This window comes from Bartonella sp. AP20NXHL, from assembly GCF_042196165.1.
Taxonomy (GTDB): Bacteria; Pseudomonadota; Alphaproteobacteria; order Rhizobiales; family Rhizobiaceae; genus Bartonella.
Map to the genome: position 1 here is coordinate 1 of NZ_JBHIPV010000007.1, position 57,671 is coordinate 57,671.

At 36.1% G+C, this 57,671-nt stretch carries 43 protein-coding genes, 2 tRNA genes and 1 pseudogene (1 of these 46 running past the window's edge); 37 read left to right on the top strand and 9 right to left on the bottom strand.

Annotated elements, in window-relative coordinates:
• Positions 1 to 181: 181 nt before the first annotated feature.
• Positions 182 to 257 (bottom strand) — tRNA-Val (locus ACFILL_RS05205).
• A 173-nt stretch (positions 258 to 430) separates the two neighbouring features.
• Here ACFILL_RS05205 and ACFILL_RS05210 point away from each other — a divergent pair.
• From ACFILL_RS05210 to ACFILL_RS05325, 24 genes and pseudogenes are all read left to right on the top strand, one after another.
• Positions 431 to 507, top strand: a tRNA-Asp gene (locus ACFILL_RS05210).
• 299 nt (positions 508 to 806) lie between these two features.
• A complete protein-coding gene (locus ACFILL_RS05215) occupies positions 807 to 1,172 on the top strand; it encodes an NADH-quinone oxidoreductase subunit A (RefSeq protein WP_005773599.1) in 366 nt (121 codons plus the stop codon).
• The gene (locus ACFILL_RS05220; RefSeq protein ID WP_273791282.1) at positions 1,163 to 1,744 is read left to right on the top strand and encodes an NADH-quinone oxidoreductase subunit B family protein; all 582 of its coding nucleotides are present in this window, start codon (positions 1,163 to 1,165) and stop codon (positions 1,742 to 1,744) included. The genes ACFILL_RS05215 and ACFILL_RS05220 overlap by 10 nt, the downstream gene beginning before the upstream one ends.
• Positions 1,745 to 1,758: 14 nt before the next feature.
• Positions 1,759 to 2,370: an NADH-quinone oxidoreductase subunit C gene (locus tag ACFILL_RS05225; RefSeq protein WP_273791281.1), complete on the top strand. Its 612-nt coding sequence runs from the start codon at positions 1,759 to 1,761 to the stop codon at positions 2,368 to 2,370.
• A gap of 121 nt (positions 2,371 to 2,491) precedes the next feature.
• On the top strand, positions 2,492 to 3,682 hold the full coding sequence (locus ACFILL_RS05230; protein WP_375643441.1) for an NADH-quinone oxidoreductase subunit D: 1,191 nt from the start codon (positions 2,492 to 2,494) through the stop codon (positions 3,680 to 3,682).
• Positions 3,682 to 4,354 (top strand): annotated as a pseudogene (gene nuoE / locus ACFILL_RS05235) (NADH-quinone oxidoreductase subunit NuoE). Before ACFILL_RS05230 ends, nuoE begins: the two are co-directional and overlap by 1 nt.
• A gap of 145 nt (positions 4,355 to 4,499) precedes the next feature.
• Positions 4,500 to 5,804, top strand: a complete 1,305-nt coding sequence (gene nuoF, locus ACFILL_RS05240; protein WP_273791278.1) for an NADH-quinone oxidoreductase subunit NuoF — start codon at positions 4,500 to 4,502, stop codon at positions 5,802 to 5,804.
• Positions 5,805 to 5,872: 68 nt separating this feature from the next.
• Positions 5,873 to 7,942, top strand: a complete 2,070-nt coding sequence (gene nuoG, locus ACFILL_RS05245; protein WP_273791277.1) for an NADH-quinone oxidoreductase subunit NuoG — start codon at positions 5,873 to 5,875, stop codon at positions 7,940 to 7,942.
• Positions 7,943 to 7,969: 27 nt separating this feature from the next.
• Positions 7,970 to 9,016: an NADH-quinone oxidoreductase subunit NuoH gene (gene nuoH, locus ACFILL_RS05250; RefSeq protein ID WP_375643443.1), complete on the top strand. Its 1,047-nt coding sequence runs from the start codon at positions 7,970 to 7,972 to the stop codon at positions 9,014 to 9,016.
• Between the two features lie 14 nt (positions 9,017 to 9,030).
• On the top strand, positions 9,031 to 9,522 hold the full coding sequence (nuoI, locus tag ACFILL_RS05255) for an NADH-quinone oxidoreductase subunit NuoI (RefSeq protein ID WP_273723184.1): 492 nt from the start codon (positions 9,031 to 9,033) through the stop codon (positions 9,520 to 9,522).
• Positions 9,523 to 9,616: 94 nt separating this feature from the next.
• Entirely contained in the window at positions 9,617 to 10,237 is a 621-nt protein-coding gene (locus ACFILL_RS05260) for an NADH-quinone oxidoreductase subunit J (RefSeq protein WP_273791276.1), read from the top strand.
• A 13-nt stretch (positions 10,238 to 10,250) separates the two neighbouring features.
• Complete coding sequence (nuoK, locus tag ACFILL_RS05265; protein WP_273791275.1) at positions 10,251 to 10,559, top strand: NADH-quinone oxidoreductase subunit NuoK; 309 nt, start codon at positions 10,251 to 10,253, stop codon at positions 10,557 to 10,559.
• Between the two features lie 6 nt (positions 10,560 to 10,565).
• Positions 10,566 to 12,530, top strand: a complete 1,965-nt coding sequence (gene nuoL, locus ACFILL_RS05270) for an NADH-quinone oxidoreductase subunit L (RefSeq protein ID WP_375643442.1) — start codon at positions 10,566 to 10,568, stop codon at positions 12,528 to 12,530.
• Positions 12,530 to 13,999, top strand: coding sequence for an NADH-quinone oxidoreductase subunit M (locus tag ACFILL_RS05275; protein ID WP_273791287.1), 1,470 nt, complete (start codon positions 12,530 to 12,532; stop codon positions 13,997 to 13,999). The genes nuoL and ACFILL_RS05275 overlap by 1 nt, the downstream gene beginning before the upstream one ends.
• Before the next feature lie 17 nt (positions 14,000 to 14,016).
• A complete protein-coding gene (nuoN, locus tag ACFILL_RS05280; RefSeq protein ID WP_375637640.1) occupies positions 14,017 to 15,471 on the top strand; it encodes an NADH-quinone oxidoreductase subunit NuoN in 1,455 nt (484 codons plus the stop codon).
• Positions 15,471 to 16,280 carry a biotin--[acetyl-CoA-carboxylase] ligase gene (locus ACFILL_RS05285; protein WP_375631153.1) on the top strand — a complete coding sequence of 270 codons (810 nt, stop codon included), beginning with the start codon at positions 15,471 to 15,473 and terminating at the stop codon, positions 16,278 to 16,280. The genes nuoN and ACFILL_RS05285 overlap by 1 nt, the downstream gene beginning before the upstream one ends.
• Before the next feature lie 45 nt (positions 16,281 to 16,325).
• Entirely contained in the window at positions 16,326 to 18,002 is a 1,677-nt protein-coding gene (locus ACFILL_RS05290) for a ribonuclease J (RefSeq protein ID WP_273791272.1), read from the top strand.
• Between the two features lie 202 nt (positions 18,003 to 18,204).
• Positions 18,205 to 19,530, top strand: coding sequence for a proline--tRNA ligase (proS, locus tag ACFILL_RS05295; protein ID WP_375643439.1), 1,326 nt, complete (start codon positions 18,205 to 18,207; stop codon positions 19,528 to 19,530).
• 11 nt (positions 19,531 to 19,541) lie between these two features.
• Positions 19,542 to 20,810 carry a lipoprotein-releasing ABC transporter permease subunit gene (locus ACFILL_RS05300; protein WP_273791270.1) on the top strand — a complete coding sequence of 423 codons (1,269 nt, stop codon included), beginning with the start codon at positions 19,542 to 19,544 and terminating at the stop codon, positions 20,808 to 20,810.
• Entirely contained in the window at positions 20,810 to 21,490 is a 681-nt protein-coding gene (locus tag ACFILL_RS05305) for an ABC transporter ATP-binding protein (RefSeq protein ID WP_273791269.1), read from the top strand. Before ACFILL_RS05300 ends, ACFILL_RS05305 begins: the two co-directional genes overlap by 1 nt.
• 65 nt (positions 21,491 to 21,555) lie before the next feature.
• Positions 21,556 to 21,843, top strand: a complete 288-nt coding sequence (locus ACFILL_RS05310; RefSeq protein ID WP_273791268.1) for a succinate dehydrogenase assembly factor 2 — start codon at positions 21,556 to 21,558, stop codon at positions 21,841 to 21,843.
• 5 nt (positions 21,844 to 21,848) lie between these two features.
• The gene (mfd, locus tag ACFILL_RS05315; protein WP_375643438.1) at positions 21,849 to 25,349 is read left to right on the top strand and encodes a transcription-repair coupling factor; all 3,501 of its coding nucleotides are present in this window, start codon (positions 21,849 to 21,851) and stop codon (positions 25,347 to 25,349) included.
• A 265-nt stretch (positions 25,350 to 25,614) separates the two neighbouring features.
• Positions 25,615 to 26,454, top strand: coding sequence for a hypothetical protein (locus tag ACFILL_RS05320; protein ID WP_375643437.1), 840 nt, complete (start codon positions 25,615 to 25,617; stop codon positions 26,452 to 26,454).
• Between the two features lie 1,653 nt (positions 26,455 to 28,107).
• Positions 28,108 to 28,719 (top strand): invasion associated locus B family protein, encoded by a 612-nt coding sequence (locus ACFILL_RS05325; RefSeq protein WP_273791265.1) that lies wholly within the window; start codon positions 28,108 to 28,110, stop codon positions 28,717 to 28,719.
• Positions 28,720 to 28,805: 86 nt separating this feature from the next.
• Here the strand turns inward: ACFILL_RS05325 and ACFILL_RS05330 are convergent, their stop codons facing one another.
• Positions 28,806 to 31,433 carry an Rne/Rng family ribonuclease gene (locus ACFILL_RS05330; protein WP_375643435.1) on the bottom strand — a complete coding sequence of 876 codons (2,628 nt, stop codon included), beginning with the start codon at positions 31,431 to 31,433 and terminating at the stop codon, positions 28,806 to 28,808.
• A 586-nt stretch (positions 31,434 to 32,019) separates the two neighbouring features.
• On the opposite strand from ACFILL_RS05330, the gene ACFILL_RS05335 reads away from it, so the two are divergent.
• From ACFILL_RS05335 to prfB, 3 genes are all read left to right on the top strand, one after another.
• Entirely contained in the window at positions 32,020 to 33,249 is a 1,230-nt protein-coding gene (locus ACFILL_RS05335; RefSeq protein ID WP_273791263.1) for an N-acetylmuramoyl-L-alanine amidase, read from the top strand.
• Between the two features lie 168 nt (positions 33,250 to 33,417).
• Entirely contained in the window at positions 33,418 to 35,883 is a 2,466-nt protein-coding gene (locus tag ACFILL_RS05340; RefSeq protein WP_375631148.1) for a penicillin-binding protein 1A, read from the top strand.
• A 170-nt stretch (positions 35,884 to 36,053) separates the two neighbouring features.
• A protein-coding gene (gene prfB / locus ACFILL_RS05345; RefSeq protein ID WP_375637636.1) for a peptide chain release factor 2 occupies positions 36,054 to 37,182 on the top strand; the annotation gives its coding sequence in 2 pieces (ribosomal slippage) (positions 36,054 to 36,122 and positions 36,124 to 37,182; 1,128 coding nt in all).
• A gap of 340 nt (positions 37,183 to 37,522) precedes the next feature.
• Here prfB and ACFILL_RS05350 read toward each other — a convergent pair.
• From ACFILL_RS05350 to ACFILL_RS05360, 3 genes are all read right to left on the bottom strand, one after another.
• A complete protein-coding gene (locus tag ACFILL_RS05350) occupies positions 37,523 to 38,008 on the bottom strand; it encodes a peroxiredoxin (RefSeq protein ID WP_273791260.1) in 486 nt (161 codons plus the stop codon).
• A gap of 183 nt (positions 38,009 to 38,191) precedes the next feature.
• On the bottom strand, positions 38,192 to 39,445 hold the full coding sequence (gene tyrS / locus ACFILL_RS05355) for a tyrosine--tRNA ligase (RefSeq protein ID WP_375631146.1): 1,254 nt from the start codon (positions 39,443 to 39,445) through the stop codon (positions 38,192 to 38,194).
• Between the two features lie 310 nt (positions 39,446 to 39,755).
• Positions 39,756 to 40,436 (bottom strand): alpha/beta hydrolase, encoded by a 681-nt coding sequence (locus ACFILL_RS05360; protein WP_273791258.1) that lies wholly within the window; start codon positions 40,434 to 40,436, stop codon positions 39,756 to 39,758.
• Between the two features lie 161 nt (positions 40,437 to 40,597).
• Between ACFILL_RS05360 and ACFILL_RS05365 the strand changes: the two genes are divergently transcribed.
• From ACFILL_RS05365 to ACFILL_RS05405, 9 genes are all read left to right on the top strand, one after another.
• Positions 40,598 to 41,773 carry a cysteine desulfurase family protein gene (locus ACFILL_RS05365; RefSeq protein ID WP_375637635.1) on the top strand — a complete coding sequence of 392 codons (1,176 nt, stop codon included), beginning with the start codon at positions 40,598 to 40,600 and terminating at the stop codon, positions 41,771 to 41,773.
• A gap of 138 nt (positions 41,774 to 41,911) precedes the next feature.
• Positions 41,912 to 43,423, top strand: a complete 1,512-nt coding sequence (sufB, locus tag ACFILL_RS05370; RefSeq protein WP_375637634.1) for a Fe-S cluster assembly protein SufB — start codon at positions 41,912 to 41,914, stop codon at positions 43,421 to 43,423.
• 160 nt (positions 43,424 to 43,583) lie between these two features.
• On the top strand, positions 43,584 to 44,339 hold the full coding sequence (gene sufC, locus ACFILL_RS05375) for a Fe-S cluster assembly ATPase SufC (protein ID WP_273791255.1): 756 nt from the start codon (positions 43,584 to 43,586) through the stop codon (positions 44,337 to 44,339).
• Between the two features lie 11 nt (positions 44,340 to 44,350).
• Positions 44,351 to 45,613 carry a Fe-S cluster assembly protein SufD gene (sufD, locus tag ACFILL_RS05380; RefSeq protein ID WP_375637632.1) on the top strand — a complete coding sequence of 421 codons (1,263 nt, stop codon included), beginning with the start codon at positions 44,351 to 44,353 and terminating at the stop codon, positions 45,611 to 45,613.
• Between the two features lie 10 nt (positions 45,614 to 45,623).
• Positions 45,624 to 46,868, top strand: coding sequence for a cysteine desulfurase (locus ACFILL_RS05385; RefSeq protein ID WP_273791254.1), 1,245 nt, complete (start codon positions 45,624 to 45,626; stop codon positions 46,866 to 46,868).
• Positions 46,861 to 47,262 carry an SUF system Fe-S cluster assembly protein gene (locus ACFILL_RS05390; protein ID WP_273791253.1) on the top strand — a complete coding sequence of 134 codons (402 nt, stop codon included), beginning with the start codon at positions 46,861 to 46,863 and terminating at the stop codon, positions 47,260 to 47,262. Before ACFILL_RS05385 ends, ACFILL_RS05390 begins: the two co-directional genes overlap by 8 nt.
• A gap of 83 nt (positions 47,263 to 47,345) precedes the next feature.
• Complete coding sequence (locus ACFILL_RS05395; RefSeq protein ID WP_375643434.1) at positions 47,346 to 48,986, top strand: site-specific DNA-methyltransferase; 1,641 nt, start codon at positions 47,346 to 47,348, stop codon at positions 48,984 to 48,986.
• A gap of 22 nt (positions 48,987 to 49,008) precedes the next feature.
• The gene (locus ACFILL_RS05400; protein ID WP_375643433.1) at positions 49,009 to 51,762 is read left to right on the top strand and encodes a DEAD/DEAH box helicase; all 2,754 of its coding nucleotides are present in this window, start codon (positions 49,009 to 49,011) and stop codon (positions 51,760 to 51,762) included.
• A 376-nt stretch (positions 51,763 to 52,138) separates the two neighbouring features.
• Entirely contained in the window at positions 52,139 to 53,077 is a 939-nt protein-coding gene (locus ACFILL_RS05405; protein WP_375643431.1) for a COG2958 family protein, read from the top strand.
• Positions 53,078 to 53,619: 542 nt separating this feature from the next.
• Here the strand turns inward: ACFILL_RS05405 and sodC are convergent.
• The 4 genes from sodC to ACFILL_RS05425 all read right to left on the bottom strand — a co-directional run bounded on the left by sodC (position 53,620) and on the right by ACFILL_RS05425 (position 56,904).
• Positions 53,620 to 54,147, bottom strand: coding sequence for a superoxide dismutase [Cu-Zn] SodC (sodC, locus tag ACFILL_RS05410; RefSeq protein WP_273791249.1), 528 nt, complete (start codon positions 54,145 to 54,147; stop codon positions 53,620 to 53,622).
• 424 nt (positions 54,148 to 54,571) lie between these two features.
• Positions 54,572 to 54,928, bottom strand: a complete 357-nt coding sequence (locus tag ACFILL_RS05415; RefSeq protein WP_375631138.1) for a hypothetical protein — start codon at positions 54,926 to 54,928, stop codon at positions 54,572 to 54,574.
• Complete coding sequence (locus tag ACFILL_RS05420; protein ID WP_273791056.1) at positions 54,906 to 55,250, bottom strand: hypothetical protein; 345 nt, start codon at positions 55,248 to 55,250, stop codon at positions 54,906 to 54,908. The genes ACFILL_RS05415 and ACFILL_RS05420 overlap by 23 nt, the downstream gene beginning before the upstream one ends.
• 427 nt (positions 55,251 to 55,677) lie before the next feature.
• Positions 55,678 to 56,904 carry a UbiH/UbiF family hydroxylase gene (locus ACFILL_RS05425; RefSeq protein ID WP_375643430.1) on the bottom strand — a complete coding sequence of 409 codons (1,227 nt, stop codon included), beginning with the start codon at positions 56,902 to 56,904 and terminating at the stop codon, positions 55,678 to 55,680.
• Between the two features lie 182 nt (positions 56,905 to 57,086).
• On the opposite strand from ACFILL_RS05425, the gene pcsA reads away from it, so the two are divergent.
• A protein-coding gene (pcsA, locus tag ACFILL_RS05430) for a phosphatidylcholine synthase (protein WP_375637627.1) crosses the window boundary here: on the top strand, positions 57,087 to 57,671 show its 5' portion. The gene runs 228 nt beyond the window's last position; the window shows 585 of its 813 coding nt (coding positions 1–585); its start codon is at positions 57,087 to 57,089; its stop codon lies beyond the right edge, outside the window.

A 57,671-nucleotide genomic window follows, 5' to 3' on the forward strand; every position in this document is an offset into this window, starting at 1 on the left:
TTTAGAATTAGAGACCCTTTGGACCTCTGGTTTTGCTAAAAAACCACCCCGAAAAGAACTCTTGATTCGTAATAATTAGAGAGACGTGTTGCAAAATCCTATTCCCTAACTTTTATTTACGCGTCCCTCACTTAAAAAAACATATGAAGAATCAACAGCTTAATAGGAATATAAAGCTATATGGTGGGCGATGAGAGACTCGAACTCCCGACATCCTCGGTGTAAACGAGGCGCTCTACCAGCTGAGCTAATCGCCCAATGCAATGATCAGCAATTGAATGGAGACTCTTTAAGGAAAAATTTTTCTAAACGCAAGAATAAAGATGGTATTTGATAATTTTTTTTAAAAATGCATAATCCTTCTTGACATAAACGCGTGAACCCCTTACACGACCGCTTGTACCAAATTAAATTGGTTCGAAAAAAATGCGCGGGTGTAGCTCAGTTGGTTAGAGTGCTGGCCTGTCACGCCGGAGGTCGCGGGTTCGAGCCCCGTCACTCGCGCCATTTCTTGATTCCTTATGAAATTTCCTTTTTTTAAGTATCCATATGCTATAAGTGAGGTGGTGGAGTATTTGATTGGGGGATAAATATGTTTTTTCTTTCTTTTTATATGGTTTATAAGAATAGGGCTTGCGTCTTTCTTTGCTCTGCGTTACCTATGCCGATAAGAAAAGTATCGCTCTGTATGCCTTTGAAGCAGTATGAATAGAGTTAATAGAGCGATTGTTAAATTTGTCTGTTTGGTCTCGCAATATTGAATCATTGTGTTAAACTCAGGCATTTCGTTACGATGGAAGAGGGTTATGGCTTATTTATTGAGCTCTTACTTACCAGTCTTGATTTTCATTATTGTGTCAGCGGTTATTGCTGGAGTTTTGTTGATTACACCTTACATTGTAGCATATCGTTCCCCCGATCCTGAAAAGTTATCGGCTTATGAATGTGGGTTTAATTCATTTAGTGATGCACGCATGAAGTTTGATATTCGTTTCTATTTGGTATCAATTTTATTTATTATTTTTGATCTTGAAGTTGCTTTTCTTTTTCCTTGGGCTGTTTCATTCGAATCAATAGGTATGTTTGGCTTTTGGTCGATGATTGTGTTTTTAGCGATTTTGACTATTGGATTTATATATGAATGGAAAAAAGGAGCCCTTGAATGGAATTAAGATCTAATAATTCAACGATTACAGCTCCAAAACCAAAAGGAATCATTGATCCAAATACTGGTGGGCTGATAGGATCTGATGATAAGTTTTTTCGTGATATCAATGCTGAATTATCAGATAAGGGTTTTTTAGTTACCTCGGCAGATGCTTTGATTACTTGGGCACGTACCGGTTCTTTAATGTGGATGAGTTTTGGTTTGGCTTGTTGTGCTATCGAAATGATGCAATGCTCAATGCCTCATTATGATAATGAGCGTTTTGGATATGCACCACGAGCTTCACCCCGCCAGTCCGATGTGATGGTGGTTGCTGGTACGCTCACAAATAAGATGGCGCCTGCTTTAAGGAAGGTTTATGATCAGATGCCTGAGCCACGTTATGTGATTTCTATGGGGTCATGTGCAAACGGTGGGGGATATTATCATTATTCCTATTCAGTAGTGCGGGGATGTGATCGTATCGTGCCTGTCGATATATATGTTCCAGGGTGTCCACCTACAGCAGAGGCATTATTATACGGCATATTGTTGTTACAGAAAAAAATCCGTCGTACCGGATCCATAGAGCGATAGAGAGTTTTCTTGTCATGGTGGATGAAACATTGGTTGAACTTGCTGCTTATTTGGAAAACAAGTTAAAAAATAAGCTTGAAGAGACTGTTCTTGCTTTTGGTGAATTGACCATTGTGGCACGTCTTGATGCAATTATCGATGTCTTAATGTTTGTTCGAGATGATTCTCGCTGTCAATTTATTAATCTTACAGACATTAGTGGTGTGGATTATCCTTCTCGCGATAAGCGCTTTGATGTTTCTTACCAATTGTTATCTCCTCGTGAGAATTTACGCTTACGTGTAAAGGTTCGTACTGATGAAAATACTCCTGTTGCTTCAGCTTGTACGGTTTATCCTGGTGCAGAGTGGTATGAACGAGAAACGTATGATATGTATGGGATTTTATTTTCAGGACATCCGGATTTGAGACGGATTTTAACAGATTATGGGTTTGAAGGATATCCTTTACGCAAAGACTTTCCTGTGACAGGATTTGTTGAATGCCGTTATGATAATGAAGCAAAGAGGGTGATTTATGAGCCTGTTGTTTTGCGCCAAGAGATGCGTAATTTTGATTTTCTGTCTCCTTGGGAAGGAGGACAGTATACTTTGCCACGTGATGGAAAAGCAGATGAAAAAAAATAATATTGGTTTTGATAAGGCATTATATTAGAGTACTGTATTTCTTAAATAATTAAATATTTTTTAGCGTGATAGATTTTTTTGATATTTGATATGAAGTTTTTTAAAAAGCAAGGGGTTGATTGTGGCTGAGGTCAATGTTCGAAACTTTAATATCAATTTTGGTCCGCAGCATCCTGCCGCGCATGGGGTTTTGCGCATGGTTCTGGAGTTGGACGGTGAAGTTGTTGAGCGTGTAGATCCACATATTGGGTTGTTGCATCGCGGTACTGAAAAATTAATGGAAACAAAGACTTATCTTCAAGCGGGTCCTTATCTGGATCGTTTGGATTATGTTGCTCCTATGAATCAGGAACATGCCTTTGTTCTTGCTATTGAAAAGTTATTAGATATTAAAGTTCCTAAAAGAGGGCAATTAATACGTGTTTTGTTTTCTGAAATTGGGCGTATTCTTAATCATTTGCTTAATGTAACGACACAGGCAATGGATGTTGGCGCTTTAACACCACCGCTTTGGGGGTTTGAGCAACGTGAAAGGTTGATGATTTTTTATGAGCGTGCCTGTGGTGCTCGTCTTCATGCAAATTATTTTCGTCCCGGTGGCGTGCATCAAGATTTACCAGAATCTTTAGTTGAAGATATTGGTGATTTTATTGATCCATTTCTTGTTTCTCTCGGAAAACTTGATGCGCTTGTGACCCCAAATCGGATTTTTAAGCAGCGTAATGTGGATATTGGCGTTGTAAGTATTGATGAAGCTTGGGCACGCGGTTTTTCTGGGGTTATGATTCGTGGAGCTGGTGTTCCATGGGATTTGCGTAAAAGTCAGCCTTATGAATGTTACGATGAAATGGAATTCGATATTCCTGTAGGTAAAAATAGCGATTGTTATGATCGCTATCTTATTCGTATGGAAGAAATGCGTCAATCAGCTAAAATCATGCGCCAATGTGTGGAGCGTTTACTGAGTACTGAAAAAAATGGACCGGTTTCGAGCTTGGATCGCAAAATCGTACCACCGACGCGGAGTGAAATAAAAAGCTCGATGGAAGCACTGATTCATCACTTTAAACTCTATACGGAAGGTTTTCATACACCTCCTGGAGAAGTATATGTTGCTGTGGAAGCTCCGAAGGGTGAGTTTGGTGTTTATCTTGTTTCTGATGGGACCAATAAGCCTTATCGTGTCAAGTTGCGTGCTCCTGGGTTTGCTCATCTCCAAGCTATGGATTTTTTAACCAGAGGTCATATGTTGGCAGATGCTACAGCTATTTTGGGTTCGATTGATATTGTTTTTGGGGAGGTTGATCGCTAATGTCCGTACGCCGTCTTGCAGATGATGTTTATCAGCCGGCTGAGTTTTCTTTTACAAAAGAAAATCAGATATGGGTACAAAATACCATAAAAAAATATCCTGTAGGGCGTCAGCAGTCTGCTGTAATTCCATTATTAATGCGCGCTCAAGAGCAAGATGGTTGGGTGACACGTGCTGCGATTGAGCATATTGCTCAGATTCTTTCCATGGCTTATATCCGTGTCTTAGAAGTTGCTACTTTTTATACTCAGTTTCAGCTTAAGCCTGTTGGAACAAAAGCGCATATTCAAGTTTGTGGTACAACGCCTTGTATGTTACGTGGTTCTGATGAATTGATTAAAGTTTGTCAGAAAAAAATTCATCATGAACCTTTTGCGACCAATCAGGATGGAACCTTATCATGGGAAGAGGTAGAGTGTCTTGGTGCTTGTGTTAATGCTCCGATGGTTATGATTTTTAAAGATACTTATGAAGATCTTACAGCTGAACGCCTTGAAGAAATTATTGATGCATTTGAAGCAGGTGAAAGTTCTGAGATAGCGGTTGGTCCACAAAATAGTCGTAAATCGTCGGAACCGATTAGTGGTTTAACTTCTCTTATTGATGATGAGAAAGAAAAAAAGATCTCTCAAGTCTTCACCAAAAAAGGATAAGGAAAGAATGGGAACATAATTAAGTATTTTTCTTGAAAAAATATTTTATTATTCTACCCATGATGGCAACATTTAACGAAAAGTAAGAAGTCTTGAAAAGATATTTAAAAATTGCATTTGAGGAAAAGCGGAAAATGCTATGGGTAATAGAAAAAAGGTGAGGTATGCTAGCTGATAAAGATCGTATCTTCACCAATATTTATGGCTTAAAAGACAAATCATTAAAGGCTGCGATGTTGCGTGGGCATTGGAATGGTCTGAAAGAGATGATTGACAAAGGTCGTGATTGGATCATTGACGAAGTGAAGGCATCGGGTTTACGCGGTCGTGGTGGTGCTGGTTTTCCTACTGGAATGAAGTGGTCCTTTATGCCAAAGCAGAATGATGGGCGTCCTCATTATTTGGTTGTCAATGCCGATGAATCTGAACCTGGAACTTGTAAAGACCGTGATATTTTACGTCATGACCCCCATACTTTGATTGAAGGATGTGTAATCGCTACTTTTGCTATGGGAGCCAATGTTGCTTTTATTTATATTCGTGGTGAATATATTCGTGAACGTGAAGCGCTTCAAGCTGCCGTTGATGAGTGCTATGATGCGGGTTTACTTGGCAAAAAAACGAAATATGGGCATGCTTGTGATATTGTTATTCATCATGGAGCTGGTGCTTATATTTGTGGTGAAGAAACGGCTCTTCTTGAAAGTCTTGAAGGAAAAAAGGGGCAACCTCGGCTTAAGCCACCATTTCCTGCCAATATGGGGGTTTATGGCTGTCCAACAACAGTAAATAATGTAGAGTCTATTGCCGTTGTTCCAACGATTTTGCGGCGGGGTGCTTCGTGGTTTTCATCAATTGGACGAGCAAATAATGTTGGAACGAAATTATTTATGGTTTCAGGGCATGTTAATGCACCTTGTACCTTTGAAGACGCTCTTGGTGTTTCATTCCGTGAATTAATTGAAAAACATACGGGTGGTGTTCGTGGTGGATGGAATAATCTTTTAGCGGTTATTCCAGGGGGGGCTTCTTGTCCAGTCGTTCGTGGTGAGGATATGATCGATGCGATCATGGATTTTGATGGGATGAGAGATGTCGGGTCTTCTTTTGGCACAGGGGGAATGATTGTTATGGATAAATCAACCGATATTATCAAGGCAATTTGGCGTATAGCTGCTTTTTTCAAGCACGAGAGTTGTGGTCAGTGTACACCGTGTCGTGAGGGGACGGGGTGGATGATGCGTCTTTTAGGGCGTATGGTTGAAGGAAGAGCGCAAAAACGCGAGATTGATCTTTTGTTTGAAGTGTCTAAACAGGTTGAAGGACACACTATTTGTGCGCTTGGTGATGCTGCCGCATGGCCTGTACAGGGGTTGATACGTAATTTTCGTCCGGAAATCGAGCGTAGAATTGATGAATACACGCGAAATGTAGTCCAAAGCAAAAATATTGCTTTAGAAGCGGTTTAATAACGGATTTTGTTCTAAGAGCAACCGAATGCAAATTTTAAGTGGGTTATCCGCAGGTTGGATGGGTGATGATAAATATCAAAGTTGATGGCAAAGAGATTGAAGTTCCTGATTACTACACGTTGCTTCAGGCTGCTGAGGCGGCGGGTGTTGAAGTGCCACGTTTTTGTTTTCATGAATCTTTATCAATTGCTGGAAATTGTCGTATGTGTTTAGTTGAGGTTAAGGGTGGTCCTCCAAAACCTCAGGCTTCTTGTGCTATGGGGGTTCGTGATTTACGAGTAGGGCCTAACGGTGAAGCACCTGAAATTTTTACCAATACGGCGATGGTAAAAAAAGCACGTGAAGGTGTTATGGAATTTCTTCTCATTAATCATCCTTTGGATTGTCCAGTGTGTGATCAAGGGGGAGAGTGTGATCTTCAAGATCAAGCAATGCTTTATGGACGAGATTGTTCTCGTTATACAGAAAATAAACGTGCTGTAGAAGATAAATATATTGGACCTCTTGTCAAAACTGTTATGACACGATGTATTCATTGTACACGGTGTGTTCGTTTTACAACGGAAGTTGCAGGTATTTCTGAGCTTGGTTTGATCGGTCGTGGTGAAGATGCTGAAATTACGACGTATCTTGAAAAAGCTATGACATCTGAGTTACAGGGAAATGTTATTGATCTTTGTCCAGTGGGAGCTTTAACTTCAAAACCTTATGCGTTTCATGCCCGTCCGTGGGAATTGGTAAAAACGGAATCGATTGATGTGATGGATGCGCTTGGTAGTGCTATCCGTATTGATAGCCGCGGCCGTGAAGTTATGCGGATTATGCCGCGTACGAATGAAGATGTAAATGAGGAATGGATCTCTGATAAAACGCGTTTTATTTGGGATGGATTACGGACTCAGCGGCTTGATAAGCCATATGTACGCAAAGATGGAAAGCTTCAACCTGTCAGTTGGACAGAAGCTTTTGCAAAAATTAAAATGGTGATCTCTAAAATTTTTCCAGAAAAAATTGGAGCCATTGCTGGAGATCTTGCTTCTGTTGAAGAAATGTATGCCCTTAAAACATTATTGAGCTCTTTGGGCTCAACGCTTTTTGATTGTCGTCAAAGAGGGGGGGCTTTATCGCCAGAGTTTGGACGCTCGAGTTATATTTTTAATCCTACAATTGTAGGTATTGAACAGGCTGATGCACTGCTTATTGTGGGATCTAATCCACGTCATGAAGCAGCTGTTTTAAATGCGCGTATTTTAAAGCGCCAACGGATGGGCAATTTTCCTATTGCATTAATTGGAGAGAAAGTCGATTTACGTTATCCTTATTCTTACCTTGGATCTGGGAGTGATACATTAACGACACTTATTCGTGGAGAGGATGTTTTTTTTAATGTCTTAAAAGAAGCGAAGAGGCCCCTTATTCTTATCGGAGAGGGGGCTGTTTCAGGAAATGAAGGTTTATCTGTTTTAAAAAGTCTTGCTAAATTAGCTGATAATATTGGTGCTCTGAGTGAGACATGGAATGGGTTTGGGGTTCTTCATAATGCAGCATCGATTGTTGGAGGGTTAGACATAGGCTTTACTTCTAAGCTTGGGGTTGCAAATATACTTAAAACCTGTGAAGTTCTATTTTTGCTTGGTGCTGATGAAGTAGAATTAGCCAATACAAAAGCTTTTACAGTTTATATTGGGAGCCATGGTGATAATGGTGCACATGCTGCTGATGTTATTTTGCCTGCATCTGCTTACACTGAAAAATCAGGGCTTTATGTGAATACAGAAGGACGTGTTCAAATGACAAATCGGGCTGGTTTTGCTCCAGGTGAAGCAAAAGAAGATTGGGCTATTTTGCGTGCTTTATCGGATATTTTAGGACAAAAACTCCCTTTTGATTCTCTTCCTCAATTAAGGCAATGCTTGTTTAATGATTATCCACACCTTTGTGCTGTTGATGATATAGTGCCTTCTGATATAAGTGGTCTTAAGGCGCTTGGTTCAAAAATGGTTTCTCTCGAGAGTCAAACATTTACTTCTATGGTTAAAGACTTTTATTTAACAAATCCGATAGCACGTGCTTCTGCTGTTATGGCTAAATGTTCATCTCTTGCAAAAAATCGTTCTACGCAAACTGTACTGTAAAGTAAGGGCAAAGGAAAAAGAATAATGATGTATGATTTCTTTATGACTTGGCTGTTGCCATTACTCATTATAATCGGAAAAACACTTCTTCTTTTGGTCGTTCTTTTGGTCTTAGTTGCTTACCTTCTTTACGCAGATAGAAAAATTTGGGCTGCGGTACAATTGCGTCGTGGACCAAACGTTGTTGGTCCATGGGGATTGTTACAGTCTTTTGCAGATTTAATTAAATTTGTTGTGAAAGAACCTATTATCCCAGCAGGTGCAAATAAGGGGGTTTTTCTTTTGGCTCCTTTTGTTTCAGCGACACTTGCTTTATCAACTTGGGCTGTTATTCCTGTCAATGAGGGTTGGGAGGTTGCGAAGATTAATGTTGGCTTGCTTTATATTTTAGCCATTTCATCTCTTGAAGTTTATGGTGTTATTATGGGGGGATGGGCATCAAATTCAAAATATCCTTTCTTAGGAGCTCTTCGTTCGGCGGCACAAATGGTTTCTTATGAAGTTTCCATTGGTTTTGTGCTTGTGACCGTTATTTTAGTGAGTGGTTCGTTGGATCTTACAACAATTGTTCTTAAACAAAGTCATGGTTTTGGTACAACTCTTGGTCTTCCTTTTAACAGTTTTCTCGATTGGAATTGGTTGGTCCTTTTTCCAATGTTTATTATATTTTTTATTTCTGCGCTTGCAGAGACAAACCGTCCTCCATTCGATTTGGTGGAAGCAGAATCTGAACTTGTTGCTGGTCATATGGTAGAATATTCTTCAACGCCTTACATGCTATTCTTTTTAGGTGAATATGTTGCGATTGTTTTAATGTGCGCATTAACAACCATTCTATTTTTAGGCGGTTGGCTGCCTCCTTTAGATGTTTGGTGGCTTAATTGGGTTCCTGGTATCATTTGGTTTGTTTTAAAAGTCTGTTTTGTATTTTTTTGGTTTGCTATAGTTAAAGCATTTGTTCCACGTTATCGCTATGATCAGCTCATGCGGCTTGGTTGGAAGGTTTTTCTTCCTCTCTCACTAGCAATGGTTGTGATAACTGCTGCTTTTTTAAAGTTTACGGATTTCGTTTAAGAGGAGATTTTACGATGTCAGGTTTCATTCAGGCGGCAAAGTCACTTCTTCTATTGGAATTTGTGAGTGCTTTTTTCTTAGCTATGCGCCAATTTTTTTCACCAAAGCCCACGATTAATTATCCTTATGAAAAAGGTTTTGTATCTCAGCGTTTTCGCGGTGAGCATGCATTGCGTCGCTATCCAAATGGTGAAGAACGGTGTATTGCTTGTAAATTATGTGAAGCGATTTGTCCTGCTCAAGCGATTACAATTGAAGCTGGGCCACGGCGCAATGATGGTACACGTAGAACTGTCCGTTATGATATCGATATGGTTAAATGTATTTACTGTGGTTTTTGTCAAGAAGCTTGTCCGGTTGAGGCTATTGTCGAAGGTCCAAATTTTGAGTTTGCGACGGAAACACGTGAAGAACTTTATTATGATAAAGAAAAGCTTTTATTGAATGGAGATCGCTGGGAGCGAGAAATTGCTCGAAATATATTGATGGATGCGCCTTATCGTTAAGTGTATCGTTAAATGAGGTGTCGGATATTTTTCCGATAAATTGTAATCTGGTATGAAGTTTATACCAATTGTTTGAATAATTAAGGAGAAGCCTATGCTAACAGATCTAGCGGCGGCATTTTTCTATTTGTTTGCTTTTATTATGCTAACAAGTGCAGTTATTGTTATTACAGCACGCAATCCAGTGCATTCTGTTTTGTTTTTAATCCTCGCATTTTTTAATGCAGCAGCTTTGTTTTTACTTGCAGGGGCAGAGTTTTTAGGGCTTATTCTGCTTGTTGTGTATGTTGGAGCTGTCGCTGTTTTATTTTTATTTGTCGTTATGATGCTTGACGTTGATTTTGCTGAGTTAAAGAGTGGAACTCTTCGGTATGCTCCTATTGGAGCTCTTATTGGTGTTATTATCGCTGTAGAATTGATTGTTGTTTTTATGAGTAGCTATTTTTCTCCAATCTTGAGAACGCATGTTACGCAACCAATGCCAGATTTAGCCCAGCGAACAAATACACAAGCATTAGGTGATATTCTCTATACGGATTATGTTTTCTATTTTCAAATTGCTGGAATGATTTTATTGGTTGCAATGATTGGAGCTATTGTTCTAACACTTCGTCATAAATTAGGAGTAAAGCGGCAATCTATTGCGGAGCAAGTTTCTAGAACGGTAGAAAGTGCTATTGAAATCAAACAAGTTGAATCAGGCAAAGGTATATAAGGGGGCTATGTAGATGTATATTGATATTACACATTATCTCACTGTTTCTGCTTTGATGTTTACAATTGGTATTGCTGGAATTTTTCTCAACAGAAAAAACGTGATTATTATCTTGATGTCCATTGAGCTTATATTGCTTTCAGTTAATCTCAATTTTGTTGCATTTTCAGCATTTCTTCATGATCTCGTTGGTCAGGTATTTGCTTTATTTGTCTTAACCGTAGCAGCTGCTGAAGCTGCCATTGGTTTAGCAATTCTGGTCGTTTTTTTCCGTAATCGTGGTTCCATTGCGGTTGAAGATGTTAATGTAATGAAAGGCTAACCAGTGATGTATTATACGATTGTCTTTCTTCCGCTTTTGGGTTTTTTAATTGCTGCACTAGGTGGAAAAACGATAGGAGATCGTGCGAGTGAATTGATAACATGTAGCTTTATGGTTGTTGTTGCCATATTATCGTGGATAGCATTTTTCAGTACTGCACTTGGTCATATTCCAGCGATTGATGTATCGGTATTACATTGGATGACTGTTGGTGACTTAAGCTTTAATTGGGCTTTACATGTTGATGCATTAACAGCTGTCATGCTTATTGTTGTAAACAGTGTTTCGGCATTGGTGCATATTTATTCAATTGGTTATATGCATCATGATCCTTCAAGGTCTCGTTTTTTTTCTTATCTTTCTTTATTTACATTTATGATGCTTATGTTGGTCACATCCAATAATTTGATTCAGATGTTTTTTGGATGGGAAGGTGTCGGACTTGCTTCTTATTTACTCATTGGTTTTTGGTTTCAGCGCGATTCTGCTAATAAGGCCGCAATGAAAGCTTTTGTAGTTAACCGTGTTGGAGACTTTGGTTTTCTCTTAGGAATCTTTAGTGTTTTTGTTTTGTTCCAATCGGTTGATTTTGCCTCTATTTTTGCAAAAGCTGCCGACAAGAGCTTTATACAAAATATGACATTTTTAGATTGGCAATTTGATGGGCAGACGGCAATTACCATTACATGTCTTTTATTATTTATTGGTGCGATGGGAAAATCCGCACAATTTCTTTTACATACTTGGCTGCCTGATGCAATGGAAGGACCAACCCCTGTATCAGCGCTTATTCATGCTGCTACAATGGTAACGGCTGGTGTTTTTATGGTTGCGCGTATGTCGCCAATTTTTGAACTTTCTTCGACTGCTTTGACCGTGATTATTATTGTTGGTGCAACAACAGCGTTTTTTGCAGCAACTGTGGGGTTGGTGCAGAATGATATTAAGCGTGTTATTGCTTATTCTACATGCTCTCAACTTGGTTATATGTTTGTGGCATTAGGTGTTGGAGCTTATGGCGCTGCTGTCTTTCATCTTTTTACGCATGCTTTTTTTAAAGCCTTATTGTTTCTTGGTGCAGGTTCTGTGATTCATGCTGTATCTGATGAACAAGATATGCGAAAAATGGGTGGGTTACGCAAACATATAAAGGTCACCTATTGGATGATGATGGTCGGGACCATTGCCTTGACCGGTGTTGGAATTCCAGGAACACTTTTCGGGACTGCAGGTTTTTTCTCAAAAGATGCGATTATAGAGTCTGCTTTTGCATCTCATAATATTGCTTCAGGATATGCTTTTTATCTTCTTGTTTTTGCTGCCTTTTTAACAAGTTTCTATTCATGGCGGCTTATCTTTATGACATTCCATGGTAAACCACGGGCAACAGTTGATGTGATGCATCATGTTCATGAATCGTCTCCAGTTATGTTGATTCCACTCTTTCTTTTATCTATTGGAGCAATATTTTCTGGTGTCGTTTTCCAACCTTACTTTTTTGGTGAGTTGTATAATGCTTTTTGGAAGGGAGCATTATTTACAAGCAGCCATAATCACATTCTTCATGATGCCCACCATGTCTTTAATTGGGTAAAATGGTCGCCATTTATAGCGATGCTTCTTGGGTTTATCTTAGCTTATTTATTTTATGTTTCTATTCCATCTCTTCCTAAGAAAATGGTTCGTATTATGCCAAGAACATATAACTTTCTTTACCAAAAATGGTATTTCGATCAATTATATAACTTTTTGTTTGTTCGTCCTACCTTTAGAATTGGTTCTTTTCTTTGGAAAGTGGGAGACGGTAAGATTATTGATGGTCTAGGCCCTAATGGTATTGCAGCGCGTGTTGTTGATATTACAAATAGAGTTGTTCGAATGCAAACAGGCTATCTTTACCACTATGCATTTGCAATGCTTATCGGCGTTGCATTGCTCATTACATGGATGATGATCGGGGGCGTAAACTAATGACCGATTGGCCTATTCTTTCTACGGTTACATTTTTGCCGCTTGTTGGTGTGCTTCTGATTTTGTTTATCAAAGATGATAGTGAAGTAGCACGCCATAATATACGTAATGTCGCATTTTTTACGACTCTATTTGTTTTTATTATTTCTTTAATTATTTGGATAGGATTTGATTCTAGCAACCAAAATTTTCAAATGGTTGAAAAATCCAGTTGGTTAGGGGGGGGTATTAGCTATCATATGGGGGTTGATGGTATTTCTATTCTTTTTGTTGTTCTCTCGGCTTTTCTTTTGCCTTTCTGTATTTTAGCAAGTTGGGAGAATGTTAAAGAGAGATTAAAGGCTTATATGATTGCGTTTCTTCTTCTAGAAGTTGCGATTATTGGCGTTTTTTGTGCTCTTGATGCAATGCTATTCTATGTTTTTTTTGAAGGCAGCCTTATTCCAATGTTTATCATTATAGGTGTATGGGGAGGAGCACGTCGTGTTTATGCAAGTATAAAGTTTTTCTTATATACTTTACTTGGTTCAGTGCTTATGCTGGTTGCTCTTATGGTTATGTATTGGGAGGCTGGGACACTTGATATACCAACTTTACTCAATTATCAGTTTCCTGCTCATATGCAAATATGGCTATGGCTTGCATTTTTTGCTTCTTTCGCAGTTAAAATGCCAATGTGGCCAGTTCATACATGGCTCCCTGATGCTCACGTAGAAGCACCGACAGCGGGTTCCGTTATTTTAGCTGGTGTCTTACTCAAATTAGGTGGGTATGGTTTTCTTCGTTTTTCTTTGCCTATGTTTCCTATCGCTTCAGCAGATTTTGCGCCTTTTGTTTTCACATTATCGCTTATCGCTATTATTTATACATCACTGGTTGCACTTGTTCAAAGTGACATCAAAAAACTTATTGCTTATTCTTCAATAGCGCATATGGGGTATGTGACAATGGGTATTTTTGCTGCAAATGAACAGGGGATACAAGGGGCTATTTATCAGATGCTATCCCATGGAATTGTTTCAGCAGCATTGTTTCTTTGTGTTGGGGTTATCTATGATCGCTTGCATACACGTGAAATTTCAGCGTTTGGTGGTTTAGTGAATAATATGCCTAAATATGCTGTTGTTTTCTTAATTTTCACTATGGCAAATGTTGGTTTGCCTGGAAGCTCAGGATTTTTGGGTGAGTTTTTAACCTTAATAGGTGTTTTTCAAGTAAATAAATTAGTTGTTGTTTTAGCAACAACAGGTGTTATCTTATCGGCAGCCTATGCCCTTTATCTTTATCGGCGTGTGGTTTTTGGTTCCTTGGATAAAGAGAATTTAAAAGTATTAATAGATCTTTCTTTAAGAGAAAAATTCCTCCTTTATCCAATGGTTATTCTTACAATATTCTTTGGTATCTATCCAACGCCTATTCTTAAGGCAACGGCGTTTTCCGTAGAAACCCTCATCAATAAACTGCACTAGATAAGGGAAGAATGCACATGCAAACTGAAATAATAGCGCAATTAGTCTTAATTCTTCCAGAGCTTTTAATTGCATTAGGAGCTGTCGTGCTACTTATGATTGGTGTTTATTCCAATACACGTGCTTCTTTAACAGTGACAGGTTTAGCCATGGCACTTCTTGTGGCAACCATTATTATTCTTATAGTTTTTCCGAAAAATGGTTCATTTCAAACCAATGCGCTCGTTATCGATTCCTTTAGTCGTTATATGAAAATTTTAATGCTTATTGGTGCACTCTTTTCTCTTATCATGTCTGTTGGTTTTGCCAATGCACAAAAGTTTAATATATTTGAGTTTCCAGTGCTTGTTCTTTTAGCAACCCTTGGAATGATGTTTATGATTTCAGCGGGTAATATGCTGTCGCTTTATATGGGGTTAGAATTGCAATCTTTAGCTTTATATGTTTTAGCAGCGATTAATCGTAATAATGTGAAATCTTCTGAAGCCGGTATAAAATACTTTGTTTTAGGAGCATTATCTTCAGGGTTGCTTCTTTATGGTATTTCTTTACTTTATGGTTTTACCGGTCAAATTGGTTTTCACGAAATTGCTCTTGCTTTAAAAGGTAAGAATGTACAATTGGGGGTCATTTTTGGAATTGTCTTTATTTTAGCTGGTTTGGCTTTCAAAATTTCTGCTGTTCCATTTCATATGTGGACACCTGATGTTTATGAAGGAGCGCCCACACCGATTACAGCATTTTTTGCTGGTGCCCCTAAAGTTGCTGCAATGGCTTTAATCATCCGTATTATTGTGACGACCTTTATTCCCCTAGGGCGTGTTGATAACGTGATGCCTGCATGGCAACAAATTTTGGTGTTCATGGCGATTGCATCAATGATACTGGGTGCTTTTGCTGCAATTGGTCAAAATAATATTAAGCGCTTAATGGCTTATTCGTCGATCAGTCATATGGGCTATGCACTTGTTGGTTTATCTGCTGGAGATATGCTAGGAGTAAAAAGTGTTATTCTTTATATGACGATTTATCTTGGAATGACGATTGGTTCATTTGCCTTTATTCTTGGAATGCGCTCTCAGAATGGCAATGTTGAAAATATTTATGATCTTTCAGGGTTAGCAAAGACGAATCCTTTTATGGCTGTTGTGATGACAATACAGCTTTTTTCTTTAGCAAGCATACCTCCTATGGCTGGTTTTTTTGGAAAGTGGTATACATTTTCTGCGGCTGTCCACGCTGGACTTACTCCACTTGCTGTCGTGGGGATGATAGCGTCTGTCGTTGGGGCTTTTTACTATTTGAGAGTCATTAAAATTATGTGGTTTGATGATGCAAAAGCGCATTTTGTTGCTTTATCGAATGAGCTTCAGTTTTGTCTTAGTCTTTCTGTATTCTTTATTTTATTTTACGCGCTTTTTGGAGTTTGGTTCGCTGAGCTAGCAGAAAAAGCAGCAACAGCATTGTTTTAATGAATATGGTTTATACTTTATCAGATTTTGCACAAAAACAGGGATATACTGTTGAAGCGTACGATAGTGTTGATTCAACAAATCTCATTGCGCAACGAAAAGCGAAAACTGGTCATCAAGGTAATCTTTGGATTGTTGCACAAGAACAATCACAGGGAAGAGCAAGAAGAGGGAGGACTTGGTCTAGTCCAAAAGGGAACCTTTATTCTAGTCTTTTATTAATTGATGATATTGTTCATCAAACTGCGGCTCAACTTGGCTTTGTTGCTGGAGTAAGTGTGGCAGAGGCAATAAAACAATTGATAAAAGAGGAAAAGCAGACAAACAATATTGTGAGCTTAAAATGGCCAAACGATATTTTGCTCAAAGGAGAAAAAAGCTCTGGAGTTTTGCTTGAGATTTTAAAATTGTCATCACAACAATATGCCTTGGTTATTGGTATTGGAATAAATGTGAAATATAATTATGAAGATGCACCTTATTCCACTTCAAGCTTAAAGAATATCGGTTTGCATATTGATGCAGAACAATTATTTACGGTTTTGACGGAGTGTTTTTCTAAAAATTACCTTCTTTGGAAACAACCAAAAGGATGTGAAATAATCCGAAAAAAATGGCTTTTATATTCCGCTCACCTTGGAAAACATGTCAAAGTGGTGAATGATGAAAAAGTCATTGAGGGTATTTTTGATGGTCTTGATAGTGATTTTAACTGCATCATAAAGCAAAAAGACGGTCAGACAGCCATTATAACAGCTGGAGATGTTCATTTTGGTTCCGCTGATTCTATTAATGCAGGTCGTTATTGAAAAATTATTTTACCATCAGATACCTTAATGATTTGGGAGATGTTTATGGTTGCAGCCAATAAGAATGAATTTGTTTTTTTACCTCTGGGAGGTGTAGGTGAGATAGGGATGAATTTAGCTGCTTACGGATTTGGTCCCCAAAGTCTTCGTGAATGGCTGCTGGTTGATATGGGGGTTAGTTTTGCTGGTTCTGAATTACCAGGTGTCGATCTTGTTTTGCCTGATATTCGTTTTCTAGAAAGTGAAAAACATAATATACGGGGTCTTGTTTTAACACATGCACATGAAGATCATTATGGGGCCGTTCTTGATTTATGTCCAAAGTTACAAGTGCCAATTTACTGTACGCCTTTTACGGCAGGATTATTGGAAACTAAAAAACAATTAGATTTTGAATCTCAAAAAATTTTACTCAATATTTTTCAAGCTGGTGATTGTTTTCAGGTAGGTTCCTTTGCTGTAGAGGCTATAGCCGTTAACCATTCAATACCAGAATCTGTATCTTTAGCAATTACAACCTCTTTGGGGACTGTGATTCATACTGGTGATTGGAAAATTGATCATACCCCTTCACTCGGGGCTGTAACCGATGAAAAAAGATTTCGTGCTTTAGGCAAAAAAGGTGTTTTAGCATTACTTTGTGATTCCACAAATGCATGTCGGGATGGTATATCTCCATCAGAGCAGCAAGTTCAAGCCAGTCTTTCTGAGATTATTTCCAAAGCTGAAGGGCGCGTTGCGATAGCAACTTTTTCTTCTAATATTGGTCGGATACGTTCTATTGCTCTTGCAGCTGAAGCTGCTGGACGTAAGGTGCTTGTCATTGGGCGTTCCCTTAAGCGAAGTATTATGGTTGCACAAGAGCTTGGTTATATGAATGGTTTAGCGCCATTTGTAACGGAAGATGATTATGGCTATATCTCGCGAAAAGATCTTGTTTTAATTGTCACTGGGAGCCAAGGTGAGCCATGTGCAGCTTTGGCTAAACTGTCACGTGATGGAATGAAAAATATTGCACTTTCCGCTGGTGATACCGTTATTTATTCATCACGAAGTATTCCAGGAAACGAAAAAGCGATTATTGAGGTACAAAATCGTTTCATTGATTTGGGTATTGAAATTATTACGAATGAAGATGCGCTTGTTCATGTTTCAGGTCATCCACGTCGTTCAGAACTTTTACAGATGTATGATTGGATAAAGCCACAAATACTTGTCCCTGTACATGGGGAAGCAATGCATCTTAAGGCTCAGGCAACTTTAGCACGTCAAGCAGGTATTAAAACTGTTACGGATATCAGAAATGGACATATTTTACGTCTTGCACCAAAGCCTGTAGAAGTTATTGATCAAGTTCCTGTTGGCCGCATCTATAAGGATGGTTGCTTAATTGGAGATGAAGATGAATTAGGGATTCGTGAGCGCCGCAAACTAAGTTATGCTGGTCATGTTACTATTTCTCTCCATATAAATAGTAAGCATGAATTATTAGGGGATATAGGTCTAACAATATTAGGGTTACCTGAAAGTAATGGAAAGGGGAAAAGTTTAAAAGATATTCTTTTAGATATCGTAGAAAATACAGTTTATAATATCCCACGCATGAAACAGAAAAATAATGAACTTATTCGAGAGGCAACACGACGTGCAGTGAGAGCGGCTGTTCATGAAATTTGGCAAAAAAAACCTATCTGTACAGTTTTTTTACATCGGTCAAAATAAAGAACTTTCATATTACGTTATTTAAAAAGAGAAGAGCATTTTTATTTTATTGCTAAATAAGAAAAATAGAGAATAAAGCACAATAAATTTTTAAATGATAAGATCGTTATATTTGCAAGTATTCAGAATGCGGCTATAGATGAATAGAGGGTGTGATAAATTGTTCCGATATGATAGATCTGATTAGGAGTTAATTATTTCAATGCGTCTTTCTCAATATTTCCTTCCACTTTTAAAAGAGAATCCTAAAGAAGCAGAAATTGTTTCTCATCGCTTCATGTTGCGCGCTGGAATGATTCGACAACAAACATCAGGGATTTATTCTTGGCTTCCTTTGGGAAAAAAAGTGCTTGATAAAGTTTGTAAAATTATTCGTGAAGAGCAAGAACGTGCGGGTGCAATAGAAATATTGATGCCTACAATTCAGTCTGCTGATCTTTGGCGTGAAAGCGGTCGTTACGATGATTATGGTTTGGAAATGCTCCGCATTAAAGATCGTCAAAAGCGTGATTTACTTTATGGTCCAACCAATGAAGAGATGGTAACAGATATTTTTCGCTCTTATGTTCGTTCTTATAAAGATCTTCCGCTGAATTTATATCATATTCAATGGAAATTTCGTGATGAAATTCGTCCACGTTTTGGTGTGATGCGAGCACGAGAATTTTTAATGAAAGATGCTTATTCTTTTGATCTTGATTATGAAGGCTCTAAAACATCTTATAATCGTATGTTTGTTGCTTATTTACGCACTTTTTCTCGCCTGGGATTAAAAGCAATTCCTATGCGTGCAGATACAGGTCCAATAGGGGGGGAACTCAGTCATGAATTTATCATTTTGGCTGAAACAGGAGAGAGTGCTATCTTCTGTGATAAACAATTTCTTGAACTTACCGTTCCAGATAGTTCAATCGATTTTAGTGATAAAGCTGTTTTAGATGATATTGTTAAGCAATGGACATCTTGTTATGCAGCAACGGAAGAAATGCATAATGAAGAGGAGTGGGCTAAAGTTTCTGATCATAATCGTCTTTCAGCGCGTGGTATTGAAGTAGGTCATATTTTCCACTTTGGTACTAAATATTCTGCTCCAATGGGAGCAAAAGTTATGGGACAAGATGGAAAAGAGCATGTGGTCTCTATGGGATCTTATGGTATTGGGCCTTCGCGTCTTGTTGCGGCCGCTATTGAAGCTTCTCATGATGAAAATGGTATTATTTGGCCAAAGTCGATGGCACCGTTTGATTTTGGGATTATCAATATGAAACCCGATGATGAAAAATGCACACAGGTATGTGAGTTTCTCTATCAGGGATTAAAGGAGGTTGGTTTTGATCCGTTATTAGATGATAGAAATGAACGTCCTGGATCAAAATTTGCAACAATGGATTTGATTGGTTTGCCAACGCAAGTCATTGTTGGCCCTAACAGCATTGCACAAAATGAAGTTGAAATTAAAGATCGAAAAACAGGAATAAAAAAATCTCTAAAGGTTGAAGATGTGCTCAGCCAACTTTCTATAATTTAATAGGAAATGTTATGAAGAGGCTGAAAAACAAATGCTTTTCATCTTATGAGTGGATGATCGCTTTTCGTTATATGATTCCCAATAAAAAACATGTCGTTGCATCTGTTATTTCAATTATTTCTCTTATTGGGATTATGTTGGGCGTATTTGCTCTGGTTGTTGTTATGGCGGTGATGAATGGCTTTCGTACAGAACTTCTCAATCGTATTCTTGGTATGAATGGGCATCTTATTATTCAAACAGTTGATTCTGGTTTTTCTGATTATAAGACTCTTATTTCTTCTTTAGAAACTACAAATGGTGTGAAGTTTGCTTTACCTGTTATTGAAGGTCAAGCGCTTGTTCAAGGTGAAGTTCAAGGTGGCTCTGGCGCGTTAGTTCGTGGTATGCGCAAACAAGATCTAGAAAAGCTTAAAACAGTCTCTCAAAACATTAAATTAGGATCGATTTCTCGGTTTGATCAAGAAGAAGGTGTTGCAATTGGAAGTGGCTTAGCAGAAAAATTAGGACTGACAGTTGGAAGAGATATTCGTATTATTACTCCAGATGGTGATGAGACTCCTTTTGGCGTTACCCCACGTGTGAAAGCTTATAAAGTCGTTGCTATTTTTGAAGTTGGTATGTCTGAATATGATTCAATATTTATCTTTATGCCTCTCCATGAAGCACAAATGTTTTTTAATTTGGGAGATAAGGTTCAGTCTTTGGAATTATTTCTAAATGATCCTGATGCTGTTGATCAAATAAAACCTGTTGTAGAAAAAGCAGTTGAACAACAGGTCTATTTAATTGATTGGCGTACACGCAATCAGGCTTTTTTTTCAGCCTTACAGATTGAACGAAATGTTATGTTTTTCATTCTTTCTCTGATCGTTCTTGTTGCTGCTTTAAATATTATTTCAGGGCTGATTATGCTTGTAAAAGATAAAAGTCATGATATTGCAATTTTACGCACGATGGGGGCTCAACAGAGTGCGATTTTGCGTATATTTATCATTACAGGAATGATGATTGGTTTTATTGGAACTATATTGGGTTTAGTTTTAGGTGTTATCGCGACCGCGAATATTAATCATATCCAAGATTTTATATCTTGGTTATTTAATGTCGACGTTTTTAATCCTCAACTTTATTTTTTAACAAAATTGCCTGCACAAATTGAGTGGAAACAGACCATCTTGGTTGCTATGATGGCTTTATTCTTGTCGTTTCTTGCTGCTCTCATTCCGGCATGGCGTGCTGCTAAGCTAGACCCCGTACAAGCTTTGAGGTATGAATAATGACAGCTATTTTAGAGCTTGTAGAGATTGAAAGACACTTTTTCGAGAGCCATAAGCCGCTCATTGTTTTAGATAAAGCGAATTTTATTCTTAATCGTGGAGAGCTTGTCGCACTTGTTGCACCATCTGGTGCTGGAAAATCAACACTTCTTCATATTGCTGGATTATTAGAAAAACCAACAGCTGGTGATGTGATGTTACGGGGTGTTTCTTGTGCAAAGCGCTCTGATAGTGAGCGAACAGCTATAAGACGGAATGATATTGGTTTTGTTTATCAATTTCATCATTTACTTCCAGAGTTTACGGCGTTAGAAAATGTCATGATACCGCAAATGATAGCAGGATTAAAAAAATCTATAGCAGAAGATCGTGCGCGCAAATTATTGACGTATCTGCGTGTTTCTCATCGTGCGAACCATCGTCCCTCAGAGTTATCGGGAGGAGAACAACAACGTGTTGCTATTGCACGTGCAGTAGCAAATGGCCCTTCGGTTCTTTTGGCTGATGAACCTACAGGAAATCTTGATCCAGTAACTTCAGCTTATGTCTTTCAAGCTTTATCTATCCTTGTTCGTCAGTCTGGTCTTTCTGCTCTTATTGCAACACATAATTACGCTTTGGCTAAGCAAATGCATCGTCGAATTACACTTAAAGAACAAAAGATTATAGAACTTCCTTAAAGCAAGGTACAAATTTTATACGACTAATTGAATAGTTTATATTACTTTATTCAAGGAGATTTTTTATGACAGTTTTTGTCGTTGACAAAAATCAATTAGATGCTCGTCGTCGTCGATTGATTTTTCGTGCATGGCATCGCGGTATTCGTGAAATGGATCTCATTTTTGGACATTATGTCGATGCTCATATTACTGGGATGAATGATAGAACGCTCTCTGAGCTTGAGTATATTATGTCTTTTGATGATCGTGATTTACTGACATGGATTACTGGAGAAATTTTGCCCCCCTCTGAGGTTGATAGTCCACTTTTTCGTGATATTGCCAATTATCGTACTTGCTTAAGTTATTAATCCCGATGCCTATATTTAAAAAAATTGTTATTCCCAAAAATAATTCTGTTCGTATGATTTTAGATGGCGTTACTGATGGATTTGAAGCCTTTGCGCTTGCTAAATTAAGTTCAGAAATTGCACAAGGTAAACCGCTCCTCTATGTTGTCCGTGACGGAACAAAAATTGTGCATTTACAACAAGTTTTAAATTTTATTGAGCCCAATTTACCCGTACTTCAATTTCCTGCATGGGATTGTTTGCCGTATGATCGTGTGTCACCAGGAATTGCTGTTATGGCTCGTCGACTATCAGCATTGGCACACATAGCAAATTTACGTAAAGATCCACATCCTGCAATTATATTAACAACAGCAAATGCGATTATGCAAAAGCTACCTCCTCGTGAAATGATAGAAGCTCAGCTTATTCACGCACGTGTTGGCCAGCGCAATAACATGGGAAATCTTATTCAATTTCTAGAAACCAATGGTTTTGAACGCGTTACGGTTGTCCGTGATGTTGGTGAGTTTGCTGTAAGAGGAGGAATACTTGATATCTTTTCTCCGATGGATGTTGAACCTTTACGTCTTGATTTTTTTGGAGATACCCTAGAAAGTATCCGCGTATTTGATCCAGAAAGTCAAAGGACAACAGGCCAAAAAACTGAACTTTTATTACAGGCAATGAGTGAGGTTGTTCTTACACCAGAACGCATCAGTCGTTTTAAAAGCAATTATACCCGTACATTTGGTGTATCACAAAAAAATAACATGCTTTATGAAGCAATTTCTCAAGGTCGGCGTTTTGCCGGTATGGAACATTGGCTTCCATTTTTTTATGAAAACCTTGATAGCTTTTTTGACCATTGTGGCAACTTACCGATAGTTTTTGAGCATCTCATAGAAGAAGTCTTCATTGAGCGCTATCGTCTTATTGAAGACTATTATAACGCGCGCAAAGAGCGCGAAAATGATGAAAAAAATTCTACTTCTTATCATCCAATAGATCCTAGTCTTTTCTATTTAACGCCAAAGCGTGTTTTGGAAGATGTGCAACAATCTTCACAGCGTATTGATTTTTCGCCTTTTAATGTTCCACAAAGTTTGGAACAAACTGTTATTCACACCAATGTTAAACAAGGATATGATTTTGTAAAAGAGCGTAATGCGCAGGAAAAAAATGTTTTTTCAAGTGTTATTGATCATATCGCATCTTTACGCGCTGCTGGTAAAAAAGTGCTTTTAGCGTGTTGGAGTGAAGGATCTCTCAATCGTTTGTTACAAGTTCTCGATGAGCATGGATTGAAAAAAATAGATGTTGCAAAATCTTTGCAAACAGTCAAAGCAACACCTCGAGATCGCATATTAGCAGCTGTTATCATGATAGAACATGGTTTTGTGGCTGAAGATTTAGCTATTATAGCAGAGCAAGATATCCTTGGCGATCGTTTTATAAGATCGCCAAAGCGGCGTAAGAATAATACAAATTTTATTTCTGAAATTTCTGCTTTAAATTCTGGTGATATTATTGTGCATATCGACCACGGTATTGGCCAATTTGTTGGTCTTAAAACCATCAGAACCACTGGAATTTTACGAGACTGCCTTGAAATTAGATATGCTGGAGGTGATTTACTCTTTTTACCTGTTGAAAATATTGAGCTTCTCTCACGTTATGGCTCAGAAGGAACAGAGGTAACTTTAGATAAATTAGGAGGTGTTGCTTGGCAAGCACGTAAAGCTCGGCTTAAAAAACATTTATTGGAAATGGCAGGGCAATTAATCCGTATAGCTGCAGAGCGTATGACTCGTGCTGCGCCTGCTTTACTTCCACCAATTGGACCATTTGATGAGTTTGTTGCTTGCTTTCCCTATGAAGAAACGGAAGATCAAATGAATGCAATTGATGCTGTTTTGGACGATCTAGCCTCAGGTAAGCCGATGGATCGCTTGATATGCGGTGATGTTGGTTTTGGAAAAACTGAAGTAGCTATTCGAAGTGCTTTTGTTGCAGCATTAAATGGATATCAGGTTGCTGTTGTTGTACCGACAACTTTGCTTTCACGTCAACATTACAAAACATTTATTTCGCGTTTTCAAGGATTACCGGTTAAAATTGGACATGCTTCGAGGCTTGTAAAAGCGAAAGAACTTGCACGAGTAAAAAAAGGTGTTTCAGATGGTACAATCGATATTGTCATTGGAACCCATGCATTATTAAGTGGTGCAGTTAATTTTTTACGGTTAGGCCTTCTTATCATTGATGAGGAACAGCATTTTGGTGTCAAACACAAAGAGCGTTTAAAAGAGCTTAAAAGTGATATTCATGTTCTCACACTTTCAGCAACTCCCATACCACGCACTTTAGGGTTAGCTTTATCGGGTGTACGTGAACTTTCATTGATAACAACCCCTCCCATTGATAGAATGGCGGTTCGTACTTTTATTTCACCCTTTGATGCACTTGTTATACGAGAGACCCTGCTTCGAGAATATTATCGTGGTGGACAAAGTTTCTATGTTTGTCCTCGTATTTCTGATCTGGCTTTTGTAGAAGAATATCTCAAAACATATGTGCCAGAACTGAAATTCGTTGTGGCTCATGGACAAATGCCGGCTGGACAACTTGATGATATCATGAATGCATTTTATGATGGACAATATGATGTGCTGCTATCAACAACCATTATTGAATCAGGTCTTGATATTCCAACAGCCAATACCCTAATTGTGCATCGTGCTGAGATGTTTGGTCTTTCTGCCCTTTATCAGTTACGTGGTAGGGTAGGACGTTCAAAACAACGTGCGTATGCTCTCTTTACATTTCCTGCTGGTAAAGTTTTAACAACTGCTGCTGATCGTCGTCTTAAAGTGTTACAATCTCTTGACACCTTAGGGGCCGGTTTTCAATTGGCAAGCCATGACATGGATATCCGCGGTTCAGGAAATTTTTTAGGTGAAGAGCAATCGGGGCATATCAAAGAAGTTGGATTTGAACTCTATCAAAAAATGCTTGAAGAAGCTGTTGCTGAATTAAAAGATGGAGAGCTAAATGAAGATAAGCAATGGTCACCTCAAATTTCTCTTGGTACAACAGTGATGATACCAGAAAGTTTCGTGCCTGACTTATCATTACGTATGGGACTTTATCGTCGTTTAACAGAACTTGATGGTTTAGAACAAATTGATGAATTTGCAGCGGAGTTAATTGATCGCTTTGGTCCTTTGCCCCTTGAGGTTCAACATCTTCTTAAAGTCTTTCATATTAAAACATTGTGTCGAAAAGCACATGTAGAAAAATTAGATGTTGGACCAAAGGGGATTGTCATACAGTTTCGTAATAACTATTTTGCAAATAGTGTTGCTCTTGTTCAGTGGGTGGGAAAACAAGGTTCAATGGCAAAAATTCGACCAGATCAAAGTATTGCTCTTATTCGTGATTGGTCCTCAGCGGATGAAAGGCTTGTTGGAGCAGCGAATATTATGACACAGCTTGTCGAAATGGCAGAACAACATTCTGTTTAAAAAATTTCTTTATTGTTTCAGAACTGTTACTCATTTTTATAAAATCATTCTATAAAAACAAACAGTTATTGATTTTGTATAAGAATAAAATTTAAGTTTATAATAAAGAACCCTTTATATATTTATTTGGTTTTTATTATATACGTATTGATATAATGAAGAAAATAGATTAGACGGTTGGACCGCATTAAATAGCACTTTCAATATAATAAGCTAATAAGCTCCTGTAAATTTTTTAGAAAGAAAAAATTTAGGTAAAGATAACATGCTTTCTTCATTACAAAAGTTGCTAACGATAGTTTTTTTATTACTCACTTTAATATATGGCGTAAAAAACGCTTATGCTGAGTTATCTTCTGATGAACAATACCAACATTTAAAAAACAAAAGAAAGAATATTAAAGAGAGCATACAATTTATTGAAGAAAGTATATCTCATTTGGATATTTGGGAAAAAAATATTTCTAAAGCAGAATACTATGAGCGTTTACAGGAACGGAATAAGTTATATAAAAAACTGAAAACTCTGAAGGATGAATATTATAATCTTGGTTCGAAATTACAGGATCTAGCTGAAAAAAAACAAAAAATTATCTCTAAAATACATATAGCGAGAGAGTATGAAGTAGGGGAGTATGAAGAAAAGTTGATTAAAGCAAAAGACTATTTAAAAAAAACTCAAACGTTTAATGAATGGGGAATGAATGAGAAAAGTGGAGGTGATGATGAGATAATGAAAAATTATCTCATGTTTATTATTGCTTGCAATACGTTAGCGGATATATTGCAAAGTGATATAGGTGCTATTTTGCGCAAAGATTTTGATTGGAAAGATAAAGATTTTAGTTGGGCTAAAGGCGCAAATAATTCAATAAGTCCTAGTTTAGTCAGGGATATTAAAGAATTACTAACAGATGGCTCTTATAGTTATGAAAAACAAATATTTGACGATATAAAAAATAGTCTTACAGAAGATAATTGGTTTGTAAAAAGTGCACCTAAGCTTTGTAATACCATTAAAGAAGTACATAATATAATGCTTCCAAACAAGAAAAAGAATATTATAGATCGTATGCGTTTTCATGTTGAAGAATTATTCAATTAAAAATTATTTATTTGATTTATGTTGAATTATATTCAAAATAGAAAAATACTTAATTTTTCGTAACATTATAGTTTAGAAAATTCATAAAAAATAATGCTATGAGAATATCCAATTAAAAATTTACTTATACAAATACAGAGAAATTAAGATAATATACTAAATAATAGTTAAAATATATTTTAATTTTTTGTTTTTAATTATTATTTATAATAAAGTAATCTTATACACATAATATATTATCTGTTATTCTTATCATATAAGACTTAATATATATATATATTAAATAATAAACTCATATATTTTTTTATGTTTTCTTTTTATGCATAATTTTTTGTGCTTGTAGTTTTTTATTTTTATCTGATTAATTATTTTAATGACGATACATCTCATATCATAAATCTTGTTTCATTAATACGATAAGAGAGATTTTTTATAGCTCTAAGTTTGTTATATAGGAAAACAAAATGATATTTTGAATTCATTTTTTCTTAAAACTTAAATCATTAACGATTTATATCTTTGATGTTGTGAAAGCTGAAAAGAATTTATCATTTTAGAAGCTTCTTTTATTTGAGAAATAACTTAAAATAAATTGATAAAAGCTACATTTTTTATTCACGTTATAAAGCTGAGAGATGATATTTGTACAGATATGCAATAATAGATGTATAATATATGAGCATAAATTTATTATGGCTTTAGGCACGTGAGATGATTCATAGGGGGGCCTTTGTTCAGTAGTTTTATCTATAAAACTAACTCCGCTTGTGATGTACAAGTGGATAAATTTTATTGATTCAATATAAGAGAGGTTTGCGCTATTAAGATCTTTCATACAATATAGAAATAGAAAAAAGATAAATTATTATTATAAATTAATATGTTATTATATTTTAAGAAAGTTTATTATAAATAAAATATTTTCAGCAGTTATAGATTTTCTCTCTAAGAAAATGTGTTGTTTAATTAAGAAAAAAGCACTTCTTTAGTAACGTATTTTTAAACTAAACTTTTTATTTAAACGCTATAGAATATAAAATTTTTATTACAAAAGCGTATCACCATTGTTTTGTAAACAAGGGCAGAAGATTGTTCATTAGCAAAAAGTTCTCTTACAATTATGCAGAAATTTTAGACAATCAGTGGTTTTAATTCATTCAATGTTTCAATAATATCGTAGATGATTTTGTTTTTGTGTATCACACGAGGCACATAAGGAAAACAGTAAAATTTATCTGATATTTTGGAGCTTCATGCATTGCAACAACCTGTTGCTAAGGCTCTATAAGCTTAACATGAAGAGTAATAAATGTAAAAAGTTTAATTAGTAAGTTTTTTAGAGTAGTATTAGACTTTATTTTAATTAATATTGCAATATTGATTCGTTTGTGTAATCTTAGTTTAAATGCACAGAGGTATTTTATAGATAGATTATATCAAATACCAATGTGATGAAGAGGGGAATTATATGGGTGTATAAAAATAGAATGGCTCATCGTATTTTTTCTCTAAATTTGACTTTTTTTTTTATATTGAAGTAAAAATAGTAAAATTAATTGTTATTTCATTATAATTTAATAAATTTAAGTTGGAATTACATTTAATATTTTTTTTAAAGTTACTTAAGAGCGCGTTGAAAGGATTAACTTAATCATGTCGCATAAAAATGTTTATTCTGCTGTTTCAGTATTAGTTGGAGCCGCTGCCCTTTTTCTTATAGCTGGTATTTCTGCAAATGCGCAAACTTTATCACAAGGTTGGTACAAAGTTTGCAGTAAGCAGCATGATGTTGATATTTGTAATACAATGAATACTGTATTATCGAATACGGGACAACCTTTAACGGCTTTTAATCTTGTTGAAATAAAAGGGAAGCAAAATGAAAAACGTATAGGTATTCAAGTACCTACTGGGCGTTTTTTGCCAGAAGGTGTTCACATTAAAATCGGTGACGAGTTCTCTAAAAAAATTCCTTATATTATTTGTAATGGACCAAGTTGTATTGCTAATGATGTCTTAGATGATAAGCTTATAGCAGCTATGAAAAGTGGAACAAAAATGGTTGTAACCACAGTTAATTTTCGTGGTTCAGCTAATCCTATTGAATTTTCTCTTAATGGGTTTACAGCAGCCTATACCGGTCCTGGTATGGAGGAAAAAGATTTCCAACAAGAACAAATAAAGCTGCAGCAAGCCATTCAATCAAAGCAAAAAGAAATTGAAGAGCGTATGCGGGCTGAGCAAGAAAAAGCAAAACAAAAGTAATAAACCCACACTATAGAATTGGTTGAAACGTTTTCTATAATTGTTTATTTGAACCGCCACAGTTTTCTGTGGCGGTTTTTTAATCCTTAATTTTTCGAAAGAATTCTGCGTTTCCACCAACCAATACGTTCAGTTTTGGAAGAATCATTAGGCGTTGATGAAATAACAACGGATTGATTAATTGTTTCTTCAATTTGGGAAGGAGAGGTTTCTACAACTTCCTCCATCTCGATTACAGTTTCTTGCTCTAATATTTTTTGTATTTGCGTCTCTTTAGAAGATGATTTTTTACGTGTTCCACGTGTTGATTTTTTACTCTTTTCAAGAGCTTTATCTTCTACCTCATGAATAGATTTGTCTGCTTTTTTTGTTTTAGCTTTACGCATCGAACTGGTTGTAGGTTTTTCTTCAAGAGATTTTTGTTCTGCAACATTTTGATCATTCTCTAAAGAAAGCTGATTTTCTACTACTTTTGAAGAACGTGTTTTACGTTTTTTAGGTTTAATACTTGTATCAATTTTTTCAGATTCACCCTGTTGTTGTATATCTAGAGCTTGTGTATTATTTGTTGTTTCTTCAAGTTCAAAAGATTTAGTAGGCGAAATACGACGTTTGCGATGCGCTGCTTTAATTTCTGCCAAAGCTTGCTTAGCAAAATCTCCCACTGGTTCTGCGTAAGGAACGCGAATCTGATGAAAACTATTATCTTGATTGCGTCGACCACCACGACGTCCTCGACGACGTCCTCGACGATAAGAATCATCATTCAAAGTATCTTCTTTTTTATGAACGTTGGAGAGAGAATGATCAGTAATTTCACCGTGACGATTTTTGCGCCTACGCTTTTGGTTTGTTTCAATGGGAGAAGGATTTTCAATAGATTCACTCTTTATGAAAACAGAATCTTCAATTTCTTGCTCATTGGCATCTTCCAATGAAGATCGAGAAATGCTCTCTGCTATTGAGCCTTTAGAAATAACAAGATGTTGCGTTCCAATACTATCATCTGCTTCAATACTAATATTAAGCTTAAAACGAGCTTCTAAATTAACAAGAATGTTGCGTTTATGATTTAATACATAAAGCGCTGTTGCTACGGGTGTGCGCACGATAATATTATATTGCGAATTATGAAGAAGATATTCTTCAATTGAGCGCATGACATGTAACGCAATGGATGATTCAGAACGTATATTTCCTGTTCCTGCGCAATGCGGGCAGGGCTGTGTTGTACTTTCTAAAACCGATATGCGAATACGTTGACGACTCATTTCTAAAAGGCCGAAGTGTGAAATATGACCTACTTGAATACGAGCACGATCGTTTTTTAAACAATCTTTTAATTTTTTTTCGACCAGCTTCACATTGCGTTCTTCAAGCATATCAATAAAATCAATCACAATTAAACCAGCAAGGTCACGCAAGCGTAATTGCCGCGCTACTTCTTCAGCAGCTTCAAGGTTAGTTTGTAAGGCTGTCTTTTCGACAGAGAATTCTTTCGTGGAGCGGCCAGAATTTACGTCAATAGCAACAAGTGCTTCTGTTTGATTAATAACAAGATAACCACCAGATTTTAAAGAAACTTGAGGTTGCAACATTTTATCAAGTTGAATTTCAATATTATTTCTTGCGAAAATGGGTGTAGGATCACGGTAAGGTTGCACAACTTTTGCATGACTTGGCATGAGCATACGCATAAAGTCTTTCGCTTCACGATATCCTTGGTCTCCAGAAACAAGAATTTCACTAATGTTCTTATTGTAAAGATCTCGTATAGAACGCTTGATGAGATTGCTTTCTTCATGGACAAGGCATGGCGCCGTTGACTCGAGTGTCAAAGTGCGAATAGTATCCCATAACCGCATAAGATATTCATAATCACGTTTAATTTCAGCTTTTGTTCTATTGGCACCAGCAGTTCGTAAGATAACGCCCATACCTTTTGGAACAGCTAATTCTTTTACGATTTCTTTAAGACGCTTACGGTCTTGTACGTTCGTAATTTTTCGTGAAATACCACCACCACGTGCTGTGTTGGGCATTAGAACAGAGTAACGACCTGCTAGAGATAAATATGTTGTAAGGGCAGCACCTTTATTACCACGCTCTTCTTTGATAACTTGTACCAACAAAATTTGACGTCGTTTAATGACTTCTTGAATTTTATACTGGCGCCCTTGTTTTCTTTGATAAATTGGGAGCTCTTCACGGATGTCCTCAGCACCGACCATTTCGATCTCATCATCAGAGATATCGGCATTTAATGCTTCTTCTGTATTATCAATTATTGTCGCTTCAGATGTGATGTCACTTTCAATATCGGCTGCAATGACATTGTTTTTTCCATTTTTTTTTGTTCTTCTGGAGCGTTTTTTATTTTTAGTTGCTTCTTCCGTAAAGGTATCTACAGAATTTTCTCCTATAGCTGCTTTTTCCTCTTCTTCAAGAAGAGCAAGTCGATCAGCAATAGGAATTTGATAATAATCAGGATGAATTTCAGAAAATGTTAAAAAACCATGTCGGTTTCCACCATATTCAACAAAAGCTGCTTGGAGAGACGGTTCTACACGCGTAATCCGTGCGAGATAAATATTCCCCTTGAGCTGTTTTCTATGTTCTGATTCAAAATCAAGTTCTTCAATTTTGTTGCCGTGAACAACAACAACACGAGTTTCCTCCGGATGGGAGGCATCTATAAGCATTTTGTTTGACATAAGTTAATATCCTGAAGGCGACATGCACAATTTTATTCAAACGAACGCTATAACTATTCGTAAACATAAAAGGCTGTCTGCCATAAAAGGGAGGTACCAGAAAAACAGGACGGAACACCACGTGCAGAGGCATGACTGCATTTACACCATTTCTCATCATTATTTCCATCTGTTTTTTATGACTCATATTTCTTAAAAGTCTCCGGTAAAATAATCTTTAAAACAGTTCGGATATCCGAACCAACGAATCTTAAGTAATGCAATCCTAATATTATAACATAGAAATTTTTCATCCATAAAAAAGTCTCAACGCATAATAGGCAAAAAACCTCTAAAGACAACTTAATATGAGTTACAGATAATTTAGATGACTATTATCAGCTAGGAAGCATAAATATTCTTTTATGTTGATATCATGCGTTTGGCAAGTAACAATGTAAATCATGTATAATTATAATATCTTTATGACCTTAATTTCGTTTTTGGGTGTTTATTTAGCTTTTATTGAAAAATAGAGAATAAATTGGTGTATCATTTTATATAACCAAGATAAATTATTACAAAGGTAATGTAGAGTATTTTGCTTATGATAAGAGTTTTTTTTACCAAAAAGCTGAAAACAGCTTATGGGGATGTTATTGTGCTCGTCACATACTTTTTATTATCTTTTTTTCTACTCCAAACCAGTGTTCAAGCCGCAGATCCTCTGAGACTTATTAATTTTCGAACCATTGGTGATAGTGTTCATACGCGTATTATTGCGGTTTTTAATTCAAAACCAAATGTTCGTTTACAGATTTTGGACAGGCCAGCACGTTTGGTTATCAATTTACCTACAATTGACTTTTCGATGCAAAATACGCCTTTAAAGAAACGGAATACATTATCCGTTATGCTTTCAGATGTACGTTATGCTTTCTCTGATATACAGACTTCACGCATTATTTTGACAAGTAAAACGGCTTTTGTGGTTGAAAAAAATGTCGTAAAAAAATTAAATAATGGTTTATGGCAGTTGCTGATTGATATTCGTAAAAGTACACAAGAAAAATTTGATGAGACATTAAAAAAACAGCAAAGAAGCAATTTTGATACACAAACACAGTTAATGCCAGCATATAATTTCCGTGTTGTTCTTGATCCTGGTCATGGTGGTATTGATGGTGGTGCACGGGGTGTTACTGGAATTTTAGAAAAAGATGTGACTTTAGACTTTGCGCGTGCATTGCGAGACGAATTACAAAAGGATTCTCATATTACCGTTGCTTTAACACGAGATTCCAATATTTTTTTAAGACTAAGTGAAAGAGTTAAAAAAGCACAAGAGTTTGATGCTGATCTTTTTATATCTATTCACGCGGATACGATTGATTTACATTCTCTTCGTGGTGCTACAGTGTATACCATATCAGAAAAAGCCTCTGATGCCATTGCAAAATCTTTAGCTGAAAATGAAAATAAAGTTGATTTGCTTGATGGTTTGCCTGCAGATGAAACGCTCGAAGTTACAGATATTTTGATGGATCTTACACGACGTGAAACACATACATTTTCGGTTAATTTTGCAAATAGTGTTATTTCAAGTTTATCAAAGAATCATATTAACTTGATTAATAACCCACATCGGTATGCTAATTTTCAAGTTTTAAGAGCTTCAGATATACCCTCAGTCTTGATAGAGATAGGTTATTTATCCAATAAAGAGGATGAAAAGTTACTAAATGATCCTCATTGGAGAAAACAAATGGCAGCCTCTATTGCTCATTCTATTCGTCAATTTGCTGATTATAGGCAGAAAATGATACAGCCTCTTTAAATTTGTGAGAAAATAGAGTATCAATATGGGCTTCTAGTGTACCCTAGTATAAATAAAAGATAGAAAACAATTTCTCTTGATCTCAATCTTGTGGTGATATCCACTTGGTGTGTTTGAAGTAACGTATTTTTTCTTTAATTAATTCTTAAGAAAGCGATAGCCGTTTTTATGATAATTTTTTTAAGATATCTTCTTCGTTTTTTTATTGCTATTGGACTTTGTGGTGCAATAACGTGGGGTGTTATGACCAGTGGTCAAGCAAATGCACTCCCTGATTATGAAGTTCTTTCACTTTATGAGCCGCCGGTAATGACCCGCGTCCATGCTTCTGATGGCCGTCTTATGGCAGAGTTTGCAACAAAACATCGCCTCTATTTACCGATTCAATCAATACCAAAGCTTGTTATAAATGCTTTTATTTCGGCTGAAGATAAAAACTTTTATCATCATTTTGGTTTAGATCCTGAAGGACTTTCTCGAGCTTTGATCAATAATATTCGTAATATTGGTTCTGGAAGACGTCCAGAGGGGGCATCAACTATAACGCAACAAGTCGCTAAAAACTTCCTTTTAAGTTCAGAAACAACGTTAGAACGTAAATTTAAGGAAGCTATTTTAGCAATGCGTATTGAGAAAACTTATTCAAAAGATCATATTCTCGAACTTTATCTCAATGAAATTTATCTGGGTCGTGGCACTTATGGTATAGCAGCTGCTTCTTTGACTTATTTCAATAAATCCGTCAATGACTTGACGCTAGAACAATGTGCTTATTTGGCTGCTCTTCCAAAAGGACCAGCAAATTATGATCCATTTAAGAATACACAACGTGCTATTGATCGGCGTAATTGGGTTATAGACCGGATGATTGCAAATGGATATGTAACGCGTGAACAAGGTGAAAAAGCAAAAGCTAAACCTTTAGGAGCGACAATACGTGGGAGTGATAGCTATGTTTTTGCGGCTGATTATTTTACTGAAGAAGTGCGGCGTCGTTTAATACATCGCTATGGGGCTAAAACACTTTATGAAGGCGGGCTTTCCATTCGTACAACGCTTGATCCGCATTTACAACTTATTGCGCGACGTGCTTTGCACGATGGATTAATTAGATTTGATCATGCGCAAGGATGGCGTGGAGCTTATGCGCATATTGATGAGAAAAGTGATTGGGGGACAGAACTTGCAAATATCACAGGGCTAAGTGATGTTCCTGAATGGCGTTTAGCTGTTGTTCTTTCTACTAATCCCAACAAAGTAGAGATTGGTTTACAGCCACAGCGCGAAGCTTCAGGTATATTATCAAAAAAACGGGAAATTGCTGTTTTATCTGAAGCTGATTCAAAATGGGCACTCCATGTTGTAAAAGAAAATGGTTATCAAAAAACTGTTCAGAGCTTATCTCATGTTCTGCAAGTTGGGGATGTCATTTTTGTTGAAAAACTACCCAATACAAACAATACTTATCGTTTACAACAAATTCCAAAGGTTGAAGGTGCAATTGTTGCTATGGAACCTCATACAGGGCGCGTTCTTGCTATGGTGGGAGGATTTTCTTTTGCCGCATCTGAATTCAATCGTGCAACCCAAGCTTATCGCCAACCGGGGTCTGCTTTTAAGCCTTTTGTTTATGCAGCAGCTCTTGATAACGGATATACACCAGCATCCGTTGTTTTAGATGGCCCCATTGAAGTTCGTCAATATAATGGTGAAGTTTGGCAACCCAAAAATTATGGAGGTACCTTTGCAGGACCTTCAACATTGCGTTATGGTATTGAGCGTTCTCGTAATCTTATGACAATACGGCTTGCCAATGATATGGGAATGCCTCTTGTCGCTGAATATGCAGAACGCTTTGGGATCGTAGATAAATTGCAGCCTTATCTTCCCATGGCTTTAGGGGCTGGCGAAACAACAGTATTACGAATGGTTACAGCTTATTCAGTTATTGCCAATGGGGGACGCTCTATTAAACCTTCTCTGATAGACAGAATTCAAGATCGTTATGGGAAGACAATTTATCGTCATGATGATCGTATTTGCGAAAATTGTAATACGCATTCATGGAATAATCAAAGTGAGCCCACATTGATTGATGAAAGAGATCAAGTTCTTGACCCTATGACGGCTTATCAGATTACATCGATGATGGAAGGGGTTGTTCAGCGTGGTACTGCGGCACGTTTACGTTATCTTAATCGACATATTGCTGCTAAAACAGGAACAACCAATGACTCTAAGGATGTCTGGTTTATGGGATTTACTCCTGATATTGTCGTTGGTATTTTTGTCGGTTATGATCAACCAGCTCCGTTAGGATATAATGGAACAGGAAGTTCATTAGCTGCGCCTATTTTTGGTGATTTTATGGCAGATGCTCTTAAAGGGAAGCCAGATGTTCCCTTTAAGATGCCAAAGGGCATGATTTTAATGCCAATTAATCGAAAAACAGGAATGCTTGCCGAAAGAGGAGATCAAGATGTTATTATAGAAGCATTTAAACCAGGGACTGGTCCTGCTGATATATATCAAGTTATTGGGAGTACAAATTCTTTTCAAGAAGGTGTTCCTGCAGTAACGACTTCTCCACAAGTCAACAAAGCACTTGAAAGTGGGACAGGTGGGCTGTATTAATCGAAAAAATCTCCTTTTGCCATGAGTCATGGTTTTTATCTCTTTTTTACAATGTCGGTTCTGTAAATAGAGTGATAGAATTGTACCATTTTCTGATAGCAGCTATTAAATTTGTATAAAATGCTAAGAGACACAACCAAAAAGAGTTTTTAAAAATACGGTGTTAAATTATGCGAGCAGAAATAGAAACATTAGTTGATGAAATCCAGAAAGCAATACAATTGCTAAGGGGGCATCTTTGACTGGGATCAATCACTAAAGCGTCTCGAATATCTTAATCAAAAAGCAGAAGATCCATCATTATGGGATGATGCACAACGAGCACAGGATATGATGCGTGAGCGTCAACGTCTTGATGATTCAATCAATGGTCTTTTATCATTTACAAAAACACTTGAAGAATGCATTGAGCTTATTGCGATGGGCGAAGAAGAAAGTGATGTTGAAATTATCGCTGATGCAGAAAGATCAATACGTAATCTTAAAAATGAGATAGATAAAAGGCAAATTGATGTACTTCTTTCAGGAGAAGCAGATCCGAATGATACCTATTTAGAAGTTCATGCTGGAGCAGGGGGAACAGAAAGCCAAGATTGGGCTTCTATGCTCTTACGTATGTATATGCGCTGGGCTGAACAGCATGAAATGAAGGTTGAAATTTTAGAAATTCATGATGGAGAAGAAGCAGGAATAAAGTCAGCGACTATTCTTGTAAAAGGGCATAATGCTTATGGAATGTTAAAAACAGAATCAGGCGTTCATCGTTTAGTGCGGATTTCTCCATTTGATTCGAATGCAAAGCGCCATACCTCTTTTGCAAGCATTTGGGTTTATCCAGTTATTGATGACAATATTGAAGTTGATGTTTCAGAGGCAGATGTGCGTATTGATACATATCGTGCATCGGGAGCAGGAGGACAACATGTTAACACGACAGATTCTGCTGTTCGCATCACGCATATAAAAACGGGTATTGTTGTTCAATGTCAAACAGAGCGCTCTCAACATAAAAATCGCGCTACGGCTTGGTCGATGTTGCGTGCACGGCTTTATGAAGAAGAGCTTAAAAAAAGAGAAGAAGAAACCAATGCTGCTGAATCTTCTAAAACAGAAATCGGATGGGGACATCAAATTAGATCTTATGTTCTTCAACCCTATCAGCTTGTCAAAGATTTGCGTACAGGAATTGAAAATACGGATCCACAATCCGTACTTAATGGTAATTTAGATGCATTTATAGAGGCAGCACTCGCACGGCGCATTTATAGACAAGACAAAAAAATTGAGGATATTCGTTAATTATATATCCTTCCTTCAAGCCATGTAGATTTTTTCTTAAGCTGTTCGTTTTATTGATGTTGTGATGTTACGATAGTCCTTGATACTTTAAAGGTTTAAAGAGGGATTTTCTTGTTTCTTTCTTCATTTTTTTTCTCACACGCCAATTCTGCTTATGATATTGCAAGTGATAGGAAGAATCTGAAATAAGAAAAATTTGGGATATTCGGGGGACTAATATAAATGTAAAACAATTCATTATCCTTATAAATCAATATATTGTAAAAATTGAATCCGTTGAAAAACTAAAATCAATTAAGGAGGATAACTTTTGCTTTTTAAGGTAAATCAAACACTCAATTTACAAGTTACCATTATGATATAAAAGTGTTGCAGTAGCTAAAACATTTTCAGCATGCCCAGATACGCTTACTTTACGCCATTCTTCTGCTATTATTCCATTTGCATCAATTAAAAAAGTGCTCCGTTCAACTCCCATATATTTGCGTCCATACATGCTTTTCTCAACCCAAACACCATAAGCTTCGAGGGTTGTTTTTTCTTCATCAGAAACCAAGATGACATCAAGTTCATGTTTTACTTTAAATTTATCATGTTTTTTTACATTATCTGGAGAGATTCCAATAACAGAAACACCGATTTCATCAAATTTCATCTTTAATTTTGTGAAATCAAGTGCTTCGCTTGTGCAACCACTGGTGTCATCTTTTGGATAAAAATATAAAACAACAGACTTTCCTTTAAAGTCAGAAAGACATACCATCTCTCCTCCATCGCGCGGCAAATTAAAATCAGGAGCAAGAGCACCTTTCATTGGTCTTGTCATTATTTTCATCTTTCTTTCTTGTGTAACAGGTATAAGATATCAGAGTACACAGAAGAAAAGAACTATTCAACTCTCTAGAATATTATTGTTTTGAAGAGACCTTTATTTCCTAACAAAACTCGCCCTATCACAACAATTGAATTGAAAGAACAAGGTCGACAACATAAACAAAACGGCAAAAGATTATACTGGTTTCATCACAACATGTTTTTTCTTACCAAAAGAAAGTTTAACGGTCCCTTCTGCACTGACATCCCCTTCAATAATAAGATGTGTTTCATCCTCAATAATTTGATCATTTACACGGACCCCCCCACCTTGAACGTGTCGGCGTGCCTCACTATTAGATCTAGCGAGTCCTGCTTGTACTAAAAGAGTGAGCAATCCAACACCTTTTTTTAATTCTGAGGCATTAATTTCAACAGTTGGAAGATTTTCTCCTAGAGTTTTTTCTTCAAACGTCTTGCGAGCTGTTTCTGCTGCTGCATCAGCAAGAACACGTCCATGCAACATTGCTGTAATTTCTGTTGCAAGAATTTTTTTTGCTTCGTTAATTTCTGTCCCTTGTAATAGAGAAAGTTTAAGAATCTCATCCATTGGCAATGGAGTATAGAGCTTTAGAAATCGTGTTACATCAGCATCTTCTGTATTGCGCCAGTATTGCCAAAATTGATAAGGTGAAAGCTTATCCGCATTCAGCCATACAGCCCCATTCAATGATTTACCCATTTTGGCACCGGAAGAGGTTGTCAGCAATGGTGATGTTAACGCATATAATTGCGGTGTTCCTAAACGATGCCCTAATTCGATTCCGTTAATAATGTTGCCCCACTGATCAGAGCCCCCCATTTGCATACGCAATCCATAACGTTTATAAAGTTCAACAAAATCATAAGCTTGCAGAATCATATAATTAAACTCTAAGAATGACAAAGAGTGCTCACGCTCAAGTCTGAGTCTAACGGAATCAAATGACAACATACGATTGACAGAAAAATGTTTTCCTACATCACGCAAAAATTCTAAGTAGTTTAAATTGCATAACCATTCCGCGTTATTCACAATACAAGCATCGGTTTCTCGGTCACCGAATGTCAAATAGTTAGCAAATACCTTTTTAATACCATCAATATTTTCAGCAATATCATTTTGTGTCAGAAGGCGTCGCGCTTCATCTTTGAAAGAAGGATCACCAATCAATCCGGTTCCTCCACCCATTAAAGCAATAGGGCGATGACCTGTTTTTTGTAACCAATAAAGCATCATAATCTGAAGAAGACTTCCAGCATGTAAACTCGATGCTGTTGGGTCAAATCCAGTATAAGCGCTTACAGTTTCTTTTGAAAAAAGATCATCTAAGCCTTTTTCATCTGAAATTTGGTGGATAAAACCACGTTCGCTCATAATGTGTAAAAAATCAGATTTAAAGGCAAACACAGATTTAATTTCCTAATTTAAGAGTGCATTATTTTATAGAATAGGCGATTATATAATGAGTTATCTATCATAACTGACACACACCTCACAAGAGAAAGAGACATATTGGTAACATAAAGATAATAATACAGGTATTATTTCCTTTTTACGCTAAAAAAGAGACTTATCAGTGATAGAAAACAGGTATGCTGTTATTCTCATTTCTATCCTGAAATAAAATTTAGAAAAATTTTAAATGCAAATGGAAAAAATTACTTTGTTATGATCAGAAACGACTTTTGCTAATTTTTTATAAATCTATCGTATTTTCCTAAGTTAGTGAAAGTATTTCAGGAGGAGGAGCGAGAAGTTCATTGGAGATATGGTTATCCAAATAGTGGGCACATCGCTCAATAAGTTCTTCATGACAACCACTGAAAAAGTGATTAGCCTCTTCCAATATTTCTTGTGTGATGATGATACCTTTTTGTGTTTTTAATTTATCGACAAGTATTTGAACATCTTTTGGAGGGGAAACTTTATCGATACCGCCATGAATGATAAGCCCAGAGGAGGGACAAGGTGCAAGAAATGAAAAGTCATAAACATTAGGCTGAGGGGCAACTGAGATAAATCCCTCAATTTCCGGTCGGCGCATTAAAAGCTGCATACCAATCCATGCTCCAAATGAATATCCTGCTACCCAACAATTTTTAGAATCTGGATGTTGTGTTTGCACCCAATCGAGAGCAGCAGCAGCATCTGAAAGTTCTCCTATTCCATAATCAAATTCACCCTGACTACGACCAATACCACGAAAGTTAAAACGTAAAGTTGTAAATCCACGTTGTTGGAACATATAAAAGAGGTCATAGACAATTTTATGATTCATAGTTCCACCAAATTGGGGATGAGGATGCAAAATAATCGCAATGGGTGCATTTTTTTGTTGTGAAGGTTGATAACGTCCTTCGAGCCGACCCGCAGGACCGTTAAAAATAATTTCTGGCATAAAATGCTCCTTAAATGCAATAAAAGGCTTTCATTGATCTTGGTCGACTTTTACCATAGAATCTCTTAAATAATTATTAGATATTCTTTTTTTAGTGCACTTTTCAAGAAAATTGCGCTATTTTTTTAATCAATTCATAAGATTAATGATTGCGATGTAAAATGGTTATAAAACGCCGATATTTTGATCATAACGCAACAACACCACTCAAAAAAGTGGCACGAATAGCGTTACTGGAATCTTTAGAAATATTTGGTAATCCATCATCTGTTCATAAGGAAGGGCGTGCGGCTAAAACTTTGTTGCAAAAGGCTCGTCGGCAAATCGCTGAAAATCTTAAAACAGATCCAGATCACGTGGTATTTACCTCTGGTGCGAGTGAAGCCGCAATGACTTTGTTAACACCCTTTTACAATATGGGGAATGCAAAAGTTAAATTTTCTCGTCTTTACCTTGGAGCGACTGAACATCCCTCTGTGGCAGAGGGAGGACGTTTTTCTAAAGAGTTGATAAGCGTCATTGCTGTTGATCAAGATGGGCTCATACAACAAGATAAATTAACATCACTCTTAACGGTTCATGATAAAACAAAAGGTTTACCTCTTGTTGCTATTCAAGCTGCAAATAGTGAAACGGGTGTTATTCAACCATTAACAGAAATCGCCGCTATTGTTCGGGATTTAGGAGGCACTCTTATTGTTGATTTGACACAATATGTAGATAAAAATTTTGTGGATATTAATCAGCTAGGAGGAGACTTTTTTATATTGTCTGCACATAAAGTTGGCGGTCCGAAAGGAATCGGTGCTTTTGTTTCATGTGGTAATCTTCTCATGCCACACCCTCTTATTATTGGGGGAGGACAAGAAAAAGGTCTCCGTGGAGGAACAGAAGCATTGCCCCTTATTGCTGCTTTTGGGGCAGCAATGACTGATTGCTTCACACAGGAGGAAATAAAACAGTTAATATATTTACGCAATAAATTAGAAAATGGACTACAAAGAATAAGTAAAAATGTTGAGATTTTTGGCAAAAGAGTTCAACGTTTGCCAAATACAACTTACTTTACCGTGAAAAATATAAAAGCTGAAACGATGCAAATTGCTTTTGATTTAGAAGGGTTTTCTTTATCATCCGGCTCTGCTTGTTCTTCGGGAAAAGTAAAACAAAGCAAAGTGTTGGAGGCAATGGGGTATCATGTTCCAAATGGTGCCATTCGCATTTCGCTAGGGCGTGGCACAACTTCTGAAGATATTGATGATTTTCTGTCGTTTTTTTCTCAAATTATAAGCAGGAAAAAAGGGGAAGATTTATCATCAGAAAGTTATAAAAATTAGAATTATTTTAAAAATAAAATAAGTTTGATTGAAATTTTTGCACTTTACCTATAGCCTAGAGATAACTTGCTTACTTTAATCTTGTAAAAAACAAGACTTTAGTTACCGGTTTTTGACGCCAAAAAATGGAGAAAATTTATGCCGGCAATACAAGAAACGATACGCCAAGTACGTGAAATAGATGTTGACCAATATAAATATGGTTTTGAAACCAATATTGAAACCGATAAAGCTCCAAAAGGCTTAAATGAGGATATTATCAAATTTATTTCCGCTAAAAAACATGAGCCTGAATGGATGCTAACATGGCGCTTAAAGGCTTACCGACGTTGGCTGACAATGCAAGAGCCTCATTGGGCGCGTCTTGAATATCCTAGAATTGATTTTCAGGAGCTTTATTATTATGCTGCTCCAAAAAATCATACAGGACCAAAATCTTTGGATGAAGTGGATCCTGAGTTATTAGCAACGTACGAGAAACTTGGCATTCCCCTTAAAGAACAAGAGATTTTGGCAGGAGTAAGAAAACAGTCTGATCCCTCCACTTTTGATGACAGTATGTCTGTATCGGGGCAGGTGGCTGTTGATGCAGTCTTTGATTCTGTTTCTGTTGTAACAACATTCAAAAAAGAGTTGGCACGCGCCGGTGTGATTTTTTGTTCTATTTCAGAGGCGATTATTGAACATTCTGAGCTTATTAAAGAATATTTAGGAACAGTTGTACCTATAAGTGATAATTATTATGCGGCCTTAAATGCAGCTGTCTTTACAGATGGTTCATTTGTTTATATTCCCAAAGGGGTTCGTTGTCCTATGGAGCTTTCAACTTATTTTAGGATTAATGAACGCAACACTGGCCAATTTGAACGAACATTGATTATCGCCGCTGAAGATTCCTATGTTTCTTATCTTGAAGGGTGTACAGCACCCCAACGTGATGAAAACCAACTTCATGCTGCTGTTGTTGAGCTTATTGCCCTTGAAAATGCAGAGATTAAATATTCTACAGTACAAAATTGGTATCCTGGCGATAGAGATGGAAAGGGTGGTATTTATAATTTTGTGACGAAGCGTGGAGATTGTCGAGGTGATAGCTCTAAAATTTCATGGACACAAGTTGAGACTGGTTCTGCGATTACTTGGAAATATCCATCTTGCTTACTCCGTGGTAATAATGCGCGTGGAGAATTTTATTCTATTGCCGTTGCAAACGGTCATCAACAAATTGATTCCGGTACAAAAATGATTCATTTGGGAAAAAATACTTCCAGTCGCATTATTTCCAAAGGTATTTCTGCAGGTTTTTCAAATAACACGTATCGAGGACAAGTCACAGCTCATCGAAAAGCACAAAATGCGCGTAACTTTACGCAATGTGATAGTTTGTTAATCGGGAATGATTGTGGTGCGCATACAGTTCCTTATATTGAAGCAAAAAATGCAACAGCTCAGTTTGAACATGAAGCCACAACATCAAAAATTTCTGATGACCAACTTTTTTATGTTATGCAGAGAGGAATTCCCGAAGAAGAAGCTATCGCATTAATTGTAAATGGTTTTGTAAAAGAGGTCATTCAAAAACTTCCCATGGAATTTGCTGTCGAAGCACAAAAGCTTATTGGTATTAGCCTTGAAGGTAGTGTTGGATAATTTTATTTAATTAGATAAATAGAAGACTTTATGTAAAAAGGCTGTAACAGTAGCATATAATGCTAAAAATGACCTCTATGCTAATTACAAAAGTAGATGGATGCTAAGGCAAAATAATCCGCATCTGTATCTGAAAAAACAGCCAAAACAGGATTAAATTATGTTAGAGATAAAAAATTTGCACGCCCGTATTGCTGAGACCGATACAAAAGTTATTCGTGGTTTAAACTTGACAGTTCAAGATGGAGAAGTTGCCGCTATCATGGGACAAAATGGAGCCGGAAAATCAACTTTGTCTTATTTACTTGCTGGTCGTGATGATTATGAAATAACAGAAGGAGATATTCTCTATAATGGGCAATCACTTTTAGAAATGGATCCAGCAGAACGTGCTGCATATGGTGTTTTTCTTGCATTTCAATATCCAATGGAAATACCAGGAGTAGCAACAATGGAATTTTTAAAAGTTGCGATGAACTCTCAACGCAAAGCACGAGGTCACGAAGAACTTAAAATTCCTGAATTTATAAAATATGTTAAAGAAGTTTCAGCCAAACTTGAAATAGATATGGATATGCTAAAGCGTCCATTAAATGTAGGTTTTTCAGGTGGAGAAAAAAAACGCGCTGAAATTTTACAAATGGCACTTCTTGAACCTAAACTTTGCATTTTAGACGAAACGGATTCTGGTTTAGATATTGATGCACTAAAAATTGTTGCAGATGGTGTTAATAAACTTCGGGATTCAAAACGTTCATTTCTGGTGATTACCCATTATCAACGGCTACTTAATTATATTATTCCTGATACGGTACATGTTCTTTATAAAGGACAAATTATCAAAAGCGGTGATAAATCCTTAGCGCTTTATTTAGAGGAAAATGGGTATGCTGATCTTATCAGGGAAGCGGTTTGAGGTTATTAAATATGAATGCACAGCAAAACTTGTTAGCGGTTGAAGAAAATATCCTCAGTAATTTTAATCAGTATGTAAACGACTTACCTGGTGATAAAGCTGTACAGGAAATCCGCAAGAAAACTATTGAGCAGTTTCAAATGACACGGCTTCCTTCCCGTAAAATCGAAAGATGGCATTATACCAATCTGCGTACCTTACTGAAGTCTATTAGCAATTTTTCAAAAGTTCAAGACAATCAATTGGTTGATGCATTGCTTTCAGAAAGTTCTGTTTTCTCCATAAACAATGGAAAAACATCGATAGAGTCAAAGGTAGACAATATTACAGTAAAACGCCTTTCAGACGCATTAGAAGATAATTCTGTGCAGATAAATCAAAACATTTCTGATGAAGATTTTATTGGACAGTTAAATACAGCTTTTGTTACAGATGGTTGGCTTTTTCACATCCCTGAAAATACAAAGTTAAATATACCCATTGAATTACAAAATATACAAATGGGGGGACAATCTCATATTTTTTCGGATATAAAAGTTGATAAAAATAGTCAAGTTATGTTTATTGAACATCAGGTTGGCAATGATAAAGATACCTTTGTCAGTTCAATATTTTCATTAAGTATTGCTGCTGATAGTGATGTTACGTGGATTCTCATTCGCAATCGTGATTTTAATTCTACACAATTTGGTCGATTTTGTGCTGTTCTTGATCAAAGAGCGAAGTTATCACTTTATGTCATTAATATAGGGAGCCAATTAAATCGCCAAGAAATCGATATTGAATTACAGGGAGAAGAATCTAATTTTCAATTACGCGTCATAAATTTATTATCAGGACAAACACATAGTGATCTTACAATGACTGTTCGTCATGTGGAAGAAAAGTCAACATCAACCGAAATTATACGCAATGTGGTTACAGATAAGGCTGTTGGTGTTTTCCAAGGAATAATACGTGTTTCTCAAAAAGCGCAAAAAACAGATGCACGCATGGCTTGTAATAGCCTTATTCTTTCAGATGATGCAGAATTTAATGCAAAGCCTGAACTGGAGATTTTTGCTGATGATGTTGCGTGCGGTCATGGTGCAACAGTTGCTAATATTAATCATGATTATCTTTTTTATCTTATGGCGCGTGGTATCCCATTTAAAACGGCTCGTGCACTTTTGATTAAAGGATTTATCTCTGAGCTCATTGATGACATCAAGCAGGATAAGATTCAAATCGTTTTGGAGAATATCATTAGTAAATGGCTTGAAAAAAATGTTTAAGGTAGAAAAAATGGAAAATAACGTACAAACATTTACTTATAATGTCGAAGAAATTCGGCGTGATTTTCCTATTTTGCACCATCAAGTTTATGGAAAGCGATTAGCATATCTTGATAGCAGTGCTTCTGCCCAAAAACCAATGTCAGTACTCAATGCAATGAATAATTATTATCACTATAGTTATGCTAATGTGCATAGGGGAATGTATTTTTTAGCCAATATAGCAACACAATCTTATGAAAATTCTCGTGAAACCGTTCGGGTTTTTCTAAATGCTCAAAAAGCTGAAGAAATTGTTTTTACGAAAAATGCAACAGAAGCTATTAATACTGTTGCTTATGGTTGGGCGATGCCAAAACTCAAAGAAGGTGATGAGATTGTTCTAACGATCATGGAACATCATTCAAATATTATTCCTTGGCATTTTCTCCGTGAACAAAAAGGTGTTAAACTTATTTTTGTTCCTGTCGATGAAAATGGTGTTCTGCACATTGAAGATTTCCAAAAGGCTTTAAGCGAAAAAACGCGGCTTGTTGCTATAACGCATATGTCCAATATATTAGGAACTGTGCCTCCTGTTAAAGAGATTATTAAACTAGCACATCAAAATTCTATTCCGGTTCTTGTTGATGGTTCTCAAGGAGCAGTACATTTAACCGTTGATGTGCAAGATCTCGATTGTGATTGGTATGTCTTTACAGGTCATAAGCTTTATGGTCCCACTGGTATTGGTGTTTTGTATGGTAAAGAAGATAGATTAGAAGAAATGCGTCCTTTTCAAGGGGGAGGGGAAATGATCGAGGAGGTAACAACCGATAAGGTGTTTTATAATGCTCCTCCTTACCGTTTTGAAGCAGGTACCCCTCCTATCGTTGAAGCTATTGGATTAACTGCGGCTATTGATTATATACAAGAGAAAGGTCGTAGCACGATTCATGCCCATGAGAGGTCCCTTTTAGCTTATGCGCAGGAAAAACTTAAAATGGTTGAGTCATTGCGTATTTATGGTCATTCTCCCAATAAAGGAGCTATTATATCATTTACAATTGAAGGAATTCACGCCCATGATATCGCTATGTTTATTGATAGAAAAGGGGTCGCAATACGTGCGGGAACTCATTGTGCACAGCCTTTATTACAGCGCTTTGGTCTAACATCTATTTGCCGCGCATCGTTAGCCATGTATAACACTAAAGAAGATATAGATCAATTGGTAGAAGCATTGCAAGAAACAAGGACATTTTTTAATGGCTGAATTAATTGAAGAGCGTCATTCTACAGAATCTGTTGAAACTGTAAGTGAAAATAAAAAATCTTACATATCAGCAATTCCAGCAGATGAAATTGATCGTATGACGAATGATATTATTGCTGCTCTTAAAACAGTTTATGACCCAGAGATTCCTGCTGATATTTATGAGCTAGGACTGATTTATCGTATTGATATTGAAGATGATCGTTCAGTAAAAATTGAAATGACTCTTACAGCACCGGGATGCCCTGTTGCTGGTGAAATGCCGGGGTGGGTAGAAAATGCAGTCAGTGCAGTTGAAGGGGTTTCGTATGTTGAAGTCACTATGACTTTTGATCCACCATGGACACCTGATTGTATGTCAGAAGAAGCTCAAATTGCTGTCGGATGGTACTAAAAGTATTGTTAAGAGACTCTAATTTAGCCATTCATGAATAAGCTGTTTACTTTTCACAAGCGTTTGAATTTAAGGACGATCGCATGAGTTATAATAAACAAAAACTAGAACTCACTTGGATTGGAAAAGAAAAACGCCCAAAACTAGAGCCTCGTATCTTATTAGAGGATCTTGAAAAATCTTATCACGCTTCGCATCAAATATCATCCCAAGATATTTTTGATAATAAACTTATTTTTGGTGACAATTTGCTCGCACTCAAAGCGCTTGAACAAGAATATATGGGGAAGATAAAATGTATCTATATCGATCCGCCTTATAATACAGGCAATGCCTTTGAACATTATGAAGATGGTTTAGAGCATTCCATATGGCTCAGCCTTATGAGAGACAGGCTAGAATTGTTACATCATTTACTGGCGGATGATGGAAGTATCTGGATATCAATTGATGATGATGAACAAGCCTATCTTAAAGTGATGATGGATGAAATTTTTGGTCGCCAAAATTTCATCAACAATATTATTTGGCAAAAGAAATATGCTCCACAAAATGATACAAAATGGCTTTCCGATAACCATGATTTTATCATGGTTTATGCCAAAGATAAAACGATTTGGCGCCCTCAATTGCTTCCTCGTTCAAACAATATGGATGCGCGCTATAAAAATCCTGATAATGATCCTCGCGGTCCTTGGAAATCTGGAGATTTATCCGTAAAAAGAGTAACACCTAAGGATATTTATGAAATCATCACACCTTCTGGACGCAAGGTAATGCCTCCTAATGGTAGAAGTTGGGCTATGAATAAAAAAAAATTCTTTGAGTTATTGAACGATAATCGTATTTGGTTTGGTCCAACAGGAAGTAATGTTCCTTCTATGAAACGTTTTTTATCAGAAGTAAAAAATGGTATGGTTTCAATGACGATTTGGCTCTATACAGAAGTGGGACACAACCAAGATGCCAAAAGAGAAGTCAAAGTTTTTAATTCTGATAATGTCTTTACAACTCCCAAACCTGAGCGGTTAATGGAACGCATCATTCAACTTGCCACTAATCCCGGTGATCTTGTATTGGATTCTTTTGCGGGTTCCGGCACAACCGGTGCTGTTGCTCATAAAATGGGAAGAAAGTGGATTATGATTGAACTTGGTGAACATTGTCACACCCACATTATCCCTCGTTTAAAACAAGTCATTGATGGAACTGATCAAGGGGGAATTTCCAAAAGTGTCAATTGGCAAGGTGGCGGTGGATTTCGTTATTATAGTCTTGCACCTTCTCTGTTGCAAAAAGATCCATGGGGACAATGGATTATTAGTCGCGAATATAATGCTGCGATGCTTTCAGAAGCAATGTGCAAACATATGGGATTTACCTATGCACCTGATGAAAATCATTATTGGATGCAAGGGTACTCAACCGAAACAGATTATATTTATGTCACAACAAGCGCTATGACCCATGAACAACTCCGTATAATGAGTGAAGAGGTAGGCTCTCATCGCACGTTGCTGATTTGTGGTACAGCCTTTGATACAAAATCAGCATCCTTTGAAAATCTGACACTCACTAAAATCCCCCGTGCAGTGTTAGAAAAATGCGAATGGGGAAGGGACGATTACAGTTTAAATGTAGCCAATCTTGAACCAGTGATTGTGGTAAAAGAAAACAACAAAAATAAAGATATTGCGCAAGCAGAATTAGATTTATTTGAATAGTATATAAAAAGCGGAGTTTTTCATGAACACTATTGAAAAAAGGATTTCTGCTCGCTTATCGTTACGTGATCCTCAACGTGAATCTTTAAATATTTTGGTAAAAATCTTAGAAAATATAGAGCTTTCTAAAAATGCTGATTTGGTTGCAGAGTTAGAAGTGATAAAAAATCTTTATCCTTCTGTACAAGATTTTGAACGAAACTTTCCCTCTTTTTGTTTTGCCTTAGCAACGGGTGTTGGAAAAACGCGACTTATGGGGGCTTTTATTAGCTATCTTTACTTAACAGGTCGTAGCCGACATTTTTTTGTTTTAGCGCCAAATTTGACTATTTATGAAAAGTTAAAACAGGATTTTAGTCCCCAAAGTCCGAAGTATGTTTTCAGTGGAATGAGTGAATTTATTGCCAATAGACCCGTTATTATTACAGGTGAAGATTATGAAAGTGGTAAAGGTATTCGCGTTGATGAACACCATTTTGAAGGACAAAAGCGTTTGTTTGAGAATAGAGATACGGCCTTTATCAATATTTTTAATATTTCTAAAATTAATACAACAGATAATAAAAAAGGCGCACTAAAATCTAGTATTCCGCGAATTAAACGCTTACAAGAAACGATTGGTGAAAGTTATTTTGATTATCTCGCAAATCTTCCTGATTTAGTTTTGTTAATGGATGAAGCACATCGTTATCGAGCTTCTGCTGGTGCGGCAGCAATTAATGAGTTAAAACCTGTTTTAGGAATAGAGCTTACAGCGACACCAAAAACAATAGGTGCAAAACCCGTAGATTTTAAAAATGTTGTCTATAGTTATTCACTTGCAGAGGCTATGAGGGATGGTTTTGTAAAAGAGCCTGCTGTTGCTACACGTAAAGATTTTCAACTTCAAAATTATACATCTGAACAATTAGAACATATCAAATTACAAGATGCAATTCATGCCCATGAAAACGTGAAAGCAGATTTAATTGTCTATGCAAAAGATTATAACAAAAAGTTCGTTAAGCCTTTTATTTTAGTTGTCGCTCAAGATACAAATCATGCACAGAAATTGCGTGATTTATTGGAATCAGATGATTTTTTTGCAGGAGCTTATAAGGGAAAAGTTATAGAGATTCATACAAAACAGTCGAATATAGAAGAAGATCAAAATATTCAAAAGCTGATTGCAATTGAAGATTCTCATAACCCAACAGAAATTGTTATTCACGTTAATAAATTAAAGGAGGGGTGGGATGTTACGAATCTCTATACTATTGTACCGTTGCGTGCATCGGCTTCAGAAATTTTAACAGAGCAAACAATTGGGCGTGGATTGCGTTTGCCTTATGGGTATAGAACAGGCGTGGAAGCTATTGATCGTTTAACAATTATTGCGCATGATCGTTTTCAAGATATTATTGATCGTGCAAACGATCCAAACTCAATTATAAAAAAGCATATTGAGATTGGAACAGGAGGGAATATCCCCTTTGAAAAGACCGATATATTGACAGTTCCAAGTCAAGTAGAAGCTTTATTGATGCAAACGATGGTAACACGTAATTCCGATATAAATGGAGCATCTTCTGATTTACAAGGTATCATATTACGTCATACAGATTCCCCTACATTAACACCTGAAGAGCAAGATATTGTAGCGATCGCGTGGGATCTTATCAAAGAGAATGATAAATTGCCAAGTTCTCAAATGCTTTGTTCTGCACAGATACAAGAAAAAATTGCTAATAAAGTTATGAATATTAAGCCTTCATCACAAAAGTCTCTTGTATCAAAAGTGGTGACAATTCTGACAAAACAATTAACAGAACTGATAATAGATATTCCAAATATTATACTCATACCTTCGCGTGATGTTACTTATGGTTTTTATGATTTTGATTTAAAAAATCTAGAAAGCTTAAATTTTCAACCTGTTAGTAAAGAACTTTTAATTCGAGAATTGCGTACCCATAAAAGCATTTTTCTTACTTCTAAGAATGAATATGTAAAAGAGCCTTATCTTGAAAACTACATCATTCGTGGTTTGATTGATAATGACTTTGTCGATTATGATAACCATACGCTCTTATTACGAAAATTAGCTAGTCAGATACTAGAACATTTCCGATCTTATTTACCCAATGATACAGCTGTTGAGAACGTATTAATTCACTATCAGCACAAGCTTACTAGTTTTATTGTTGCGCAATTAAGAGAACATCAATGGGAAACGCAAAAAGATTATGCGGTTAAAGTTACACGAGGTTTTGCAACTTTATCACCTATCCATTATGTGTTACCGCAAGGGACGTCTCCTCTTGATTTTCGTAATATTCCTGCCATTAAAAGTGATATTAAAAAACTTGTATTCAGCGGCTTTAGAAAATGCTGTTATCCTTTACAAAAGTTTGATTCAGTAGAAGGGGAATTACGATTTGCTCAAATATTAGAGGATGATGCACAAGTCTTGAAATGGATGAAACCCGCTCGAGGTTTTTTCAGAATAGAATATGATAAAGGATCGACTTATGAACCGGACTTTGTTGTAGAAACGAAGGATGCCAAATATCTTTGTGAGCCTAAAAAAGCCTCTGAAATGCAAAATCCTATTGTTTTAAAAAAGAGAGAAGCTGCAGTTCAATGGTGTTGTCATGCAACGCGCTATGCGGCGACTTATGGCGATAAAAAATGGTATTATGTTCTTATTCCCCATGATGCTATTAAAGCAAATAGTAGTTTTGAAGGTTTGTGTGCAGAGTTTACCATTTCAGAATCTATACTTGAGAGCTCGTAACTTTTTGCTTCAAAAATAAAACACATAAGTTTTTTAATTGACGGGTGTGAGGTTCAATCAAATGTTTGAATAATTATTTTTAACTTTTTTCTAACGACGTTAAAATAAAAAGAAAAATGTATAGAAAAGTTATACAAGATTATGCTTTTGTATGGGGATTTGTAGCACATTTACAATTTTTTATAAAAGTACAATCTTATTTTCGTTATGTGAAAAGATCTTTGAGTTATAGTCATAAATTAAAAAAATATTTTGATTTTATTGAGTAATTTGATAAATGTTCTTTTTTTAAAAAACTTAAACAGTTTATTGTTCTTTCATTTAAAACGCTTGAATATAATGAAATACCCAGAGGATAAAAGGGGGAGTTTTTCATATGACTTTAAATTTAACAAACACTGTTTTTAATTTTTTAAAGAAAAACCCGACGAAAAAGTTTACAGCTCGAGAAATTGCTCAATGGATATTTGAAAATTACCCAGAGAAATGCCGCCAAAAACAAAAGCATTCAACGGCGATAATCAATCCCCTTAATAGTGATGCAGCTCTTATTCAGCAAATTGTTGCTGAAATAGGATCGCAGCGCCCTCAATTACAAAAGCGTTATTCAGAAATTAAAACCACTGAAGGACGACCGCGACAATATTATTTTACTAAACAAACAGATAGTGCTGAAATTGACGCAATAGAGGACAATGCAAAGAGTAGAACAGAAGGTGGCTCTGTTAAAGAGCATGATCTTTATCCGTTATTATCTAAATTTTTATGGTCAGAGCTTGCAGTTTATAGCAAGCGCATTAATGAGAAATGTTCTCGTAATAAACATGGTGCAGGCGGAAATAAATGGCTTTATCCAGATCTCGTAGGGATGCAAGATTTAAGCAAGGAATGGAATCGTGAAATCAAAGACTGTGTTTTGCAATATTTTGATAAAAAGACAAAGCTTTGGTCTTTTGAAGTAAAAATTCTCATCAATCGTTCAAATTTACGAAAAGCATTTTTTCAAACAGTTAGTAATTCTTCATGGGCTAATTTGAGTTATTTAGTAGCTAGTGAAATTGAAGGAGTTGATACATTAAAAGAGCTTCGGATGCTTTCAAGTTTGCATGGAATTGGATTTATAAGACTTAATAAGGAAAACTCTTCCGAGAGTGAGATATTAATTCCTGCCAAAGAACGTAGTGATATTGACTGGGATACTGCTAATAGATTAGTGGAGGAAAACAAAGATTTTCTTGATTATATTAAGCTTATTCGTCAATTTTATCAAACTGGTGAGATGCGTTCTCTAGATTGGGATCATATGTATCTATGAGGGGTATTTTTAAAAAGACTCCATTGTTTAAAAGCCCCTTTTTCAGAGTGATGAAAAATTACTCTAACTATTTTGTTTGACTTATTATATTGATATTGTATCAATTAAATTTTTTTCGCGTACCTCATGAGTGGGGTTGAGTCGGGGAAGAGTAAAAATTCTGTTTTAGGCCTGTTCTATTTTGTGCATTGGGCATGATTCCATTAGATACTAGACTTAATGACTATAATTTATTACAAATTTGCTACTTTAGAGAGTGAAATTCGACTTTTTTGCTTTGTTTATATCAAGCATTAAAAATATTACTTTCTCATATTGAAGTCTTCTTACAGAGAATTTACACTACTATTTCTTTAATTTCTACTGCTGTTCATTTTGATTATTATTAAGTTTTTTATTATCCGAAGTAAACATTCAAAAATATTAATTTTATAAAATATTCACACAGTTTACTCAATTTCTTGAAATAGATTTAAAAAATAAATTTTTCTCACATCTTATAGTAAAGGGGTGTACTATCACAGTTTGCCACAATACTCTCTTTATTTTTCAATAATACCGCACGCTAAACGTGCACCACCTCCGCCAAGCGGTAATGGTTTATCTGATTGATTATCAGCCCCTAAATGAATGACTAAAGAGCGCCCTTTAATTTCAGAGATTTTTTTTAATCGTGGAGCAAGAACGCTCATTATGGCATATCCGTGCTTATCAACATAAAGTGCTGGTAAATCACCAAGATGACCATTGACATTATAAGGTCCTAAATGTTTTCCGGTATGTTCCGGATCATAATGTCCACCTGCGCTTCCACCAATTATGCCATCTTTTGTATCACATGAAGGATTCACATGTACATGAAAACCATGCATCCCTTCTGATAAAGTAGATAAATTAGGGATGAAAATCAAACCGTACGTGTTTTCTTCAATTTTAATGCTACCAATAGCCTTTTTGAAATTGTTATCTTCTAATTTATAAATATTTACTTGTGTTGATAGTGCTAATACAGAATTTTTATGAATTAAAAATGCCATAAAAAACAATAATGATAATAATATTTTTTTCATAAAATACCTTTATACTTATTTTAAATAGATTATTATCTATAATTAATAATCTATATATAATAATATATTATATAAGTGTCTTAAATTGAACTTTTACAAAAATAATTTAAATAGAAATATTAGTTATTAGAAAGAGCAAATAAATTAAAGTATGTTTATATATATATATTTCTAAACATAACTTTCATTTTTTGATCTATAAAAAATGTAGCTTCCATAGACTGATAATTATATCTCGCTTACATTTCTTCAAGAGATGCTTTAAAAAATCTACTTTTTTGATGTATAATAAAGAATTAAGCAAACAGTTTTAATAAGTTAGATGTTATTTCATTTATAATATGATAATCGTTTCATCAAAAAAAAGAACATATAATTTGTTGATGATTTAATTGTTTTTCATAGAAAAAATGACGAGAAATTTCTATTCATTATGAAATTTATAAGAGAAAGAATTATTATGATTCATATAAATTTCCCATAAAATACAGCATATACCGACACTTCCTCCCATTCCTGATCCTATCAGTGCTCCTATTATTATTCCGGCAGAAAGTGCTACTCCTATACCCATTGCGATAACTGGACCAAATCCTGGAAGAGCAATATAACCATAAGCTGAAAGAATTGCCGCGATAGCTCCTGATATGCTTCCATTTAAACCGCCAATGAAAGCAAATTCTTTAATAGAATGGCAGCACTTTTTTAAATTTTTTTTCTTACGGCTGTAAAAAGAAACGTTGCTGTAAGTTTTAAAATCAATCATATTCTTTTCTTTCATTTTGAATGCTAACTGTTCCTGAATAGTCAACGGATACGAAAAAATGGGACTTTTTAAATTTTACTAAAGCACGCCAGATGCCATTGTCATCTAAACGCAATCGTTTAATATTCTCAAAACCATTTTGCATAAGACAATTTTTAACTTGTGAAGCAGTAAATGAGTTCTGACCTATTTTAGTGACATTTTGAGTAGAGCTATAGGTAAAGGTTTGACAATAAGGAAGGTGAAAAACTTCACTTATTGAAGTAGTGACTATCAACGAGACACATACAATCATTATAAAAAAAGTACTTAATTTCAAAAATTTATTTAGTGTCATCTTGTTACCATTTGTTAAAACAACACTTCATTAACCTCTGTGTTACTAACAGGTTCCAAAGATGATTTTATTTTTAATATTATACTTAATAATAAAAAGATTTTAAAATCCATTGATTAAATAAAACTGTTTTTTATTATTTATTTTCTTATTAAAATTAATATTATAAAATAACTCTTTAAAAACGGTATTATTTTTCATTTTCTTTATAGTGCAAAATTTAACAGATGTGATTTAGCAAGATATCTTTACAATTTAAGCTTTAGTCTATAATTAAGTTTTATCTTATTTCATATCAATATGCTAAATATATATAATAATTTTTTCTTTCCTAGAAAGAACAAAGATATTTTTTGCATCAGTAATATGATATGATTGCAAAATGCAATTTATTATTTTTTTATTTTACGTTATTGTCCATTATTGTTCAGTAGGGCTGTTTTGATGATTTTGTTGGAGATATTTGCATAATTTCCTTGAATCCATAACCCGGATACATTCCTTCGCGCATAAATAAATTACGTAATGGTGGGAAACTATGTAACAAACCAAGCCCAATGCTTCGTATGATATGAACAGGCAACATATGAGAAAGTAGAGCAGAGTTCAGTGTATGAACAGCTCCACTTCGGATTAATATATCTGGTTTGCGACATTTGTTATAATGTGCAACAATCATTTCAGAGTTAGAATTGGATATTTTATTAGGTAAAATATCAATTAAAGTTTGGACATCACGGAATCCTAAATTCAATCCTTGTGCCCCAATAGGGGGGAAAACATGAGCGGCTTCACCGACTAAAATTGTTCGATTAGCAGCAAAATGACGAGAAAGAAGTCCGAAAAGCGGCCATGCTTGAATTGATGTTTCTAAGCTTAGCTTTCCAAGCATTGATTGCATTTTGTTTTCGATCATTTTTGCAATTGTTTTTGGTTCTGTATTCAATAATTCTTCAGCACGGGAAGGATGAACAACCCATACAAGACTAGATCTTCGTCTTGGTAGTGGAACCTGTGTAAATGGACCGTGTTCTGTATGAAATTCGGTTGATGTATTTTGATGAGAAAACTCATGAGAAAAGTTGAGAACAAGTGCTTTTTGTGGATAATTCCACTGTTTGACACTTATCCCTGCTGCGGCACGTGTAAGAGAGTGACGTCCATCAGCTGCAATAACAAGTGGTGCTTGAATGACTCTACAATCAGCAAGAGTAATACATACATGTTTTTTTGTGTGATGAACAGATTTGGCTGCAGAAACAAATCTTGTAATATTAGGCGTATGTGTAACAGCATCGACTAAAGCACTGTTCAATTTTACATTAGGTATATTATAGCCAAAAGCTTTTTCACCAATTTCAGCAGAAGAAAAATGCACCGTAGGAGCATGCACAATTCTAGAAGTTATATCTATAATTCTCATGGAAGATAAAGCTGCTGCATGTTTTTGAAGATTATCCCAAATATTGAGTTTTTGAAGCATGCGTATTGCAGGCATCATAAGAGCAGTTGTCCGTAACTCATCTGTATGAGCAGGGGGCCCAACAAGAAAAACAGAAAGCCCCTCATGTGCAAGACTCAGCGCCGCTAACATTCCGACAGGGCCTGCACCAATAACAGCAATATCTTTATGCTCTTCCTTTTCAAATATCACAATGACTTGAACCTTTCTCCATTGAGAAAATATTTTAACATTTCCAAATGATCGCTCTCTTTTTATTATATGAAGCTCTTCTATTATAGTATGTAATAAATAATGCGATATAAAAAAGTAACCTTTTTATGTTTTTTTAAAATGCTGAGTTATATCATCGGTAAAAAATGGCGTATTGATAGATGGTTGAAGACTTTAAAAACGAGGATAAGAAAAACTTGAAACGTAAACTAACAAAGAAAATCAAAACAAATGCTAAATTATTACGCCATAAAAAAGTAACAATGCCACAAGCAAAGGCCTTTTCTGTTCATTTACTAACAGCTTCGGGATCATTTTTAGCGTTTCTTTCTCTTATATCAGCCTCTCAAAAAGAATGGACAGCTATGTTCTGTTGGCTTGGGCTTGCTCTTCTCGTTGATGGTATAGATGGACCAATTGCACGTAAACTTGATGTTAAATACGTTCTTCCAACATGGTCTGGAGAGCTGTTAGATAATATTATTGATTACGTGACTTATGTCTTAATTCCTGCCTTTGCACTCTATCAAAGTGGTTTTATGGGGGTAGGGTTATCATTTTCATTGAGTGCAATTATTGTTATTTCATCTGCTATTTATTATGCAGATACTAGTATGAAAACCAAAGAAAATTTTTTTAAAGGATTTCCTGTTGTTTGGAATATGATGATTTTTACGCTTTTTGTCGTCAGACCAGGAGAGTGGATTACTTTTATCATTATTGTTTTATCGGCGATTATATCTTTT

Bases quoted from the DNA above. Each gene is read 5' to 3' on its own strand.
- ACFILL_RS05300 (WP_273791270.1), top strand. From the start codon at position 19,542: ATGAAGAGGCTGAAAAACAAATGCTTTTCATCTTATGAGTGGATGATC.
- mfd (WP_375643438.1), top strand. From the start codon at position 21,849: ATGCCTATATTTAAAAAAATTGTTATTCCCAAAAATAATTCTGTTCGT.
- ACFILL_RS05325 (WP_273791265.1), top strand. From the start codon at position 28,108: ATGTCGCATAAAAATGTTTATTCTGCTGTTTCAGTATTAGTTGGAGCC.
- ACFILL_RS05420 (WP_273791056.1), bottom strand. From the start codon at position 55,250: ATGACACTAAATAAATTTTTGAAATTAAGTACTTTTTTTATAATGATT.
- ACFILL_RS05400 (WP_375643433.1), top strand. From the start codon at position 49,009: ATGAACACTATTGAAAAAAGGATTTCTGCTCGCTTATCGTTACGTGAT.
- sufC (WP_273791255.1), top strand. From the start codon at position 43,584: ATGTTAGAGATAAAAAATTTGCACGCCCGTATTGCTGAGACCGATACA.
- nuoI (WP_273723184.1), top strand. From the start codon at position 9,031: ATGTCAGGTTTCATTCAGGCGGCAAAGTCACTTCTTCTATTGGAATTT.
- nuoL (WP_375643442.1), top strand. From the start codon at position 10,566: ATGTATTATACGATTGTCTTTCTTCCGCTTTTGGGTTTTTTAATTGCT.
- ACFILL_RS05390 (WP_273791253.1), top strand. From the start codon at position 46,861: ATGGCTGAATTAATTGAAGAGCGTCATTCTACAGAATCTGTTGAAACT.
- ACFILL_RS05320 (WP_375643437.1), top strand. From the start codon at position 25,615: ATGCTTTCTTCATTACAAAAGTTGCTAACGATAGTTTTTTTATTACTC.
- sufB (WP_375637634.1), top strand. From the start codon at position 41,912: ATGCCGGCAATACAAGAAACGATACGCCAAGTACGTGAAATAGATGTT.
- nuoG (WP_273791277.1), top strand. From the start codon at position 5,873: ATGATAAATATCAAAGTTGATGGCAAAGAGATTGAAGTTCCTGATTAC.
- ACFILL_RS05290 (WP_273791272.1), top strand. From the start codon at position 16,326: ATGGTTGCAGCCAATAAGAATGAATTTGTTTTTTTACCTCTGGGAGGT.
- ACFILL_RS05305 (WP_273791269.1), top strand. From the start codon at position 20,810: ATGACAGCTATTTTAGAGCTTGTAGAGATTGAAAGACACTTTTTCGAG.
- sodC (WP_273791249.1), bottom strand. From the start codon at position 54,147: ATGAAAAAAATATTATTATCATTATTGTTTTTTATGGCATTTTTAATT.
- ACFILL_RS05335 (WP_273791263.1), top strand. From the start codon at position 32,020: ATGATAAGAGTTTTTTTTACCAAAAAGCTGAAAACAGCTTATGGGGAT.
- ACFILL_RS05415 (WP_375631138.1), bottom strand. From the start codon at position 54,928: ATGAAAGAAAAGAATATGATTGATTTTAAAACTTACAGCAACGTTTCT.
- nuoN (WP_375637640.1), top strand. From the start codon at position 14,017: ATGCAAACTGAAATAATAGCGCAATTAGTCTTAATTCTTCCAGAGCTT.
- ACFILL_RS05260 (WP_273791276.1), top strand. From the start codon at position 9,617: ATGCTAACAGATCTAGCGGCGGCATTTTTCTATTTGTTTGCTTTTATT.
- ACFILL_RS05285 (WP_375631153.1), top strand. From the start codon at position 15,471: ATGAATATGGTTTATACTTTATCAGATTTTGCACAAAAACAGGGATAT.
- ACFILL_RS05395 (WP_375643434.1), top strand. From the start codon at position 47,346: ATGAGTTATAATAAACAAAAACTAGAACTCACTTGGATTGGAAAAGAA.
- ACFILL_RS05225 (WP_273791281.1), top strand. From the start codon at position 1,759: ATGGTGGATGAAACATTGGTTGAACTTGCTGCTTATTTGGAAAACAAG.
- ACFILL_RS05385 (WP_273791254.1), top strand. From the start codon at position 45,624: ATGGAAAATAACGTACAAACATTTACTTATAATGTCGAAGAAATTCGG.
- ACFILL_RS05350 (WP_273791260.1), bottom strand. From the start codon at position 38,008: ATGACAAGACCAATGAAAGGTGCTCTTGCTCCTGATTTTAATTTGCCG.
- ACFILL_RS05365 (WP_375637635.1), top strand. From the start codon at position 40,598: ATGGTTATAAAACGCCGATATTTTGATCATAACGCAACAACACCACTC.
- sufD (WP_375637632.1), top strand. From the start codon at position 44,351: ATGAATGCACAGCAAAACTTGTTAGCGGTTGAAGAAAATATCCTCAGT.
- nuoH (WP_375643443.1), top strand. From the start codon at position 7,970: ATGTATGATTTCTTTATGACTTGGCTGTTGCCATTACTCATTATAATC.
- ACFILL_RS05215 (WP_005773599.1), top strand. From the start codon at position 807: ATGGCTTATTTATTGAGCTCTTACTTACCAGTCTTGATTTTCATTATT.
- ACFILL_RS05405 (WP_375643431.1), top strand. From the start codon at position 52,139: ATGACTTTAAATTTAACAAACACTGTTTTTAATTTTTTAAAGAAAAAC.
- ACFILL_RS05275 (WP_273791287.1), top strand. From the start codon at position 12,530: ATGACCGATTGGCCTATTCTTTCTACGGTTACATTTTTGCCGCTTGTT.
- proS (WP_375643439.1), top strand. From the start codon at position 18,205: ATGCGTCTTTCTCAATATTTCCTTCCACTTTTAAAAGAGAATCCTAAA.
- ACFILL_RS05330 (WP_375643435.1), bottom strand. From the start codon at position 31,433: ATGTCAAACAAAATGCTTATAGATGCCTCCCATCCGGAGGAAACTCGT.
- ACFILL_RS05310 (WP_273791268.1), top strand. From the start codon at position 21,556: ATGACAGTTTTTGTCGTTGACAAAAATCAATTAGATGCTCGTCGTCGT.
- nuoF (WP_273791278.1), top strand. From the start codon at position 4,500: ATGCTAGCTGATAAAGATCGTATCTTCACCAATATTTATGGCTTAAAA.
- ACFILL_RS05340 (WP_375631148.1), top strand. From the start codon at position 33,418: ATGATAATTTTTTTAAGATATCTTCTTCGTTTTTTTATTGCTATTGGA.
- ACFILL_RS05360 (WP_273791258.1), bottom strand. From the start codon at position 40,436: ATGCCAGAAATTATTTTTAACGGTCCTGCGGGTCGGCTCGAAGGACGT.
- nuoK (WP_273791275.1), top strand. From the start codon at position 10,251: ATGTATATTGATATTACACATTATCTCACTGTTTCTGCTTTGATGTTT.
- ACFILL_RS05220 (WP_273791282.1), top strand. From the start codon at position 1,163: ATGGAATTAAGATCTAATAATTCAACGATTACAGCTCCAAAACCAAAA.